This window comes from Alteromonas sp. AWM4_230 (genome assembly GCF_056158305.1).
Window position 1 is genome coordinate 432,672 of record NZ_JBSWTB010000001.1, and the last position, 57,671, is coordinate 490,342.

Here is a 57,671-nt window from a genome sequence, read left to right on the forward strand (position 1 = left end):
AATAGTAAGCCGAATAATTCGAATAAGGCTGAAAAAGCCAAAAAAGTCTCCCTTGAAAATGAGTTAACCAGGGCATCTAAACTTCACGAACAAGGCAAAGCGATTCAAAAGCTTTTGCTTGCTAGTGTTCAAAAGGAAACGCCTTTTGATGCAAGTATTCCAAAAGCATTTTCGAGCAAGCTGGTGGAGTCAGTTGATAGAAATCCTGATGCGCTGCTTTGCTTAACTAAAATTCGCGAGAAAGACGACTACTTGCTAGAGCACTCCCTTAACGTTGCTGTTCTTTTGGCGAACTTTGGCAAATTTTTAGGTATGTCAGAAGAAGAGGTTCAAGACCTTTCATACGCGGGTTTTTTGCATGATTTAGGCAAGATAAAAATTCCAGATGAAATACTTCATAAGCCAGGTCGCTTAACAGATAGCGAAATGGATATTATGAAGGGGCATGTAAAACACGGCGTAGACTATCTAAAAGAGACAGACATAGCGCAACCGCTTATTCAGGCAATTAGTGAACACCATGAACGTTTAGACGGCCTAGGCTACCCTGCTGGAACAAAAGGCAATGATATAAGTAAAGCAGGACGCATGTTGGCTATTGCAGATATGTACGATGCGTTGACTGCGGATAGGGTTTACAAAGCAGGTATGTCTAGCCAAAGAGCATTCTCTATCCTAATGAATGATGCCCCCACCCGACTTGATAAGTCGCTTGTACAGCAGTTCATTAAATGCCTAGGCGTTTATCCCGTAGGTAGCCTAGTATTGCTGTCTAATGAACGACTAGCTATGGTACTGGAACAGAAAGGTTCACCTCTAACACCATTGGTAAAGGTTTTCTATTCCGTTCGCAACAGTCATTATCTAACACCGAAAGATATTGACCTATCTATAGATAAGACCGTAAGCATCACAAAAGCTGTTATCGCTTCTGACTACAAAATAGATGTAAATGCATTCTTTGAGCGCTCAGTTTCGATTGGCTAATACGTTACTTATTGGCAACACAGTGTAGAGTTTACACTGTGTTACTCCACTTCTTTTCTCTTCTTCTGTAAAAATAAACGCACCCGTTTAGCTTGGGTTCAGCATGTTTCGTTTAGAATTTAGCGAGATTAGTTAATCGTGATAACAAGGGCTCGACGTTTATCACTGATCTAACAGCAATAATTTTTTAAATTCAAAATATAGATAGTAGTATCAACACCCTGCTAGCTATATCGTAAATAATGAGTGGAACGTTAATTGCAAATCTTAAGTACAAGGTTAAGTAATTAACAAAAGTTTTTATACAGAGCTTATTGAGAGTGGCAAGGGACATCTGTCGCTTCTTAATATGAAGCTTAATTGAAATAAGAGGAAGCTATGAAAAAGACTCTTGCTGTAAGTTTGATTGCTGCATCATTAACCGTAGCAGGTTGTGCAAATGACCCTAATAATACGCAAAAAGGCGCTGCTATCGGCGCGGTAGTAGGTGCATTGCTAGGTAAAGCAACTGGCGATAATGATAAAAGTCGCTATGCATGGGGCGCTGCGGTAGGTGCCATTGCGGGTGGTGCAATTGGTAATTACATGGACAAACAGGAAGAAGAACTTCGAAGCGAGCTTTCTGATACTGGTGTTCAAGTGGTACGTGAGGGTGATAACCTGCGTTTGATCATGCCTGGTGATATTACTTTTGCTACTGACAGTTCAAGCATTAGCCCTAACTTTAATCCTGTGCTTCAAGATGTTGCGAAAGTCGTTAACAACTATGAAAAAACCGTATTGATGATTAAAGGGCATACCGACGATACTGGATCAGAGCAGTATAACCAGTCTTTATCTGAGCGTCGTGCGGGAGCGGTTAAAAACTTACTGATTAACTATTCAGTTAATCCAACACGTATTACAACAGTAGGCATGGGTGAATACTCGCCAAAAGTGCCTAACAACAGTGCGGCAAACCGCTCTATGAACCGCCGTGTTGAGATGGAGATTCAGCCGCTTACCCAATCTAATACCTAATAATTAATAGGTAAGTAAAAGAACCGAAAGCCCCGTTTTAAAGCGGGGCTTTTTCGTTATTCGAGGTTTTAATTTGCTCGGCAACACTGTCAGCTAGTGAATTAGGAATGGGTATAGCTAGATGGTATTGGGTTAACTTCCAATCATCGCCAACTTTTATAAGCACGCCAGTCCCCCTCGTTTCGCCTAAACTTTTATTATCCAGCAACTCATCGAACCAAGCTGTATTGCCTTCTGGCGAAAAATAGATGTGTCTATCTCTAGGGTGATATGTCCACCCTGTACCGTTATCGAAATGAGGTTTCGCATAGGCTTTAAACGTTTCTTTATCCCAAACTTCCGACGCGTCAGTACCAATGAATATGGCATTTTCGTGATACAAGCTGAAATACGCTTTAAAGTTAGCAACGGACGCATTGTGATGCAGCGCATCAAGGGTTCGATTTACAGTGGCCTCGGCAGTATTGGCACTGACCTTTGTTCCTACCCCTAAACAAAGCAATACCAAACCCAACAAAAAATGTCTCATGATTTTTCCCCAAACTTTCCGCGGTATGCTGATAATTTAACGTGGCTACATCTGAAGTAAACTTCTATTTTTCGATAGCCTGACGCCTATGCGATTTATTTGTCATTTAACTTAAAGATAAGTGTAGATTGGGATTTAGCTCGTTAAATTAGAAGGTGTAAATGTGCTTCAAATTACAGGGGGGTTACATAGTTCAAAGGCGTGCGATATTTATAAACGATGCTAACGTTTTGCCATGTTCCACATGGAACAGGCTCTATACGCTATTTTCCCAAACCATATGGGCTACAGTTCAGATTGCTTCCACTTACGATATATAAATAGATTTTCCTCTGTAATACTGCAGCTGCTAAGGTTCACAAATTATCTTAGCCATCATACTTCATAGTAGATTCACGCAGTATAAGCGTGGGCTCGAAGCTCAATTGAACGTCGTTAGCTTGCCCATAAACTTTGTTTAAAATGTATTTTGCTGACATCTCGGCCATGTTAGCAACGGGGTTACTTACCGTCGTTAGTCGTGGGAAAACATGATGCGCGAAAACGACGTCATCGAAACCAACAATTGATAGGTCGTGGGGAAGACTCATGCCCAAATCCCGGGCGCAACTTATTGCCCCTGATGCCATCCAATCGTTAGCACATACTAATGCGGTAAACGGTAAGTCGCGAGCCATAAGTTCCAATAATCCAAGCTTTCCGTCTTCTTCAGTATAATTGCCTTCAAAAACGAGCTCAGAGTTAACCAAGAGCCCTGCTTCAGACAGCGCACGATTGTGCCCTTCCAAACGCCGTTTGGCATCTCGCTTTTCTATTGGACCTGATATATACGCAATGTTTTTATGGCCTAATTCGAGTAAGTGGCGGGTGGCAAGGTATCCCCCTTTTTCATTATCCAGCGTAGTGCACGCTTCAGAGAGCCCCTCGACTTGCCTGTTAACTAAAGCAATAGGAAGTTTGGACTGATTAAGCTGTAATAAGTATTCATCTGACAGCGCTTCAGCGTGCATGATGAGTGCATCGCAGTTACGGCTTATTAAGAATTCTACTGCATCTTTTTCAGTTTCTAAGCAGTTTCGCCCTACAGTAATAATGACGTGCTTGTCTGCGGCGCGTAACGTTGATTCTACAGCCTGCATCAAGTCGCCGAAAAAAGGAGCATTTAGTTCAGGTACAAGCACACCAATGCTGTCTGTTCGGCTATTAGCCAAAGAGCGGGCGACGGAATTTGGACGATAGTTTAATTCTTCTACCGCTTTTTCCACCCGTTCTCGCAACACCTTATTTACCGAGGCTTTTCCGTTTAAAACGCGGGATACGGTAGATAGAGAAACACCTGCGCGCTCGGCAACTTGGTAAATGGTAGGCACGTGTAAAAACCTCGTTTATTAAAACAATCACTTAACGTTTTTGTATTATGCCGTTATCGGCGGTTGTTCGCTACGTCGAGTAAGTAAAGCTTTAGTGACTTCTCGCTGTTTTTCGTCATTTAAAGGATACAAACAGATAAGAGCTGCTCCAGCGAAGCCGAATAATGCAGGTATCCAGCTCATCAATGACTTCATACCAGGAAGAGATTGCTCGATAGTATTTACATCAAGCCCGTTGTAACCGTAGCTACCTAGCACTAATAGTACTAAAGCACCTGCAAAGCCGCCCCCGGTCTTTTGGACAAAAGAGCCCGCTGAATAAACCAAACCTGTCGCTCTACGTCCGGTTTTATACTCACTATAGTCCGCGGAGTCGCCTAGCATAGAGAAAAATAAGGTGGGTAAAATAGCTGCAAAAAATTCGGCACTGCAGCCAAGGATAAATATTACACTCACATTACCTTGGGGCACAAAGTAAATGCCACAGGTGAGTAAGCTACTTGCCAATAGCGCGGCTATGAAAAGCTTCTTTCGCCCCATTATTGAAGATAGCTTTGCCGTAGCTAGCGCACCAAAAATGGATACTACCAGAAGAGCAATAAAGAAGTACCCTGTGAGTAGCTCATTTCCCATATAATATTTAAAGTAGTAGGCAATAACGCCGTACTTGATACCGTTAAACATCATGGTTAAAAAACCCATTCCCAACAGTATCAACCAAGGTTTGTTTGATAGTAAGTCGATAATGTCCTGCTGTGAGCGGGTGTTCATAGATTCTGGGCGACGAGTTAACTGTTTAATTGCGATAGAGGTGAAGACCATCACCGCAATAAATATCACGCCAGTTAGTATGTTGCGGAAATAGAAAAAGGCTGTTATCGCTGAAAGTGGAATCAAAATTAATGGCAGCTGTTTAGCCAAATCAGAAAGTTCAGATGACAACGGGCGAGAGCATTGAGGTGATTTTTGTATGGTCACACGCTCCTTTGTGGTGAATACGGTAATGCACATCAACGCTACCAACAAGGCAGCAAATAGCCACATCGTATACTGATAGCCAGTAGCGTCGTTACCTTTTCCTAACCAATCTACTAGCATGGGCAAGCAACCCATAACCACTAAACCACCTAAAAACGCGCCAGCAAAACGAAACCCAGATAGACTTGTTCGTTCCCTATCGTCGGTGGTCATTACTCCCATTAGCGCTGAGTAAGGCACATTATTAACCGTATAAGCCAGTGTAAGTCCGATGTAAGTAAGGTAGGCATAAACAAGCTTGCCAGAGTAAGAAAGTTCTGGAGTAGTAAAACAAAGGATCATAAAAAGGCCGAGAAACGGCGTAGAGCCTAGTATCCATGGCCGAAACTTCCCCATTTTGGTTTGCGTTCTGTCGGCAATCATCCCCATAATGATATCGGTAACGCCGTCTGAAAGACGAACCACGAGGAACAACATAGCAGCGGCGGCCGCAGTAATTCCAAAGGTATCGGTATAGAATACTGCAAGATAGGCGAGCGCGCCTCGCCATACTAAGTTAGCAGCAGCATCGCCCATGCCATAACCTATTTTTTCTTTTATCGTCAGTTTATGGTCCATCGTTTTTTCCAATATTACTATGTTCGACTTGCTAGCAAAGTTTTGTAAGCGTTGGCGCTAAGTTTTGGTGTGCGCTTCTGGGTTTCAAAATCAACGTAAACTAGGCCAAATCGTTTTTCATAACCCTCTGCCCATTCAAAGTTATCCATTAGGCTCCATGCGAAGTAACCACTTACTTCCACTCCTTCTTTGACCGCCTTGTGGACCATATTTAAATGCTCATGGTAATACTTAACACGGTCGACATCGTTAACCTCGCCATTTATTAACTTATCTGCCATAGCAGCGCCGTTCTCAGTAATGAAAATAGGTGGCAGCGTGTACCTTTCATTCAATGACATAAGCAAATCATAAAGTGCTTTTGGATAGATTTCCCACCCAATATCGGTTAGCGGCCCTTGGTGAGGGTGTTCGAAAAATAATGCGTTTTTTTCCTTTGGCACTGAATAGTGTAAACGCGTGTAGAAGTTAACGCCTAAGAAGTCGATAGGCTGGCAAATAATATCCAAATCCCCTGCTTTTATCGGTGGTCTGTCTGCTTCGTCTAGTTCAAATAAGACTTCCGGATAGCTACCTTCCATTACTGGCTGCATATACCACTGATTAATATATTCATCAGCTTTGCGGGTGGCTAATAAGTCTTCTGATTTTTGTGTGGCGGGGTAGCATGGTGTGAAATTCAATACTATACCGGCTTCACTGTTTGGAACGTTTTGTCGAAGTGTTTTAATACCTAAACCATGAGCCAGTAAAATGTGGTGAGCTGCAGTGCGCCCATTCTTCATTCCCGTCCTGCCCGGTGCATGTACGCCAACTTCATACCCGAGATAAGCGCTACAGAATGGTTCATTGAAGGTGGCGTAAGAAAAAACATTTTCACCCAGAGCTCGGGAAATTTTATCTACATAGTTTTGGAACTCATAAGCCGTCTGTCTGTATAGCCATCCGCCTTTGTCCTCTAAATATTGCGGCAGATCCCAATGATAAAGTGTTACGAATGGCTTAATGCCTTTCTCGTTTAGGGCATCAATTAATGTTTTGTAGAAGGCGACGCCTCTAGGGTTTAACTCACCGTTTTGCTTCATAACACGAGGCCAAGAAATAGAGAAGCGGTAAGCATCTACATTAAGGTCTAACAGAATCTCGAAATCTTCTCTCCAACGCGCAATGTGGTCACAGGCCACGTCGCCATTTGAATGATCGGCAATGGCAGAAGGACGCTCACAAAATCTATCCCATATGCACTCTAAGCGATTTTCCACATCTCCTTCTATCTGAAAGCTTGATGTAGCGGTTCCATAAAGAAATGATTGCTTTAACAAAGGACTGTCTGCGGGTAGAGAAATACTGTGCATAATAGATAACCTCTTTTCTTCCTGTGCAAGGGCCATATTGCGCAGGATAGCAGTAAGATGAATTTTTAATAGAGGTGAGTTATAGCACAAATAAAAAACAATTAGAAAGCGCTTTCTCAATAAAGTGTCATTTTTTAGTTAACAGAGTTAGGAGTGGTCAATTATCTGACATGTATAAGAAATAGTGAGATAAAGGTGATTTATTTTATTATGTTAATGATTGTTAATGTTTTTTTGTTTTGGCGTTATTGCTTGTCAGTTTAAAGGAATATACTCGCTGTGAAATTATTGTAAAAAATGTGTTGATCTAATTCTTTTGTTGAATTAATGTTCGGAAAGCGCTTTCTTGTTGAGGGTTTTTCATCCGCTTTTTGAGAAAGCCCTTTCTAGAAGCGCTAAGGTTCAAACACACTTATATAACAGATGAAAGAGAGAGCGATCGTGACACACAAAACACCACACAAAAGTAAAATCGCAACAAGCTTGTCGTTAATACTGGGAACCGCATTAAGCAGTGGCGTTATGTCACCGGTCGCCGCACAAGAAACAGAAAAGGATATCGAAGTCATTCAGGTATCCGGTATCAGAAGCAGTGTACAAGAGTCGATGGGAATAAAACGTGATTCGTCGGGCGTTGTAGATGCCATCTCAGCGGAAGACATCGGCAAGTTTCCAGATACTAACTTAGCTGAATCCCTTCAGCGCATAACAGGTATTTCTATTAGCAGAAATAATGGTGAAGGTAGCCAAGTCACTGCCCGTGGTTTTGGACCTGATTTTAACATGGTCACCCTAAATGGTAGGACCATGCCAGGCTCTGCTTTACCTGGAGGCGGCGGGACGCCAAATTCTCGTGCGTTCGATTTTTCTGACCTTGCTTCTGAAAGTGTGCGGGCTGTGGAAGTGTATAAAACCGGCAGAGCTAGTATTGCAACGGGAGGTATAGGTGCAACGGTTAACATTCGAACTGCGCGCCCGTTCGATGCAGCAGACAACGGTATAATTGCTAGTGTTGGTGCTAAAGCCTTGCACGATACAACGAATCGCGTTGGCGATGACGTTACGCCAGAACTGTCAGGGTTTATTAACTATCTAAACGACGATAATACATTTGGCGTCACATTTACGGGCTCTTTCCAGCAGCGCGACAGTGCAGCGCAAGGTGCATTCGTTAATCAATGGAGAGTAAATCCTTTTGAAGGAACTGTTCCTCAATCTCCCGATCCAGCGAACCCAGACAGTGGTGACCCTGTTGTATTAAATAATGCGCCAGCTATGGGGCAACTGTTTGCTATTCCTTCTGACCTTCGTTATTACATGGCAGACCGAGAGCGTGAAAGAACCAATGCCCAGCTAACGGTCCAATTTGCACCCTCAGAAAAAATGACGGCTACGCTTGATTATACTTATTCGAGACAAGATCTTTATGAAGCGCGTGCTGAACAGTCTATTTGGATGGACGACAGGTATTTCGCTGAGCTAACGTTCGATGATGAAGCGGTTAAAACACCAATATTAATTTCGCAAGAGCGCCGGGATTTGCTTCCTCGTGATTTAGGCTTAGCGCTACAAGAACTTAACCAGGTAAACGAAAATAAATCGATTGGCCTAAACCTAGAGTACTTCGTTAACGATGACTTTACTCTGGTTTTTGACCTTCATAATTCGTCAGCTGAAGGCCGCCCAGATGCCCCTTATGGAACGTGGACAAACTTAGGGCTAGGTGCAAATGTGGTTAAAGGGCAAGGCGTCGACTTTAGCGGTGATTTCCCTGTTATGTTTGTCGATTTCGACGATGCAGCGCGGGATAACTTGAATGGCAACGGCGTGTTAGATCAAGATGACGTAGGCACGTCAATTTTGGATATGAACTTTTCATCGCAAGATACTGAAATTACCCAAGCCCGTCTTGATGGGTCTTACGTAATGGATACTGGAAGTATTAACTTCGGTATAGAGTCGCGCTCTATGGAAAGTACGTCGCTTCAATCGCTAACGCGCCACACCATGGGTAATTGGGGTATAGAAAACCCTGGTGAATTACCTTCGGGCTCGCTAACCCCCCTTGATTTAGCAAGCGAATTTGATGACTTCAATACCGATGGTATGTTTTCGCAAGGTTTTACTGGGAGTGTAGCTGAGATTGGTGCATTTGCAGCGCAGCAGTATGGATTTGACTTAGTTGCTAACAACCCCTTTGCTACCAACAGAACTATTGAAGAAGATATTACCGCCGTCTACTTCGAGCTAGATTTGTCGGGCGAGTTAAACGGAATGGAGTACAACCTGCTTACTGGTGTTCGCTACGAAAATACCGATGTTACTTCAATTGCAAATATTAGTTTGCCCAGCGGTATAGCATGGGAAGGAAATAATGATTTCAATGTACGCTTCGGTAGTGAAATGGAAGACGTTGAAGTGGAAGCCAGCTACGACCATGTGCTTCCTGCGTTAGACTTCGATATTGAAGTGATTGAAAATGTCATTGCTCGATTCTCTTACAGCAAAACAATCGCGCGCCCTACCTATAACAATCTAAGTGCTGCTGCGTCAGTGTCGCCACAAAGTGGACCTACCTTGCTTACCGATAGTATTACTGCAACGGCGAGTTCTGGTAACCCATCTTTGATACCGCTTGAGTCTGATAATTTAGACCTATCTGTTGAGTACTATTTCGATGAAACAAGCTATGTGTCGGTGGGCTTTTACGACAAGCGGGTGAAAAATTTTATAGGTAATGAACAAGTTGAAGAGAACGTATTCGGCCTAAGAGATGTGACAAATGGCCCTCGCGCAGAAGCTGCGCGTGCAGAGTTAGAAACCCGTGGAATACCGGTAAACGATACGTCTCTCTTTAATATGGTTGCTGCCATAGAAAACGGTATTGAATATGACTCATTAACCGATGAACAATTTGAGCAGCAGTTCGATATTCTACCGAACAGCGACGACCCTCTCATCACTTTTATAAACTCAAAGCCAGTTAACAACAAAGCCGCAAATATCTATGGCTTTGAAGTAGCTGCGCAACACTTCTTTGGCGACAGTGGTTTTGGAGTGTTAGCGAACTACACGTCTGTTAAAGGTGATATCGGGTTTGACAATGAAGCGGCCCCCTCTATTACTCAGTTCGCGCTAGTGGGATTAAGCGACACTGCAAACCTAGTGTTAATGTACGAGAAAGACGCGCTGCAAGCTCGTATTGCATACAACTGGCGTGACAAGTTCTTAGACACGACGTCTCAGTATATTAATGAGCCGGGCTATACCGAAGCCTATTCACAAATTGATTTGAGTATCTCTTACGATATAACCGAAGATTTAACAGTGGCCTTCGAAGGTATCAATATTACTGAAGAAAATATTCGCCGACATGGGCGTACCAGCGCAATGCTTTGGAACTTAGACGAGTTTGGTGCAAGGTATGCGCTAAGTGCTAGATATACATTCTAAAAATTGGGGTGTGTTTGCCCGCTATAGCGCTTAGGGTTGCGCTTTAGCGGGCTTTTTTGTCATAGTGCTGTTTGAATAGTATACAAACAGCTTCGGCACGTGACAGAAACTGAGCTTTTCAAGATAGCGTGGTTATCGTCTTATGAGTAATTCACAAAACCAATGCGGCCTACATCGGGTCGTCATTGTTGGAGGTGGTACTGCAGGGTGGCTTGCTGCTGGCGTTCTTGCAGCGAAGCTTAGCGCAAAACACTCGGTTACCCTTGTTGAATCTCCTACTATCTCATCCATCGGCGTTGGTGAAGGTTCATGGCCGTCACTTCGCGATACTCTTTTAGATATTGGCATTAATGAATCTGAGTTTTTGACCCTATGCCAAGGTGCTTTTAAGCAAGGCTCTAGTTTTGTGAATTGGCGTAAAGGCGGACACCGCTATCACCACCCATTCACTATCCCAACGGGCTACAACGAACTTGATATTCATGCTTGTTGGCAAGCTTTTGCGCCCGACATGCCATACGAAGACGCTTTTTCGCTACAATCGACAATGTGTGCAGCAGGCAAGGCGCCCAAACAAATTGCCACGCCTGACTATGCCCATGTGCTTAACTACGGTTACCACTTTGACGCTGCAAAGCTCGCTGATTTATTGAAAAAGCACTGTGTAGACAAGCTGAACGTTGAACACGTTATAGGCCATATTGCTTCGCTCACTTCACATCCAAATGGCGATATTGAAAAAGTAGTAACAGAATGTGGGCGAGAGGTGTTTGGCGATTTGTTTATCGATTGTTCGGGAAGCAGCGGTTTGCTTATTGATAAGCATTTCAAAGTTCCGTGGGTACCCGTTAAGCACGCTATGCTTAACGATAGAGCCATAGCCTTGCAAGTGCCTTACACAGAAAATGATAACGAAATAAAAAGTACCACTGTGGCTACTGCACAAACCTGCGGGTGGACGTGGGATATTGCATTGCAGCATCGGCGAGGTACCGGTCTGGTTTATTCTTCCCAATTCACAAATGAAGAACAGGCAAAGCGGGTCCTTATTGACTATGTTTGTGAACGTTATCCTGGTGCAAAAGAGCACGAACTTGCTTTTCGCACACTCTCTTTTGAGCCGGGCTACAGGTCAAAGTTCTGGGTAAAAAACTGTGTAAGTTTAGGTATGTCTTCGGGTTTTGTTGAGCCGCTAGAAGCATCAGCTATTGCCATGGTTGAGCTTGGCTTACGTATGCTCTGTGAGGCGTTTCCGCATAATAAAGAGCACATGGAAATAGTCAGTAAGCGCTACAACTCGCGTTTTGAATACCGCTGGCAGCGAGTCATCGACTTTTTGAAGCTACATTATGTTCTTAGCGATAGAGAAGAGCCTTATTGGATAGCACAGAGAAGTGATGCTTCAATTCCTGACTCACTCGTTGAGCTGCTTAAACTGTGGAAGTATCAAAGCCCTTCACGCTTAGATCTTATCGAGAACGAAGAGATTTTTCCCTCTGCCAGCTACCAATACGTGTTGTACGGGATGGGCTTTACTACGTTTGGGCCGCCACTACGTTTAAACGAAAAAGATAAGTGTAAAGCACTGCATCTTAGTGAAATGTTGCAACAGACTAAAAAAACCTATTTGCAGGGGCTGCCGACTAATAATGCGCTGCTCAAAGATATTGCAAAGCGCTATTACAATGAGCAGAAACACCTTCACTCGCATACTCAACGTCAGGACAATGGCCACACTTGCGCTTCAAGTGAAAGTGATCGCGCTACAAATTTAAATAACAATTCCTCTTCAGATAAAAAGGACACCTCATATGGCCGTATCGGGTTTAGATAGCAGTAACAATCAAACGCCCGTTAAGAACGTTGTTATTGCAGGTGGCGGTACTGCAGGATGGATGGCGGCCACGGCGTTGGCCCGGCTTTTGGGTAAGTCGATAAAGGTTACGCTAGTCGAATCAAAAGATATTGGTATTGTGGGCGTTGGCGAAGCTACTATTCCGCCGATTAGAACCTTTCATAAGTTGCTAGGTATAGACGAAAAAGCCTTTATGCGCGCTACCCAAGCTACGTTCAAACTGGGTATAGAGTTTGAAAATTGGCGTGAACAAGGTCACAGCTATATCCATTCTTTTGGTATTACCGGAAGAGAGTGTTGGGCTGGCGAGTTTCACCATTTTTGGCTGCGGGCTAAAGAGTACGGATTTGGTGGTGAATTTGGTGATTATTGCCCTGAACTGATTGCCGCTAAGCAGAATAAATTTGCTACATCAGAAGCTATGCCGCTTAACTTTGCTTATCACTTTGACGCCGTCGCCTACGGTCGATTTTTAAAATCGTTAGCTTGCGAAGCTGGGGTAACGCACAAGGAAGGAGACATAGAAAAGGTCGTTGTTTGCCCGCAATCAGGCAACATCCAGTCCCTACAATTAGCAAGCGGTGAAGTGGTAAACGGTGACTTCTTTATCGACTGTACAGGCTTTAAAGGACTGCTTATTGAACAAGCTCTTCATACTGGATACGACGATTGGCAGCACTATTTATTTTGCGATAGAGCAGTAGCCATGCAAACAGAGCTTCCTGCCCCACCTGTGCCATACACCAAAAGTGTGGCGCACGAAGCGGGGTGGCGTTGGCAGATACCGCTTCAAGAGCGCATGGGTAACGGATTGGTATTTTGTAGCCGCTTTATGAGCGATGAGGACGCCATTAATACACTCAAATCGCAGGTAAAAGGTGCGCCAATTAATGAGCCGAGAGTGATTCGCTTTACGCCTGGTAAACGTAGGCGTGGTTGGAATAAAAACTGCGTAGCGCTAGGGCTATCCAGTGGCTTTATTGAGCCACTGGAGTCGACCAGCATTCATTTAATCATGACTGGCCTTATACGCTTAATGCGTTTATTCCCTTTTGATGGTATCACCCAAAGCGCAATCGATGAATACAACAACAAGTTTGATAGCGAAATGTCGGCCATACTCGATTTTATTGTTATGCATTACAAGGTGACACAGCGTGAGGACAGCCCTTTTTGGCAGCAGTGTCAGCGCATGGATATTCCGCCGTCACTCAAACACAAATTAGCTTTGTTTGCCGAGTCTGGCCGCGTGTTTTTAGACGACGGAGACATTTTTCGTGTCGATTCTTGGACGCAAGTATTGATGGGCCAAGGTATGACGCCCAAGCAATATCACCGCGTTGCCGATGAAATGAGTGAACAGTCGCTTAAGCAATTTATGGCGGGTTTAAAGCAGCAGGTGGAAAACCTTGTAGCTAAACTCCCCTCGCACGAGGCCTTCTTAACACAGTATTTAAAATGAATTATTAGGAGCGTTGGTTGTTGGCGACAGGTCGCGTGTTAACAGTGAGCCTAGCAACTCGCTTTTACCATCTCTCAGGTAAATACTGCGTGTAATACAAAGGCATCAAAATATTGGTTTGCTCTAGCGCTGAAGAGCCTTGTGTACCGGTTAACTTAAAAGTTTTGCTTGGATTACATTTTTATCGACATAAATGAACTATCGGGTCAGTTTATGTCGATTTTTTTCTGTTTTTTCGACATGACTTTCTTGTGTGTCGATACACTCGACATATCAACACCCGATCCAAACGACTTACCAAAACCGAGTTTCGAGAAGACGGACATCTGCAAACCGATTTGGACGGGAAAAATAAAAAAGCCCTGTATTTACAAGCAAACAACAGGGCTTTTAAGACGTCTTTGGTCGGGTAGCTTTTTACCCACGAACCTATTCAATATTCTGGATTTGCTCGCGCATCTGCTCAATCAACACCTTAAGTTCAACAGCTGATTGTGTGATGTCAGTGCTGATAGATTTTGAACCTAACGTGTTCGACTCGCGGTTAAACTCTTGCATCATGAAATCTAAACGGCGACCCACCGCCCCACCCTTTTTAAGGATATTGCGCGTTTCTTTGACGTGAGCGTTTAGGCGATCTAGTTCTTCGGCGACATCCACTTTTTGCGCAAGCATGATCATTTCTTGTTCAAAACGGCCTGCATCAAGCTCTACCTTTGCTTCTTCAAAGCGGGTTTGCACTTTTTCTCGCTGCCACACCATAATTTCAGGCATACGCGCGGCGACTTTTTCCGCTTCCACTTCAATAGCATCTAGGCGCTGTGTGATCATACCTTTAAGGGCTTCGCCTTCTGTAGCGCGAGCACTGATAAAGTCGTTTAACGCTTGATCGAACGCTGCCATTACGTCGCCGTGAATGGTATCCATATCAGTTTCTTCTGCAGCAATCACTCCAGGCCAGCGCAAAACATCAAGCGGGTTAACGCCGGTAGACTGACCATGCGACTGCACCCAGTCGGCAGCGTGAAGCACTTGTTTAGCCAACTCTTCGTTTAAGCTTAGCTTGGTTACAGCAGCATCGTTCGCGGTAAAGCGTAGCGCACATTCCACCTTACCTCGGGCTAGCTTTTTACGAAAACGCTCGCGCAAAACCGGCTCTAACGAGCGGAACTGTTCCGGTAAGCGAAAATAGGTTTCTAAAAAGCGTTGGTTAACCGAGCGTATTTCCCATACGGCTGAGCCCCACTCTTTTTTGGTTTCTACGCGCGCAAACGCTGTCATGCTGTAAATCATAAATGTCCTTTAAATTTAACTGAAAGCCTGCAAAAACAACCCGAACGTCGTGTTGTATACGTGAATTTCTACAGCAGGTTTTCTTGTATTTTGTATATTAGCGCACATTTAGGTAATTCAATAAGCAAACATGTAAAGTTCGTTTTTATCGGTCACGGGTAATGCGTTATACTTATGCACAATTTCGTAGCTACATCGAATTTACAGGGTTTGACCGCGAATTGAGCTTTCTATTCCCATATCGCACGAAAAACCTGTAAAGCGCTACCTTTTTTAAGCATTTACGTTGTGGAGAACACTATGCGTCCAAGCGGCAGAACCGCCAGTCAAATTCGCCCTGTTACTATTACTCGCCAGTACACTTGCCATGCAGAAGGCTCTGTTTTAGTAGAGTTTGGCAACACTAAGGTGTTGTGTAATGCGACGGTGGAAGAAGGTGTACCACGCTTTATGAAAGGCCAAGGTAAAGGTTGGGTTACCGCAGAGTACAGCATGCTTCCACGTGCAACCCATACGCGTAGCGGTCGTGAAGCGGCCCGTGGTAAGCAAGGTGGTCGTACGCTAGAGATTCAACGTCTAATTGCGCGCTCACTTCGCGCGGCGATTGATTTAAAACTTCTTGGTGAAAACACCATTACGTTAGACTGCGACGTTATTCAAGCCGATGGCGGTACGCGCACGGCCTCTATTACTGGTGCATGTGTTGCTCTTGTTGATGCGCTTACCTATATGCGTGCAAAAGGCATTATCAAAACTAACCCGCTTAAGCACATGATTGCTGCACTTTCGGTGGGCATTTATGAAGGTACGCCAATCGCTGATCTTGAGTACACTGAAGACTCTGAAGCTGAAACAGACATGAACATAGTGATGACCGAAACCGGTAAACTGATTGAAGTTCAAGGTACTGCTGAGGGTGAACCCTTCTCGTTTGAAGAGCTTGATGAATTATTGAAAATTGGTAAGCATGGCTTACGCGAATTATTCGATATTCAAAAAGCGGCGCTTGCGTAAGCGAGGCAATTAAGCGTATTTAACGCCTACGTATTAGTTAGTAATTAAGAGGTCATCATGAAAGCGTTTCAGCGTGATTTTATCGAGTTTGCCATTGAACGTGGCGTACTAAAATTTGGCGAATTTACTTTAAAGTCTGGCCGCGTTAGCCCTTACTTTTTTAATGCAGGCTTGTTTAATCGCGGCGGCGATTTGGCCAAGCTAGGGCGTTTTTACGCTGATGCGCTAATGGATGCAGGTGTCGAGTTCGATGTACTGTTTGGTCCAGCGTATAAAGGCATTCCTATTGCGACGACTACCGCTGTTGCACTGGCTGATAGCCACAACCTTGACGTACCTTATTGCTTCAACCGTAAAGAAGCAAAGACCCACGGTGAAGGCGGCAATTTAGTTGGCAGCCCACTAGAAGGCAAGGTTATGCTGGTGGATGACGTGATCACAGCGGGTACCGCTATTCGTGAATCGATGACATTAATTGAACAGCAGCAGGCAAGTTTGTCTGGCGTATTGATCGCATTAGACAGACAAGAGCGCGGTAATGGTGAACTGTCAGCTATTCAAGAAGTAGAACGTGATTTTGGCACTCAGGTGATTTCTATCGTATCGCTGGCCGATGTGGTGGCTTATCTGACTGAGAAAGGCGGTTTTGAAAATGAAATCAGTGCCATTAACGCCTACCGTGAAAACTATGGCATCTGATTTTGATGGCGCCTTCAGCGCGGCAACTCAGCATTTAGACGCGCTAGGTTTACGTTGCCCTGAGCCAGTGATGATGGTGCGTTTAAATATTCGTAAGCTGGCCGATGGGGAAACCTTATCGGTCACGGCTGACGATCCCTCAACGGCAAGAGATATTCCTAGCTTTTGCCGTTTTATGGACCATACGTTGGTAGCGTCTCAAACAGAGACCTTGCCTTATCAATATGTTATTAAAAAAGGGCGCGCTTAAGCGCCCTTTTATCATTCAAATTTAGGCTCTTAGCGCCTTCCATTTAAATTTCCTACTCTACCTTTCTGTATTTCGCCTCTAACGCACAATAAAGGCCGAACATAACAAAGCCTGCGCCTACTGCGGCAATGAGATAAGGGCCGAAGGGCTGCTTCATCAAGGTTTCTAGTGCTTTTTGTAATCCACCCGCTTGGGATGGGTTACTTAATATGGCGGCAAGGATAAAAAAGCCACCTACTAAGGAATAAACGACCCCTCTTGCGGTATACCCTAGGCGACCCGTTACTTTCACACTCTTTCTAATGCGCTGATTTAAAGCGTGTAGTGAAAATTTCTTTAGAAAGTCAGCAGTGTAAGCATGTTTGAACTGCACAATGGCAAATATGATGATGCAAAGCCCGATCGCGGCTACAAGCCACAGTCCCCACTCGTATTGCATTAGAAATTCACTCACTTTCTTTCCGCTCCCTTGCGATGATGAGCTACTTTGTATTTCTAATAAGGTTTTACCTCCCGCGTAAGCAGCAACAAAATAGAACGAGCCTGATATAAAGAAGAACAGCTTATTTATGATGTGAATGAACCAGCTGTCGTCGTCAGATTTGTCGGTAATAAAAATCTGAAGCCAACGCCAACAGGCATAGCATGCTAAGCCAAGAACTAGAATGCCTAATAAGATCTGCCCGAGTGGTTGCTCTTTAAGTGTAAGAAAGACATTGGACTGAGAGGCTTTTTCACGGTTAAGCGCAGTAAATACAGATGTAAGAATGAAGACACCAAGCATAACGTACATGACTGTTTTGGCGCTATACCCCGCTCTAGCGGTTATCTCTTTCCATTTAGACGAAGGTTCCACGGTGTCCTCTCATAGCTTAATTGCAAAATAAAAACGACTTAGTTATTTATCCTGTATCAAGTTATGTTCCGTTTTGCTCCCGTCTGTATTTTACGCTTGTGAGCTAGCGTTTCAGATTAACGTTCTGAGCTATCTGCAACGGCTTTTAGCAGCAAGTTTTGAAGCGTACGTTTGCTGTGAGCACAATTGCAGTGAACATCTGTCATATGTAGAACTTCACCTTTGAGCATCTTTTGAAGTACAGATGCTCTCACACTTAAAGAGACAAAGCCGTCTTCATTTGGGATTGGTTTCGACATCATCATTTGCTCCTTCAACTGTTTGATTTAATGCAGAGCTACAGAGGCAAGCTGTCTGCTAATTTGAGGTTCGTAGGTTTGCTCTAGCGTGTGCTGAATGGCGGATATAAGCCTACATACAGACGGGTTAGTGGCATGCAAAGGCAATATGGCAATTAGCTGCTGTTGGCACTCCTGCAAAATTGCGTGAGATTCTTGTCTTTTATGCTCTTGAGCAAGTAAAGAAGATAAGTACATGCCCATAGTGCCAAACGCGAGTACATCTTCTTGCACAGCGCTCACTTTTCGAGAGGATGTGGGCTGCAGCGCGTTGAGAATAGCTTTAGCCGCTTCAAAGGCTTGATAACCTAACTCTCTGGCATAATCCAACTTACCCTGTTGATGGGCTTTCTGCGTTTGTGCCTGCATTGCTAAGCGATGCTCTCGTGCGCTTGAAGGGTTTAGCTGTAGCCACTTTCTGTAAACTGGGCATAAACGTTGAACATTCATATAAGCACCTCCTGTTTTTTATAACATTAGTGCAAATAAGAATCATTATCAAATGTAAAGTTCAAAAAATCTATTAGCGTAATTTGAAATGGGGATTTAGGGGGAGCTCAAACGATTTGGTTGATGCTATTTTGATAGCTTTAGCGCCCTCAAATCGAAAGGCTCTTCAATTAGGAGAGCATATTAGACAGCCACCACAGTAAGACTACCACTAGCGTGATAGCAAACACGGCTTTCATCTTGTAGCGTTTTATAAGTTGCTCTGCTTTGTCACCTGCGTAATACACCACTACTGCAAGGCCAAAATAGCGAATAGCGCGGGCAATAACCGTGGCTAAAAGGAATAGCGGGAGTGAGTATTGGGTGGCGCCAGCAGCTAACATGGCCACTTGAAAAGGAATAGGCGCAATGCCTAGCGTCATCACAAACCAGAAGCCTTGATTTTGCATTTGTTGTTTAACGCTGTCGAACTGATCTTGACTAAAGAAGGTATCAATAACCCACTGGCCAACAAGGTCGAGAAGGTAATAGCCAAGGGCATAGCCGAAAACAGCGCCAATCACACAGCCCACGGTAGCCATTAATGCAATTTTCCATAGCGACTCTCGTCTAGCTTGCATTAACGGCACCATAACAGCTTCAAGCGGTATAGGAACAATGGTCGATTCTAAAAATGACGCTAAGGTAATGCCCTTTAACATATGTTTAGAGTCAATAAGCTTTTTGGTTTTGTGCTTAACCTTTTTACCTAGTGCCATGTAACCTCTACCACTTTTATTGTTTTACTGCTTGTAAACTACCCCGTCTTTCATCACAAAAGACACGCTTTCCATAAGTGATATATCGTCAAGCGGGTCGCCTTGAACAGCAACAATATCTGCTAACTTACCTTGTTCTAACGTACCTAAAATGTCGCTTATACCCAGTAAATCTGCGCTATTAACGGTAGCACTAAGAAGTGCGTCAGCGGGTTTCATGCCTGCTTCAACCATTAAAGAAAATTCCTGTGCATTATCGCCATGGGCCGATACACCACTGTCTGTACCAAAAGCAATTTTTACGCCCGCTTTGTGCGCTTGTTCAAAGGTATTTTGAATTAAGGGGCCGATGGCTGCTGCTTTAGGGCGAACCAGCTCAGGAAAGAAACCATCAATCTTGGCTTTATCTGCTACAAACTTCCCAGCCAATATAGTAGGTACATAATAGGTGCCGTGTTTCTTCATTAGCTTGCGAATTTCATTGTCCATGTAGGTACCGTGCTCAATAGAATCTACTCCTGCTTCTATTGCGCGTTTCATGCCTTCTTTACCATGAGCATGCACAGCTACCGTCATGCCGTAATCTTTTGCTGTATCGACAATCGCTTCTAATTCGTCGGTCATAAACTGAGGGTTTTGGCCACTTTTGGCTACGCTTAGTACGCCACCAGTTGCAGTAATTTTGATTAGGTCAGCACCATCTTGATAACGGGCCCGTACTGCTTCGCGGGCTTCCACTTCGCCGTTAACTACACCCTGTTTAGGGCCTACATCTGGTCGAAGCAAGTGAGACATACCATTGCTTGGATCAGCGTGTCCGCCTGTAGTCGCAATAGATTTAGCTACCGTGTAAATACGTGGGCCGGTAGCATAACCTTTCGCAATAGCGTTTCTTAAAGCCACTGTTTCGTTATAGCCATCACCTAGGTTACGCACTGTGGTAAAGCCTGCATCTAGGGTTATTTCTGCGTAGTTTGCTGCACGCAATGCGTAATCGGCTTCATTAAGTGAAAAACGTTCTAAGTAGGTTTGCGGACCGCCGTGTTGCGACGATAAATGAACATGCATATCCATTAGACCGGGCATAACCGTTGAAGCGCTTAAATCTATAACGGTGTCGCCTTTTTGTGGCTTAGCAAACCCTTTCTTTATCTCTGCTATTTTGTTGCCTTCAATAACAATGGTCATTTTTTCTTGAAGTGATTTTGAGGTGCCAGTAAACACTTTTCCCGCGTGTATGAGGGTATCGGCAACCGTAGAAAAAGGTGATGAGATTAGTGCGCTGGTAATCGCAAGGGTGATCAAAGGCTTTTTCATGATGTAGGTCTTCTTTTGATTGTTTTATAGACTACATCGAATGTAATGCACACAAAGAAATAACGCAAAATAAAGTGCTATTAAAGACATGTTGATGGTGACAAATATTTTAATAGTAAGTGCAAGTTACAGAAGCAAAATAGTTGTGCAACACTAGTAGCGTAACCATAAGTTGCTTATCCATCAGTAACGTGAGAATAGAAAACGCGAATTAGGGCGTTTGAAGTATTTCGCCCAATACGAAGGTCGTACCGCTAGATTGAATACTAAATTGCGTATTCGAACCATCCGATGACTCTTCGGCTTGTTCTAACAGCTGATAATAAGTGTTTTGATGTAGCCTTGCCCATAGGTTTCTACGAACGCGAATGTAAGGAATGGGTGTTGCCTGGGGGTCCTGAATAGCTTTTGGTGGAACTCGAAGTTCTAGCTGATCTGCGCACTCTAAGCGAATAACGTCGCCGGTTTGCGTAGTAAACACATAGGTGCTGCCGCTAGCAGATTCACCTTCTTGCTCAACTTCACTCGCCTTGCCGCATTTATTCTTTTCTATATGCCACTGGGTAATGAGAAAGGGCGTGTCTTCAACAGTGATCCCTACCTTTTCGACAGGTGTCACTAAAAAGTACTTATCGCCTTCTCGCTTCAGAACAGAGGCAAAAAGCTCGACCAGGCTTGCCCGACCTATAGGGCTGCCCTCGTAAAACCATCGGCCATCAAGGGCTATCGTCAGATTAATATCACCACAAAAATCTGGATTCCATTGGTCAACGGGGGGCAAAGGGCGCGCTTTTGAAGACGTGCCCTTAAGCTGATGTTGAAACCTAGTTAGATCCACGCTCTTCAACCAAAACTTTCAATTCGCGTAGTTTCGCTTTAATACGACGCATGTTGTCTGGTCCGGTACGCAGTAGCTGCTTTTGCGGCTCACTAAGGCTTTCTAAACGATCGTCTGCATACTTATAAGCTACCGAATCTGTATATACCTCAACAGGAACAGGTACTTCTGGTGTATCAAGTAACTGGTCGATGGCGTTTAGCAATACGCTGTTAAAGTCTTGGTCTGGACTACCAATTTCTGCAAACTTCGCTTGGATATCGTCTTTATAAATACCGTAGATATTAAGCAGCGCTTCATTATCGAACGACTCCAGCATATCTACATAGGGCGTATATCGTTTATAACTTGCAGCATCAATCCACTGTTTTCCCGCTTGAGAATAAACCCGGAAGTTTTGTTCTGGCGGCGTAAGTAGTTGATGGTTTGGCGCCATCTCATCATTCGCGAGATTAGCTACAGAGACAACAAAGCGTTGGATAAGACCTTCGTTAACCAGCATACGGTTTACGGTTTCTTCATTTGCAGAAGAACTTTCAATTAATGACGCTTTGACTGCTGGATCGCTAGTATCTAATGGCTCTGGATCAGGCTCAACGGGCTCTGGAAGTGGCTCAACGTCGTCTTTTTCTTCAAGCTCAACGGTGGGTGCTGGTTGAGTAGGTTCAAAAATCTCTGGCTCTTCCGGTGCTGTGACTTCCGGCTCGGTCACTTCAGGTTCAGGCGTAATGACTGGCTCAGGCTCTTCGTCACTTGGCCAGAAAACTACAGCCAGAATAACGATAAGAAGGATGCCGACAATAATAAAATGTGGGCCTAACGATTTCTTTTCTGACGATTCGCTCATAATGACTCCGCTACAAAAATATCCTTTCGGTAATACTACCAGAGATAACACCCAAAATTAGAAAATCAATCAAGAGAAATGTTCCCTCAAAATTCAAATTCCTTATTCTGAACAGATTTTAACGTTTAAAAGACAGTTTCCGATTTGTTTTCATCCAAAAATTAGTGGGAACTCCCCATTTTTTTGATCTTCCAGTTCGCCATACAATGTAAACGTGAAAGTAATTTTTAAAACAATTGTTTAACATTTGGAGCTTTGTGTACTAATGTGTTGATTAATCATTGAAAAGCAAATGCTAGAGCACTGCTATTTACAGTAATTAACTAACATTTTGAGTCCTTAAGTCCCAGTGTTACCTAAATGTGCCCTTGTAGGATAGTAAGCGTGAGTAAATTCAAATCATATCATCCAAAGTTACACCGAGCCGTTACACGGTACACCGCTATACAATACGTTATTGCACTAGGGATAATGCTTTACCTGTTTTTGAATATGCATAATCTGCCACCGCATCATCAACTAATTACTGTAATAACCGTGGTTGTTATGGGCATACAAAATGGCTTTATCTTGTCGAGAGCAAAAGTTGCACTTGCTGTAGAAGGGCCTCGGTTGCTGGTTTTCCCACTGTTATGGATAGCAACTGGAATGGGGGTAGCTGCTCTTGTGTACACCGTTTTTTCTATTGCTTCGTTGTTGGTTTTAGCCAATGCAGTGCGATATAAAAATCACCGCCCTCCACTTCATCTTGTGAATGAACCTGAAAACCTCGCATAGCGTATAACTGTCATTATCTCGTCCTGAAAATCAATGTACATACAATCAAGCAGGGCGAGCGTAATGCGCACGCTGATTTCATGAGGTAGGAAAATGCATAAGTTTTATTTTCGGGATATTGAAGAGTCGCCGACGGTTATCGATTACTTAGAAGTTCAGTCTTATGAAATGAACGTCTATTTGGTTTATCTGACTATCGATAAACAAAGCGGTATGCTTTACGACAATAAAGACAAGCCAATGCGTTTTTTTAGTGCCGGGCACATTCGTGAAGCGTTCGCTCATTGTCGCGTTCAGCAGGCTGTAATGAAGCACGATACACCGTACGACGAGATGATAGGTAACCCGCCGAAAAGCAAAGAGCAGATGGCCTTACCTTTTAGTATGGAACTGCCCTACTAAACCTTGTTAAGAGCAAAGCCAGTTGCCCGCGGCCTCGCGCATATCCACTTTAGCTTGCAACCGCTTCGCTAACAAAAATAAACCTCCGAGCTTTCTATGTATAAAGAGCGCATCGACCGGCGGTGTGTGCCAAAAGTTATGTTCCATTGTAAGCGCCATTCCTTTTTCGTGAAGTCTTGCGATTAAATCACTTTTCCCAAAGTCATAAGCACCCTCAAAACGAACAGCTTCGCAGGCTTCCATGCCTATAGCTATGACTGCATCAACTTGCATTTTAGAATGACTGTCATCAATAAGCCCGATATTGTATGCAGCTTGCTGCATCAGTGCTTTATCATTGTCTGCGGCGCTCTTAAGTAAAGTTTGGTATTGCTGAGATATATTTTCAGGCACTTCGCGAGTAGCGCCAAAATCTAGCAGCACGATTTCCTTGGTATCAGGTTTAAACTGATAATTGGCTAAGTTAGGGTCGCTTTGCAGCAGCTTAAAGTGGAAAACTTCATTAAAAAACAACGTCATTAACGCTGTCATCACGGCATCTCGAACTTCTTGAGGCTCATCAATTAGCACATCCAAATCTTTCGCCTCGATAAAATCCATGGCTAGTACCGTACTTGTGGTAAGCGGTGCATAGGTCTTTGGAATAATAAACGCGCTTTGTTCTTCCCCTTGGATATCAGCGGCCTCAACTAGGTTGCGGTAACGATTTAGCATATCGGCTTCTCGTTCGTAATCCGCTTCTTGGTGAAGCTGCGCTTTGGCTTCCTGCAACAGCGGGCCTATATCTAATGATTTTGGCACCAAGCCCGTAAGCTTTATAAGTGTTGCTACGTTATCCACATCGCTATCAATACTCTTCTTCACGCCTGGGTACTGTACTTTTACCGCTAACATTTTGCCGTCCATAGTAATAACTTTGTGAACTTGGCCTATGGAAGCTGCGGCAACAGGGGCAAAAGAAAAATAAAGTAAATCGTCTTGCCATTTCTCGCCCCAAGATTGATTCAGCGTTGTTATTAGTTGGTCTTTAGGCATTGGGTCTGCATCATCCCGCAATCGCCTTAAAATAGTGGCGAGTTCTTCGGGTAAAAAGTCTCCCGCATCCATGGAAATGAGTTGCCCTAGCTTCATTGCTGCGCCACGCATACTGGCAAGCTGATCGGCAATATTTGAAATATTCTTTGGTGTTAAAAGCAGCGAAGATCAGGACCGGCTTCTCACCTTTTAGCAGCTGGCCTGCGCCCTGAGAAACCACGTTACCTGCAATCCTACCTGCTAACGTACCTAAACGACCTATACGCGATAAACGAGACGAGGGTACAGCCTTACTTGAACGGGTTGGCGACTCGGAAGATTTAGTCGGCTTCTCTGCCATAGGTTCACTCTGTTTTATTGAAGACGGAAAGGAATATTAATTTTTATGGTTTAAAGCATAGCTTAAAAAGTACTCTGACCCTTTATACATTTAATCCTTTATACATTTAAGTACGATGGCTGGATCGGGTATAAGAGCCATAAATCGCCAAATAACTAAATGAATTGCTTGATAGTAGTGTTGAGATTATAGAATCAGGAAGAGATGTAAAAATAAGATTGAGCACTGCATAAGTGTGCGGATTACACAGTGCTATATATTTAGATGATTTGAGAAATAAATTGGAGCACTAGACCAATGACACTGCCATAAGCAAACCCAGCCCATCCGCTTGCTGCTCTGTGACGCCAAAGCGCAGCACCAAAGAATCCGCACCATAGCATTGCAGAATAAGTTGATATTAGGCCCCCGCCCATGCCTGTATCGGGCAGAAATAGCATTACGATAAATGTCAGTGCCATGGCACCGCTCAACAGCACCCACATGATATTTTTCTTATCTGCGAACGCATTGCTGTTTTTACCCTTTGCTAAATTAGCATCTGGGGTTAGTTCTGCATTTACCTTTTGTTCAGCGCGCTCTGCTGCGTTAGCAGTACGCATTTTTCTAGCGCGGCGCTCACTTCTTGATTGGGTTTTCTTGACCTGTGAAGGCAACGGTGCTGAAGCGCTATCGGTCATGATATACCTCATTAATTAGGTGTCAGTAACGTATTTGTCTACTGATAAGGTAGAGCATGCCTTAAGCTATGACTATAAGACTTCGGTCTCACATCGACATCATGGAGTAAAACTTCTTATACGGAGAGTAAAGAGCGGATCTTTGTGCATTCGATATGGGTATTTGCCAACTCAGTTCGAATCAAAGGGCATTTGAGTCAGGGGTATTCGAATTAGGGAACTAAAAAGTTAGTCATTAAAAAAGCCCACCAGCATTCACCATCGATCAACGATGAAAGCTGGTGGGCTTTTCACAAGTTACTCAGCTAAATATTAGTGATGGTCGCTATTTTGACTTTTAAAGCTCACTTCCAGCAGATTTACGCTATCAGCAAAGGTGAGGGTTTTAATATTGCCCTTGCCTTCTACATTTAGCGTATTCACTTGCTTCGGCCACAAGTCACGCAATGCATCATGACGAATTTTAATGCCTTCTAGCACAGGCGGTTCAGCAGTTTCCTGATAAACCCAAAAGTGCTTACCTTCAACTTCAAAGCCCACGTCAGCAAGTTCTAACGATTCGCCTGCCGCGTTTAAAATCGCAAAGTGATGGGCGACGTAATCGGCAAACTGCTGCTGCGTTTTAACGTCATCCATAATATCTGCATGCTTGTCGAACAAAGCTTTAACCGCGTGCTCAGCATCATGCAAATTAAAGCGGTGCATCACTTCAATATTTTCTGTTCTAGGGTTGAACAGTACCGTTGTAATCGCGGCTTTTATTTGATGCGCTTGAGCAGTCGTGCTGAACGACATTGCGCTAACTAGTAGGGCAGCCGCAATAGCTAACCCACCAACGCTTGCAAGCAGAGCATGAGAGCTCTGCAGCAGGCGGGCTAAAGACAACTTATTCGTCATCTTTATCCTCGTCGTCAGTTTTTAGCTCGGTCTTTGAATCGTGCATAAGGTCGCGGTACTCGTAAGTGTTACGCGGCTTATTCTTATACGCTTCAATACGCGAAGGAATGATACGACGTGGGTAGTGGTTGTTTTCCACATCTACGTCCGCTGTTTCCCAATGCGGGTCAACCGTCACGCTTACCAACTCTTTGTCTTTGTCAGTCACAATAAGCTTGCTAACGGCTTTAGGTGTACGACGCCAGATTTCTGCTGGAATGCGCATTTCTTCTTTCGTACCGTCTTCAAAGGCTAGCTCAAGAATGATCGGCATTACCAAACCACCTTTGTTGCTAAAATCTAGCACATAGTAGTTTTTGTCTTCTTTTACCGCACGTTCAAAGGCTTTACGCTCCCAAGGTTCAAGCTTATCAAGGAATTTCTTGTACTTGTTGCGCTCTTTGTTAGTTACGGTATAGCGGTCGTTTTTGTCGTAGAAGTCACTGATATCTTCAAAGCGGTCTACCCACAGCTTTCTACCTTCTTCTTTATTGCGAATATCGGTAAGTGACTTAGGTTTTTCCATTTCCGCTTCGCGCTCGCGAGCAAAGTCGATATCTGGGTCTTCAGTGTCTAAACGCAGCTTGTGTACGCTGTCTAGGCTAATATCTACGTGGTCTGTGGTATAAAACCAACCGCGCCAGAACCAATCTAGATCTACACCTGAAGCCTCTTCCATAGTGCGGAAGAAATCAGATGGCGTCGGACGTTTAAACATCCAGCGCTGTGCGTATTCTTTAAATGCGAAGTCAAACAGCTCACGACCAAGAATCGTCTCACGAAGAATATTCAGCGCTACTGCTGGCTTGGTGTAAGCATTTGGGCCAAGGCGAAGTACCGAGTCAGACTGCGTCATAATTGGAACCTGCGTCTGAGACTTCATGTAGCCTGTGATATCACGCGGCTCTACACCCCATGGAATCGTAGGGTCCCATTCGCGACCGGCAACGCCATCTAGGAAGCTGTTAAGACCTTCATCCATCCACGTCCACTGACGCTCATCAGAGTTTACTGTCATAGGGAAGTAGATATGGCCCACTTCGTGGATAACTACGCCAATTAGGAAGCGTTTCTCAGCTAGCGAGTAGGTGCGTGAACCGTCATCACGAAGTTCTGTACGCGGGCCGTTAAAGGTGATCATGGGGTATTCCATGCCGCCAACTGGACCATTTACTGATTGGGCTACTGGGTAGGGGTAATCGAAGCTAAAACGGCTGTAAACATCCATAGTGTGGATGATTGACTCTGTTGAATACTTCTGCCAAAGCTCACCACCTTCTTTCGGGTAGAAGGACATTGCCATTACAAGCGGCTGAGTGTCACCACCTTGCTGATAGCCACGTGCATCCCATGCAAACTTACGCGAAGAGGCCCAAGCAAAATCACGTACGTTATCCGCTTTAAAGGTCCAAGTCTTAAGCTTAGAGGTGCCTTCTTTTTCGTTTTCAATCGCTTCTTCTGGCGAAACGATGAATACGATTCGGTCAGCTTTTTCTGCTTTTTTTAGACGATCCCGTTGTGTTTTGGTAAGCACGTCTTTCGGGTTTTGCAGCACACCTGTTGAGGATACGATGTGATCAGCCGGAACCGTGATATCTACTTCGTAGTTACCGAATTCTAGGGTGAACTCACCACGGCCAATGAACTCTTTGTTAGTCCATGCTTCGTAATCGGTGTATGCCGCTAGGCGCGGAAACCACTGGGCTAGCAAGAATATATCATTGCCGCCTTCACGTTCGTCATCTGGGAAGTGCTCGTAACCTGCACGTGCTGAAACCGCATCTTCTTCAACAATATTAAAGGCAAAGTCGATATCAAAGGTTACTTTGCTGCCCGGCTTTAGTGGCTTAGCTAGGTCAACCCGCATTAGGGTACCGACAATGGTGTGGCGTAAGTCATTGCCCGCTTTGTCTTCAACGCGAGAAATGGTGTAGCCCAGCTCGTTGTCGTCAACAAACTGCTGACGGCGCAGTGCACCCATGCTTAATTTAGCGGGCGTATTGCCACTTGCTGCTTGCGTGCCTGGTCCACGGTTACCAATGCCACCGAAAGTGGTAGTAAGCGCAGACATTGAGTCGTCACGAAACTTGTTTTGATCTAGCTGAACCCAAAGGTACTTAAGGGTGTCGGGCGAGTTGTTGTAATACGTAATTTCTTCGCTTGCTTCGATACGGCGCTCGTCTTCAAGTAGCTTTACGTCGATATCGTAATCTACTTGCTGTTGCCAGTATTGATGACCAGGCTCACCAGCGGCGTTGCGATAAACATTGGGAGTAGGAAGTACTTCATCTAGCTGACGGAATTTATCTTCAAAGTCGCCTTTTGTTTGTTTTATAGCGGCGGTACTAGGAAGAGAAATCAGCATAGACAACACTGGCGCTAGCCAGAAAAGGTGTCGTTTTGCGGTGCTCATGCAGGTTCCTTGCAACTTGTAAGTTAGAATTGTTATAAGATAACACTCGCTAGTATATAAGCATGGCACACACAATCCAATTTTTTGACCGTAAACTAACCATGTTTTAACGCAAAAAAACTGTAACAGAACGTTTTGTTATACGCTTTAACTGTCGTATTCTTAAGCTCTTGTTATCTTTTTTCTTCCCCCTATGAACTGTTTTAATTGGCAACGTGCTGTTATAAAAGTTGGCAGTGCCCTTATTGCACCTGAAGGCAATGGGTGTAGCGGACGCTACCTTTTATCTCTTGCTCGATTCATTACCGCAAGCCGAGAGGCTGGCAAAGAAGTAATTTTGGTTTCATCTGGCAGTGTCGCTGCTGGTCGTAGCCAAGTTAAAGTTCGCCACAACGCTTCTATTGCAGAGAAGCAGGCCATGGCTGCGATTGGTCAAAATTTAATGATGGCCAACTGGCAGCGCTTTTTCGACTTTCCTTGTGCACAAGTATTGTTAACGGCGGATGATCTGCGCGATAGAACCCGCTACGTAAATATTAAAAATACATTGCGCGAAATTTTGAATCACAATGCGTTACCTATTGTGAATGAAAACGACACGGTAGCTGTCAACGAACTTAAAGTAGGTGATAACGATAACTTGGGTGCTTACACCGCCCTGGTCGCCCAAGCAGACACCCTCATTATCTGCTCAGATATCGACGGTTTATTTACCGCAGACCCAAGAAAAGACGTCAACGCGACACTCATTCCACAGGTAGATAAAATAGACAGCACCATTTACGGTCTTGCCGGTGGCGCTGGAACTGCGGTAGGAACTGGCGGTATGCGTACGAAAATTGAAGCGGCAGACAAGTGCACCAGTAGTGGTATCCAAACACTTATCGTTAATGGGCGAAAAGGCGAAACCTTCGATGCTTTACTTGAAGGTAAGGTACCAGGGACTTTGTTTACTGCTAGCAGCACACCGGCCAGCGCCAGAAGGCTTTGGCTTACTCACACCCTTAAAACCGCTGGTAGAATAGAAGTAGATATTGGTGCTAAAGAGGCGCTAGTAAGAAAAGGCGCGTCATTGCTGCCGTCGGGTATTGTGAATGTGAGCGGTTCATTTGAACAAGGGGATGCCGTTGAAGTGATGTGCGATGGAGAAATTATCGCTAAAGGTCTTTGCTTGTATAACGCAAAAGACTTAACCCTAATAAAAGGGAAAAAGTCGAAAGAAATCGCCAGTGTGTTAGGTTATGAAACAAGCGATGTTGCCGTTCACCGTGACGATATGGTGCTTTATTCATAGCACTATCATTGAAATACGATATAGCGCTTAGGCGCTATATTTGTTCACTGTTTGGGCAACAACACTTACCCAAATGTATATGCCAAGGATTGTTCATGACTGATATTACACCGACACTTGCCGACTACCCTTATAACGTCACTATTGCCACCCGCTGGCAAGACAATGATGCATATGGTCATATCAACAATGTTGTGTATTACGGTTTCTTTGATACCGCGGTAAACCGCTTTTTGATTGAGAAAGGCAATTTAGATATACATAACGGGCAAACCGTTGCGTATGTGGTAAGCAGTCAGTGCCAATACGTCGCTCCGGCGGCATACCCAGAAGACATTTTTGTGGGGCTACGGGTAATAAAAGTAGGTCGAAGTTCAGTGACCTATGGGTTGTCTGTGTATGCTGGTGATAACAAGCGACGAGTGGCCCATGGTCAATTTGTGCATGTATTTGTAGATAGGAAGACCGATAAAGCTATTCCGATCCCTGTAAACGTGAAAGCGGCGCTAGAATCTATTGTGGAAGTAATGTAGGCCTATCGACAATGACAAAACACGATGCTTTAAACAATAAAACTGAAGGTAACCAAACGCAATCGTCGCGCAACGGTCAAAAAAAACGAGTTGTCTTCCTAGACGCTGAAACAATGGATTTACCCAGCCTTGATACTTCTGTACTCGATAGTCTTTATGCCGACGTCACACTTTATCAGCAGACTCGTGCTGAAGAAGTTGCCGAGCGTATTCGAGCAGCCGATGCGGTTTTAGTCAATAAAGTTGTGCTAAAAGCTGAAGATCTAAAGCAGGCAGAACAGCTTGGTTATATTGGTGTAACGGCTACTGGTACGAACAATATCGACCATGATTACTGTAAACAAGCGGGTGTTACTGTTCAAAATGTAGAGGGCTACGGCACTGATAGTGTGGCGCAGCACGCTTTAACCTTAGCGCTGAACTTGGCTACGAACTTTGTGGCATATCAGCGTGATATGGATAATCAGGCATGGTCCGCTTCTTCTCATTTTTGCTTACTTAATCACCCAGTGATTGAACTTGCAGGTAAACACGCGGTGATTGTGGGTCACGGCGAACTTGGTAAGCGTGTAGAAGCATTGTTCAAAGCTATGGGGATGAAAGTGAGTATTGCTGCTCGCCCCGGTAAACAAGACGACCCTCGCCCTAGCCTTTCGTCCCTTTTGCCCAGTGCTGATGTGATAAGCCTTCATTGCCCACTTACTGAAGATACCGAAAAGCTTATTAACGCAGATACGCTGTCATTGATGCGGCCTACGGCTTTTCTTATCAATACCGCTCGTGGCGGGCTGGTTGATGAAGAGGCGCTTTACCATGCGCTTAAACACAACAAGATTGGTGGTGCAGGCTTAGACGTACTTAGCGTAGAGCCACCGCCCGCTGATCACATATTACTAAAGGAGCCGTTACCTAATTTACTGGTAACGCCACATAATGCTTGGATTGGTAATAGTGCAAGGCAAAAACTGCTTGATAAAGCCCTTGTCCATTTAAAAGATTTTTTGGGTTAAAGCACGGCGATGAATAACGCGACCTTATTTGCTCTGTGCTGCCTGATTTGGGGTTCGACTTGGATAGCAATTACCTATCAAATCGGACACACATCAGAGACGTTTGCCATAGCGCTTCGCTACTTTTTAGCGTCGGCTTGTTTAGGGGCATACTGTGTTATTAAACGTTTACCGCTAAAACTTCCCCTGCACGTTCATGTGAAGATGGCGGCAGTAGGTCTCTTTTTATACAGTTTGAATTACACGCTGCTGTATATTGCACAGGCGCATATTATTAGCGCGCTATTGGCGCTTATGAGTTCCTGCATTATTTATATCAACGTTGTACTTCGCCGTTGGTGGCTAAAAGAGCCCATAAGAAAAGAAGTGGTGGTTGGGGCCACCTTTGGCTTGCTGGGCATTGTGTGTCTATTCGTGCCTGAGTTTTCAAAAGTATCCATGGACGCAGCGCTTGCCACCGGTCTTGCCATCGCGTTTGTCAGCTTTTTCTGTGCCTCAACGGGCAACGTTATTTCCGAGCGTATTCTGACTTCGGGGACGCCTGTTATTCAAATGAATTTCTATGCCATGAGCTACGCCATGGCGCTGCTTTTTATCACCTCGCTGGCTATGCCTGGAGAATTAAAGATACCTACCCACATTGAGTTTTATTTATCACTCGTGTACTTGGCAATATTTGGCTCTGTGTTCGCATTTGGCGCATATATGAAACTGTTAAAGCAGATGGGCGCAGACAAGGCAGCTTACGTTGTGCTGGTCTACCCCATGGTTGCACTGGTTATTTCTACATTTTTTGAAGGTTACACTTGGAGCGTGTTATCAGTACTTGGCGTAGTAATTGTGCTGGTGGGTAACGCCATTGCAATGGGAAAAGTTCCCCGCTTTATGCGTCGCCCACCCGTATCTAGCTAGGGTCTGCTGAGCCCTACTATGCATTAAATCAACACTCCTGATAAGCACGTTTACTTAAGTGCATTGATTTTCTTGTTTAGCTCGTAAGCAGGCTCAGTGACGATGGTTTCAAGGGTTTCAATACGCTTCATTAAAGTTTTAATTTGCGCATCTTTTTCTTCTAAGCGCTGCTGCTGTTTGTCGGTCACGGCTTTTACAAAAGGATTACTGCACTCGCCGTTCATCCAGTCGTTCAATCGCCACTGGAATTTTGCGTCTAAGTAGCTTGCCAAAAGCACAAGCGACGTGATGCTGCCAATTAACAAAACTAAACTTAACGTAGACATAGTGTTTTCCTCATTTAAATTTCAGCATTTAAAGTTGAAGCTTTTTAGGGGAAGTGTCCTCACCGCCCGTTACTTCGTGTTTTATTTCCTGTCTTTGTTGAGTAGTCGTGAGCTGTTCAAAAAAATTACAGCTTCATCGAAAAAAGTTTGTAATAAAAATAGGTGTGGGCAGACTGATAGAAGTAACACAATAAAATAACAACAGTTTTTGCTATTAGGGATGTAACCTTGGGGCAGGGTTTTGAAGATGTTTTTGCGCAATACGGAGCACTACTTGGCCGTGTAGCTAACAGCTATGAGGCAAACGAGGCGATGCAGCAAGAGTTATTGCAAGAAATTGCTATTGCAGTTTGGCAAGGACTGTCTCGCTTTAAAGGCGATAGCAGCGTAAAAACCTATATCTTGAAAATAGCCCACAACCGCGCTGTGACTCACGTAGCAAGTCAAGTGAAGCGTATTGATACTCATCAATACGAACACGATGATACGGGCTCTGACGGGTACGCGAGTAACACGCATTCTCCAGAAGAAATGTCTAGTCACCATCAGTCTTTAGAACGCCTATTGCACGCTGTACGATCCTTGCCACTGCAGCCAAGGCAGGTGCTTACCCTCTCTCTTGAAGGCTTAAGTTACGACGAAATAGCAGACGTATGTGGTCTGACAAAAAACCATGTTGGTGTGATATTAAAACGCGCCAAGCAAAATATCATGCAGGAGCAACCGCATGCATAATTCAGATAAAGAAAATCAAAAGACGCCGCCAATATCAGCAGGTAACGAACAAAACGAGGCCCTATCTGCGCTATGGCAAACTCAGCCAGTTACGACTATCGATGTTGAGGAAGTAAAGTCCAGTTTGCGTAGCGAGCGAATAAAACAGCGTTGGTATATGGTGATAGACTCGCTAGCGTTTGTCCCAGCGATTTATTTTCTTATTAACAGTTGGGATAAATTTACGTTTGTCGCTCACGCAATGTTTATATTTATGCTTATTACTGCTCTTCCCCTGCTTGTCTATCAGCTATGGCTAAGAAGAGTGGCTGCATTTTCAAAAGATACGCAAACCGCTGATCATCTCATTCAGTTGACTAAACAAATTAAAAATAACGTGAAGATTGCCTTCATTACTAAGCACTCAACGTGGACTGCAGTGCTCTTTGGATATGCTTTCTTGTTGGAACGTTATTTTTTCGGTGACCCTGCGCCAGAGAAAATCACCAAGATGACGATAGTTATGACAACACTTAGTATCGGAATGCTAGTGTGGTATGTATGGGCACACAAAAGACAAAAGCGCTTCGAGCGGCAACTCAAAACGCTAGAAAGTATGGCGCAGCAGCGCTAAAAAATAGAGCCTAACTAATCAAAGCATCAACACAGAGCGTTTAGCTGTCCTTGCTAGCACTTGAGGTATCAGCGTTGCTTCTCTGTGATGATTCTGAATTATTATCGGCCTCATCGGTATCATCACTGTCGTCATCAGCGCTATCGCTTTTGCGAGTTCTGTTATCACCTAAAAAGAACTCATAATAGAGGTCTAAGGCAAACTCTGATTGGTCTTCCAGTGTGGTTTGGATTGCCTCTAAATACAGGCTCGGTAGTAACTGATATTTAAGCGCCAAGTCAGGTGGTAGCTGTCGACGTCTCAAGGTGCTATTGGCATCGTTATCTTTTATGCCTACGTCCACATTGTATTCCACCGAGAGCCTGTCATTGATTTGGCCGGTAACAGAAAGCAAGTTTTCATTGGTACTTAGGCTAAAGTCATCAATGCCTAAAGCACTGCCTAACTGGCCAGTAAGGGTTTCTGTGTTCGAAAGCCCAAAGCCCAATAGCAGAGCTGCGTAGTTAGGATCTGCTGAACTGCCTGAATCTGGTCCAGACCCTGTTAATAAGTAAGATAATACGCCCTGCTGGTCCATAGAGGGTTCAGAGAAAAGGTTGATGCTCGGTGCGTCAGCGGCCCCGTCAATACGAATGCCCGCTATAACATCATCGTCGGTTTTCGCCGGGTCTCTTATAGCCTCTACCAGCAACAGCGGTTGGTCGATTGGGCCATTGAACTGTACTTCGCCGGTTTGAATTATTAATTGTTGGCCATAGGCGCTGTAGCGACCGTTTATTATTTGCAGGTCTCCATAGCCAACTAACGCCGGCTGAGTGTTCACGCGTATACCGCCGAACAAGCTAGCTGTAAGGCCAAAGGCTTCAAGCTTTACTTCTTCTGTTTTGTTTTTATCAATATTAACCAGCACAGAAGCATGAACAATATCCAGTGGCTCTTCTTTGTCTGGTTCTCCGCGCAAGTGCACGTCCTTTGATGGTGAAACTGCACTTTCAGGCAGGGACTCTACCTCAATTCGGGCCCACGGAATATTAATATCGCCTGTAACATCGACCTTCTCTTTAGTTGCGGCAACATCAATATTAGGCGATACCTTAAGGCGAATGTTTGGTTGTCTTATTTCAAAGCTGTTGCCCTTTAACTTAAAGTTAGCGCTAGGCTCTGATGACCAGTCGAGTTCACCTTTTAGCGTACCTTTACCTCCACCGAGTATAAAACTGCCATCAAGCGCTGCAGTTTGGTCGCTAAGAACTACTTTCTGATTCCAGTCAGCTAAGGTGACTGGCGTATCTTGAATATCTATTGCGCCGTTAGAAACCGTAAGTTCGCCATTTAGAGATGGGTCATCGACATAACCGCTAAGGGTAATATTACCGTTAAGCACCCCTGTTAAGGTGCGAATAGCGGGAGAAAGAGGTTTCAGTGGCGCTACATCAAGTCCCTCCATTACCAACTTACCTTCCAAAGGTATTTCCTCTTCAAACGGTCGGGTGTTTAACGTAAGTGTTGCATCACCGATATCTTGACTAGAGATCAGTGAAGTAGACTCCAGCAGCCCTTGTTTTATTTTACCGCTAGTTTCAAACGAGTTAATGGTAAGCGTTAATGGTCTGGTTTCACCTAATTGCCACGGGGCTGCACTCATTGACGCGGTAAAAGTGGCGTCAATAGGATCTTGTTGTGAATAGCTGCCTATTGTTTGAATACTCAACGTCGCTTCAGAGGGCGCTGAAACCATGGTCGGCACTAGTTCATTTGCCCACAGCCCCACAGGCAGTGACGTTGCCTTAATATCCCAACTTGCTTTGCTGTCTTGGTAATTCACGTTCGAGATACATAGCTCTCCTTCGCGTCGCGATGTCCAACAGTGCTGGCCTATTTTGGCCGTAACAGGGGCAGTGCCTATATCAAGCGTGAACGGGCTTGATAACACCCATTGCATATTAGCAAGCTCTAGCTGGGTATCGCTTATTTCACCTACCCAGTGATTGTTTGACCATGCGCCTTTAAGGCTGAAGGCGACTTGATTATCGGGCACAGAAAGGTCTAGCCGAGCTTTGTGGTCTTTATAAGTGCCATCTAGTGTTATCTCGCCGCTCAATGGCCCTTGCTGCGCCGCAGACGCATTTAAATTTGGAGATATAGTGATGTCGGATAAATCTAATGTGCCGTTGGCTCGTGGATTTTGCCACGGACCAGAGGCAGATATTTTACCATTTATCGCACCGGATACTTCTGGGTAAAGATTATTTATTGTGTTGGCGTTAATAGTAATATCGGCGTTTAAATGACGCTTGTTTAAGACTTGTGCAATAGCTCGAATAACGTTCTTTTCATTTTCCCCTTCTTGCACAATGTTTACGTTAGTAACGAATAAGTCACTGGGGCCGGCATACACGGCGTTGCCTTTTATTTCTAGTGGTTCACCTTGTAGCACGCCAGATACCTGCATATCTTTAAAGCTCATATGCAGCCCGCCACGCTCTGAGTACTGTAAAATGCTCTCTATCTGGCCGCTTAAGTTCTCAGGTGCGTAAGCGCTGAAACGCTGTGCAGACACGTTTGAAAGCGTGGTTTTTCCCTCCCAAGCAATACTCTCGTTCAGGTAAAGGGTACCTGTATTGACTAAGCTACCTTCTAGCGCCTCAATATTCGCCTGATTGACATAGATATTGTTCTTTTTAAGCACAACATCCAGTGATACAGGCACATTGCCTATGTCTGGCAAGGTTGCTGCACCGGCGCCTTTTAGCAGGTAATCGCCCATAGTGCCTTCAAGTGACAGCGTACCTGCTTTTAACGTGGCGTTTTCCATTGTTGGAATGGGTTGCTCTTGCCACTTTGCAGTAAATTTAATGGGGAGTTCGGTATTAAGAACGTTTGCCGCTAAATTAGCGTCTGCGTTTACAGCCCCCTTTGTGTTGAGAGTAAGGGCCAAGTCATCAAGTGCTCCCGATGCGTTTAAGTTTACGGTAAGGGGAGCATCATCAAGGAGTGTCTTTGCTCTAGCTGCAATGCTTAGCGGGAAGTTCCTACTAAGGGTGGCGCTCGCTTTTGCTTTTACTTCCCCTTGTTCATGTGCGAAGACCATTTCTTCAATGGCAATATCACTGTCTTTGAACTGCGCATCAAGTAGCGAGATCAATGCTATTTGTTGTGTGCTACCAGCTTGTGTAAAGTGTAAATCTTCAACCAATAAAGTACCAAGCGATACGGGAATAGGAGCGGTAATTGTTGGTAATTCAGGTACTTCATAGCTAAGCGAGTAAGAGCTAGGCAAGGTGCTTTCTTCATCTGGAGTCGCTTGCCCTGCTGTTTTATCAGCGCTTTGTTCAAGCGTCTGTTTTGACGTGGAAGACTGAGCTTGAGAAGCCGTATTTGCTGCCGGTGAGTTTGTATTTTGTTCTAACAGGGCTATACGAACCCCTTTCGTGGCTAAACTGTCAAGAGCCAGCGTCTGGTCACCGCTGAAATCCGTAAGCTCTAGCTCCTCAACCTCGACGGTTGTGGTAAGAAGCGTAACGTTAATATTCGCAAGCGCTAGATACCCTACCTCAATAGGGATAGGCAAAGAAAATTCATAGCTATCGTCTGTTTCTTCATCAGTCTCAGGAGCAGCAGCGAGTTGCGTTAATTTGGCATTCTCAAGCGTGAGTTCATTCACGCAGACTTTTGGTTCAAAGAAACAACGCCACGTTATATCAATATAGGCATACTCCGATGACACACGCCACTGCGCGTTCTCCCAGTTTAAATCGCGTATTTCGAGGGTATCGGCGAAACTTCCCTCGATATCATCAATGGAAAGGTTTGTAACAAAGCTATTCGCTATAAGTTTTACCATTGGGCCGCCCAATGGGCTAATAAGTAGCGCGTAAATGGCAACCAATAGCAGTATAGGTGAGAGCAGAATGGCCGAAAGAGTACGTTTTCTCATAGCTCAGGCCCTAAAATGATGTGAATGCGCCAATCATTTCCTTGTTTTGATAGCCCTCTGGCTAAGTATAATCTTACAGGGCCAATAGGTGACAGCCAGTGAACCCCGGGGCCTATACCATAAGCGAGTGAATCGCTTATATCGTTAGCTGCTTTACCCGCGTCTACGAAAGCGGCTATTCGCCAGTTGTCTGCAATTGAGTAAGCGTATTCTATGCTTGATGTGACTAAGTACTTTCCGCCAATAGATTCAAGGTCAAGCTCGCCAGTCTCTGGGTTAATAACATCTGCTTTCGGCGACAAGTCACGAAATTTAAACCCTCTAACGCTTTGGTCTCCTCCAGCGTAAAAGCGAAGTGAAGCTGGTACATCATCGAAAGAATTTGTTTTAATTGCTCCAATTTCGCCGCGTAAAGTTATTCTATGCTTATTAGCGAATGTACGAATTAACATGCCTTCAACGGCAGTTTTAGCATAGTCAATATCTGAGCCAAAACCCTCTTTGCCATATTGAGCCAGCACTTGAACATAGGTGCCGTTGCCAATGTTTAGTTCGTCGTCTTTATCTCGGTAGGTGAGTGAATAGCCCGGTAAAACTAACGAGGTGGTATTTGTATCAAGGTCCCCCTGATCGTAAGTCTCTCTAAGGTAGGTTACTGAATAATCATGTTGCCAAGGCGATCCGTCTTGTTGGGTGTATCTATGTGCTGACAAAGAAAGGGTTTCGCTTTCAAAAGAGGTATTGGCGTACTCAATAAACTGATAGCCCGCTTCGATACTGGCATAGTCACGGGTGATATTTTTCATCGGGATGCGATAGTCGGCGGTAACCGATTGCTCAGGCTCCGAAATAAAAATATCTGATGAAACTGAATGGCCTTTGTCATTTACCCAAGGACGTTCCCAACCCAAACGTACTCGCGGACCTGTATCGGTAGCCGCACCGACCGAGACGTTAAATGCATCGGTAGGCCTGTGTTGAAGCGAGACTTCAACAGGAACCAGTAAACCTTCTGCGTCGCTCACTACTGGCCTTGCTATCACTCGGTTGAAATAGCCCGACTGATTTAAACGTCTGTTAAAGTCGCCTAACACTGAAGATGAATAGGCATCGCCAGTTTTAAAAGGTTTTAGGCGCTCAATAATCGCTTTAGCTTTATCATCACCTACGAATTTGAGTTCCCCAAACTTATATTGAGGCCCGCTTTGCGCAATTAGCAGCACGTTTGCTTGTTTTTCGTCACGTACTAAATCTAAACGTGTTGCTTGCCAGAAATAATCAAAATAACCATTTGAGAGAGCGTAGTTAAACATGGAAGATTTAAACGACTCATAGATGGTCTGATTTAACACATCACCTTCTTTGAGTTTAAGTGAGTTAAAACGCTCTCTAAATGCTTTATCTTCACGACCCGCACCAATGATCTCTCGGGTAACTTTGTTGATAGTAAGAGGAGTATTCAACGCAACCGTTACTGTGACCTTGTCCCCTTCTTGTATGCGTACCTTGGTTTCACTGTTGTAAAAACCATAGGGTTGTACCGCCGTCGCCACCGCTTCTGCCACTTCGTCTTGCCAATAAGGGTCAGTTAAAAGTGCTTTTTCCACATCAAGTCCGCTTAAATGCAGTCGGATGTTGTTACGTAGCTTCCCGTCTTCAACACCTTGAACATCGTAGGTAATTGACTCTTGAGCCAAAGATGTCGTGCACAGCAAGCACAGCTGCACGCACAACAAAGCCTTAGCTAATAAAGAGCATGCTTTGGATGTTTTGCGCACTAATTGTCGGGAAAATAGGCCTTGCAAAGTGGCAAGCCCGCTCCAAGTTGAAGGCATGAAAAGGCTAAATCCTTAAGGTAACGCTGGGCTTAGATGCTTACCGGTTTAGGGTAAAGTCCATATTATATCTGTGGTTAATAGTACCATATCTGTATTTTGTATTCGCAAAGTACGACGAGAGATCAAATTATTGCGTCAATATTGTCTATAGCAATCCGTGCGGGTTGGTTTTTGTACATTCGGTCACAAATTTGTATACTCTAATTAACATAGTTTTGAGGTTTACTCATTAGCTAAGTTCCGCCCATAATAAAAAAATACAAGGGAATGTTATGTCTTATAAAAAGGCTTTCTCACCAGCTACGCTTATTGCCCTACTATTGTTAGCTATTTCGACTACGTTGTGCGCTGAGTCAAATACTCAGAAAAATGCCTACGATGCTTTTAGTAAGCTACCAACCTATTGGACACCATCTTTGTCGCCCGATGGAACAAAAATCGCTTTTGTTCAAAATGTTGAACAAGGAGAGGCGTTTGCCATGCTCGCCACCTTCGACTTGGTAAAGGGTGAAAAGCATTACCTACTTCGCTCTGACAATGAACGTGTAAAGATTAATTGGTACAAGTGGGTGAACAATGAACGTGTCGTGGTGAGTGCGCGCTATGAAACTCGCCGTGGTACCACAAAAGTGCATGACACCCGCTTGTTAAGTATTAAATTCGATGGCGAGGGCGGCGCGTTTAATATGGTTGAATGGGAACGAATTAAGCGTCGGGCCGGTAACCCTAACCACATTCCCCAATTTCAAGATGAGGTTATCGATTGGCTACCTGATGACCCAGATCATGTGCTTATAGCAATCGATGCCGAGGTGCTAGGTTTACCTTCAGTGTATAAAGTCAATGTCAACACTGGAGGGGTAAGTCGCATTATGCGCGGTAAAAAACGCATCAGAGATTGGCTTACCGATCAACAAAGTAACGTCCGAATTGGCGTTTCACTTAATTATGATAGCGGTGAGCGCGAGGTCTTTCTAAAAGAAGAGGATGGCTGGCGAACCTTGTTTGCCTATAACGCCATGACAGAGAAAGGGGAATACCCTGTGGGGTTTGCGAAAGACCCAAATATTCTTTATTACAAAGGCTACAAAGGTGACTACCGCGCACTTTACACCCTAAACCTTAAAACCAATGAGCGAACTGAAGTTTATGCTGATGAAGGGTACGACGTAAACGGTAGTCTTATTTACTCACCGGTCACGCGAGATGCTATCGGTGTGCGTCACGATGGTCGTTTTTATTGGGATGAACGCTATGTTGCACTTCAAAACGGTATCGACCAAGGGCTTCCAGATTATAACAACACGTTAGTTAGTTTCAGTGACGATGAACAAACTTATATTGTTTATTCTGAGTCTGATGTATTGCCTGGTGTGTATTTACTGGGTAATCGCAAGGAAGGCACGCTGAACATGCTATTTGAGCAATACAGCCAAATAGACTCGACGAAACTATCCGAGCATAAACTTATTGAGTATGAAGCCAGAGATGGTATCAAGATTGAAGCATATTTGACGCTCCCTAAGGGGGACGGACCCTTCCCAACCATTATTCATCCTCACGGCGGGCCAGGGGCTCGTGATTTCAGCGGTTTCGACTACTGGACTGCATACTTCACCTCTAAAGGTTACGCGGTGTTGAGGCCAAACTTTAGAGGCTCAAGAGGTTATGGGTATAGTTTTGCGCAAAGCCAAATGAAAGGATGGGGCCTAGCTATGCAAGACGACATCACTGACGCCGCAAGTTGGATGGTAGAAAAGGGATACGCAGAGCAAGATAATATGTGCATAGTGGGAGCAAGCTACGGTGGCTATGCCGCGTTAATGGCAACGGTTAAAACCCCCGAACTATTCCAATGCGCCGTAAGTTTTGCGGGAGTGAGTTCGCTTAAACACGTTATCATTCACTCTCGTCGCTTTCTCAATAATGAGTTTGTTAAAAATCAAATTGGTGACGACTACGATGATTTAGAAGCTCGCTCGCCTTATTACAATGCAAAAGGGATCAAGACGCCTATTCTACTTGTGCATGGCGAAGAAGACCGTATTGTTCCACCTCTTCACAGCCGTTACATGGCTGACGAGCTAGAAGACTACGACAAAGTTTTTAAATACGTAGAGCTTGAAAATGGAGACCATAACCTTTCTATTCAGCGCAACCGTCACCTATTTTTTGAAGAAATGGATGTGTTTTTGGACCAATACTTAAAACCGTCTAAGAACGGCGAGGCGGTAGCAGCTAGTCTGTCAGAGGAGTAACACTCGTTAAAGGTGGCAGTATTTACGATAAGATAGCCTGGTTTGACGGCTTTTTAACCAAGTTTCAGGTATACTTACCAAGGCGCGAGGATTTCGCGCCTTTTTTAATTCCCTCACTTTATTTCATATTCGAGACTTTATGCCCCAGACATCTAATGGCGTATCTGATGATACTGCAGTTGTGCAAAAGCCCGCTCTTGGCCTTGTTGAATTTGTTGCTTTGATGGCGACCATGACATCGCTGGTGGCACTTAGCATAGACGCTATGTTGCCCGCACTTATTCAAATTGGCGAATCACTTAATGTGCAAGAGGCGCATCAGACTCATCTGATTGTCACCGTATTCTTTTTAGGGATGGCATTTGGCCAAATGTTCTTTGGCCCCTTTTCAGACAGCCGTGGTCGTCGTCTTACCATTTTAGTGGGGCTGTGTATTTTTGCGTTGGGAACCTTTGTATGCATGCTTGCTACTAACCTGGAAACCATGCTGGTGGGGCGTGTTATTCAAGCGTTTGGGGTGTCTGGCCCTCGCATAGCCTCTATGGCAATTATACGTGACCTATACGTAGGTGATGCCATGGCAAAAGTTATGTCGTTTATCATGATGGTGTTTATCCTAGTGCCTATGTTGGCTCCAATTATTGGCCAAACTGTGATGGAATTGACGTCATGGTTTCACATTTTCACTATGTTCCTCATAGTGGCTACTATGGCGGGGATTTGGTTTTTTTCTCGTCAAGGCGAAACCTTGCCTCGTGCAAAGCGCAGAAAATTCTCGCGGGCACACTTTTTTAAATCATCAAAGTTTATTCTGACCCATCCAGAAGTTATGGGTTATACCTTTGCCATGGGTTGTATCTTCGGGGCGTTTTTGGCGTATTTAAGCGCGTCACAAACCATATTTACCGTGTTTTACAATGTTGGAGAGTGGTTCCCGTATATCTTCGCTACCCTCGCCTTTTCTATCGGGCTTGCTTCTTACTTCAACGGCAAAATGGTAATGCGTTTCGGCATGCGCAAGCTGTGTCGCTTTGCGCTAAAAGGGGTAAATGGGTTTGCGGTGGTGTATTTAGCGCTGCTGTTTGCCTACGATGGTCTACCGCCATTAATTCCAACCGTGGGTGTTATGTTCGTCGGCTTTTTCTTCGTGGGCATTCTGTTTGGCAATTTAAACGCTATGGCAATGCAGCCTCTTGGCGATATGGCTGGTTTAGGTGCCGCAATTATTGGCTGCTTTTCAAGCTTATTCTCTGTGCCCGTTGCCCTTATCGTTGATAGTTTTTTGAATGGAAACTTGATGCCCATTGGTTGGGGCTTTCTTATCTTTTTTGCGCTGGCGTATGCATCAGTTCGCTACGCTGAGCGTGTTCGGGAAGTGGCTGTTTCTTAAAAAGATAAGTGGTTGTTAGTCACTGCTTTGAGTTAGCTAAGCAGTACGCTTTAAAAGGATATGTGACTCACTGACTCACTGAGTTACAGGTATAAAAAAGCCCGACCAAAATGGTCGGGCAAGAGGGCTTAGTTAAGCACCTAACGACAGAAACTGTCCTATCCTATGATGGCTTTCATATCAGTCATGTAGCCACGCAAGGTCTTACCTACCGATTCCACACCGTGTGAGCGGATGGCTTCGTTAATCTCAACAAGGCGTTTGTTCTCTACTTGATTAGAAGCAGCAGTCAAACCCTTACCGATAACGCTGGTATCAATAGCAGGCATAAATTTCTCACGCAAAATTGGAATTGCTGCGTTAGCAAACAAATAGTTTCCGTATTCTGCTGTGTCTGAAATTACCACATTCATTTCATACAAACGCTTACGTGCGATTGTGTTAGAAATTAGCGGTGTTTCATGCAGTGATTCGTAGTACGCAGACTCAGGCAGAATTCCAGCTTCAACCATTACGTCAAACGCAACTTCAACACCACACTTGATCATGGCAACTAGCAAGATGCCGTGGTCAAAGAATTCTTGTTCGCTGATTTCACCTTCGTAAGCAGGTGCGTTTTCAAACGCGGTTTCACCGGTCTCTTCACGCCACTTAAGTAGGTTCGCATCACCATTGGCCCAATCTTCCATCATGGTGCGAGAGAATTCACCGCTGATGATGTCGTCTTGGTGCTTTTCAAATAGCGGACGAAGTAAATCAGTTAACTGCTCAGAAAGCTCAAACGCTTTCACTTTTGCAGGGTTTGATAGACGGTCCATCATGTTAGTTACACCGCCAATCTTAAGTGCTTCAGTAATGGCTTCTAGACCGTACTGAATAAGCGCACCTGCATAACCTGGGTCAATACCATCATCAACCATTTTCTCGAACGCAAGTACTGCTGCAACTTGTTGCATACCACATAAAATGGTTTGCTCACCCATAAGGTCAGATTTAACTTCAGCCACAAATGAAGACTCAAGTACACCTGCGCGGTCACCGCCAGTTGCACTTGCCAGTGCTTTGGCTTGATCCCAACCTTTACCTTCAGGGTCATTTTCTGGATGCACAGCTATTAGTGTTGGTACACCAAAGCCACGCTTATATTCTTCGCGTACTTCTGAGCCTGGGCTTTTCGGCGCACACATAATAACTGTGATGTCGGTACGAATTTGCTGACCTTCTTCAACAATGTTGAAGCCGTGCGAGTAACCTAGCGTTGCACCTTTTTTCATAAGCGGCATAACTGCCTCTACTACACTTGCGTGCTGCTTATCAGGTGTTAGGTTGTAAACTACATCAGCTTCTGGAATAAGCTGCTGATATGTACCAACAGTAAATCCATTGCTTGAAGCGCGTTTGTAAGAGTCGCGTTGCTCATCGATCGCTGCCTGACGCAGCGCATAAGAAACATCTAACCCTGAGTCACGCATATTCAGGCCTTGGTTAAGGCCCTGCGCGCCGCAGCCTACAATGACAATTTTCTTGCCTTTTAAGAACTGACAACCGTCAGCGAATTCATCGCGTGCCATAAAACGGCAGCGGCCAAGCTGGTCTAACTGCTGGCGAAGTGACAGGGTGTTGAAATAATTAGCCATAAAAATTTCCGAACAACATTCATTTTTGTCAATATCAAACACCGACCTTGGCGTTGACAGACCTCGTCTATGACGACTTGGTAGTGAGACTAAAAGATTTCTTTTGTTTTGGAAAATGATATATTTGCAAGATAATATTGCATAAAGTGAAATATATATGGATTTTCGCAGTCTACAGCTCTTTAACCACCTGGCTACCAGTCTTCACTTCGGCGTCACCGCTGAGGCCATGTATGTATCGCCATCTACGTTAAGCCGTGTAATTCAGCGTCTTGAAGACGAGTTGGGCTGCACCTTGTTCAAACGGGATAACCGTAAAGTCGCGCTCACCCATAGCGGGCACAAGTTACTGTCCTTCTCAAAACAAGCGTTAGCTGATTGGCAGCAATTAAAAATTGATTTAAAAGAAGATAGCGATGCACTCCAGGGAGAACTAAGTGTATTTTGCTCGGTTACCGCTAGTCAAAGCCACTTACCCGCTATGCTTAGACAGTTCAGGCAACAGCACCCGGGTGTTGATATACGCCTAATTACCGGCGATCCTGCCCTTGCGATAGAAAAAGTGAAAGGCAAACAGTGCGACTTATCTATTGCTATCTACACCCCTGATATGCCGACAGATTTGCATTTCACTGCTCTTGATAATGTACCTTTGGTACTTATTGCGCCAAAGGAATGGCGACTTACTCAGCTAAACCAGCTGGATTGGACCAAGCATCAGGTGATAATGCCTGAAACAGGGCCAACGCGACGCACTGCCTATCACTGGTTTGCCGAGCACGGTATTCGGCCGAATGTTTATGCCTATGTGGGCGGTAACGAAGCAATTGTAAGCATGGTAGCGCTAGAGTGTGGTGTAGGCTTTGTGCCAAAGGTAGTGCTCGACCATTCCAGTATGGCTAATGCGGTAACCCAAATTCAGGTTGAAGATATCGAGCCTTATGCCCTTGGCCTATGTTGTTTACAAGATAAGCAAAACGAACCGCTTATCAACGCCTTCATGCAGCTAAACTTGCATTCTCGAGGGTAAATTATTTTATTAGTTGCGCTCAGTTAGTACTGAGCTGCTTTATAAGGTTATCGAGAGCACGATAGCCGAGCGCTTCTGCGATATGAGCTCTGGATACGGCAATTTCTTCTTCAAGGTCGGCAATGGTTCTAGCCACTTTTAGCGTGCGGTGAAATACGCGCATAGATAAATTAAGTTGTTTCGCGGCTGCTTGTAAAAAGAGGAGATCTGCGTCATCTAGCAAACAGATGTCGGCAAGTTCACCCGCGTGTAAAGCGCCATTGGGTTTGCCTTGTCGAGACTCTTGTTTTTGCCGTGCAGCTATCACGCTTTCCCGCATGTCATGCAATGAGTCATTAGGTCTATTACCCCGCTCTGGCAAGTCGTAGTCTGGAAGCCTAGGCACCTCGACTTGTATATCTATTCTATCTAGCAGCGGGCCTGACAAACGGTTTAAGTAGTTCAGCTGCTGCTGAGGTGTTAGACGGTTGTCGTCGATATCTCCAGTAGGGCTGGGGTTCATGGCCGCTACGAGTTGAAAATTTGCGGGATACGTTGCACTTCCTGATGCACGGGATAAATGCACGTCACCGGTTTCAAGCGGTTCCCGCAATACATCCAGCGCTTTTCGGCCAAATTCGGGGAGTTCGTCTAAAAACAAGATACCGTTGTGGGCCAGCGAAATTTCACCTGGTACTGGAGTAGAGCCCCCGCCCGTAAGTGCTACGGCAGAACTTGTGTGGTGGGGGGAGCGTAAGTGGCGGGTTAGAAAACGTTCAGCATTTAGCTTTTCGCCTTTCACTGAATGGATAGCAGCGACTTCCAAGGCTTCTTCTTCACTCATATCCGGTAATAGCGACAACATTCGACTGGCAAGCAAGCTTTTACCTGTGCCTGGCGGGCCTACCATCAATAAGTTGTGAGCCCCGCTAGCTGCAATAATTAAGGCCCGTTTAGCCTGCTCTTGGCCGATAATATCGTCCCAACCCGTTGGGGAGTTACATGATGAATGAGAAGTGAAAGGCTGCCCTTTGGCGAGCTTTTTGTTACCCGTAAGGTGTTCATACACAGATAGAAGATCGAATGCGGGAAAGCGTGTGGCGTGGGAAACCAAGGCTGCTTCAACATCGTTATCTCCCGGATACACAAGGGCTATATCTTCGTTCGCTGCCGTCATCACTACAGGAATAAGCCCGTTAACCGGTTTAATCTCACCGTTTAGCGCTAACTCGCCCACAAAGGCAATATTAAGCAGGCTAATATCTGAAATGTAACCCGATGCTGCTAAAATGCCAACGGCAATAGGAAGGTCGAACCGCCCGCCGAACTTTGGAATATCAGCCGGCGCTAAATTAACCGTTATACGTTTGGCAGGAAACTCGAAACCACTGTTAATTAGCGCGCTGCGTACCCGCTCACGGGCTTCTTTCACACTGGTTTCCGCCATACCGACCAGTTGAAAGGCAGGTAGGCCATTAGCCAAGTGGATTTCAACACTTACCTCTGGTGCGGACACTCCCTGCCCTGCAAAGGTTTTAACAACAGCCATTCCCATATTGTGAACACCCTCTCTTCTTACTCACTCATTTTTTGCCTAATTAAAATTTCAAAACTTAGGCGCGGCCAAATAGCCAACGCACTAGGCATAAACTCTAGAGAGAGTGGGATGAAGATGTAACTGTACTAACGACGGGATTTATCGCCAATACTCATCAAACTAGGGCATTGATTGCCTAGCCAGCCAACGAAGGTTAAATGCTAATGTTGATCGTTGTAAAATACAGGTAGCTGCCAATGCCAGCGCATGGCGCCTAGCCTAAACAATACCGTGGTTGCAAGGGCCGCAATACCGCACCATTGGGTAGCCAGGTTAAATTCAAGAGCGATGCCATATACAATACCGCCAGCAATACAGGTCATCGCATAAAGCTCGCCGTTTAGTACCAGCGGTACTTCGCGACAGATTACGTCTCGTAATAACCCCCCAAATACGCCAGTAATGGTGCCCATTGCTACCGCCACTGCCATGCCTGTGTCGTTGGCTAAGGCTTTCTCTATGCCCACGACATTAAAAAGTGCTAGCCCAAAAGCATCGGCGATTAACAGGTAGTGAAAAGGGAAGCGTGGGCTAATTCGCAGCCAAACAATGGGAATAAAGGCGGCAATTAGCGTGGTGTACAAGTAATCGGTATCGGCAATCCAAAACACGGGCACATCTAGCATCACATCTCGCAAGGTACCGCCGCCAATGGCTGTAGCACTGGCAAGCACTACCACGCCAAATCCATCCATGCGTTTTTGATAAGCCATAAGGGTGCCTGAAATTGCACACACGGCAACGCCTGCCAGGTTTAACCAGTGAAACCAATCGAACATGCTTATTACCCTTTTACTACTCTTAAGAACTCGCTATTTCTACCGCAAAAACTTGATCAAACCGTGTGTTTCATGCTATTTCTTTGCCCAATACCAATTCGCGGTTTAGCGCGCATTGCGTTTAGGGGTAAAGCCATAGCCCCTAACGAACAACATTTCATTTTTATAATGCCAAAGGAATACGGCATTGTAAGTCAAAGATATCATATAAAACAAAGCGCTACTGATCTGTAAGCAGTAAGGCTTTGTCGCCCTTCGCTTGAACGACCTAAGATGATTTAATACATCATCAGTATGACATGCAATTTTGAGTAAAACAGCGCGTATTGGAAAACAAGCCAAAGCATTACTGGTTTACCACTGTTTTTAAGTTTCACACAAAGGTCTAGCATTAAACCCTAGCACCTAAAATTAACGGGAAGGATTTATGCCCAAGTTACGTTCTGCAACTACCACACAAGGTAGAAATATGGCCGGTGCTCGTGCGCTATGGCGTGCAACCGGAATGAAAGATTCTGATTTCGGCAAGCCTATTATTGCTATTGCTAATTCATTTACGCAGTTTGTACCTGGGCACGTTCACCTCAAAGATCTTGGTCAGCTAGTAGCGCGCAGCGTGGAAGAAGCCGGTGGTGTCGCCAAAGAATTCAATACGATAGCGGTAGATGACGGTATCGCCATGGGACACAGCGGCATGCTATATAGCTTGCCGTCTCGTGAAATCATTGCTGATGCAGTGGAGTACATGGTGAGCGCACACTGCGCGGATGCCATTGTATGTATTTCTAACTGCGACAAGATCACCCCGGGAATGTTAATGGCGTCTATGCGTTTGAACGTGCCCGTTATATTCGTATCTGGCGGCCCAATGGAAGCGGGTAAAACCAAGCTTTCAGACCAGCTGATTAAACTTGATTTAGTTGACGCCATGGTAGCGGCTGCTGATGAAAAAGTGAGCGATGCAGATACTGACGAAATCGAGCGTTCTGCCTGCCCAACGTGTGGGTCGTGTTCGGGTATGTTTACTGCAAACTCAATGAACTGTTTAACCGAAGCGTTAGGTTTATCACTACCGGGCAATGGCTCTATGCTGGCCACTCACGCCGACCGTGAAGGCTTGTTTAAACAAGCAGGTAAGCAAATTGTTGAGCTTTGTAAGCGTTATTATGGCGATGATGATGAAAGTGTATTGCCACGCAACATTGCTAACTTTAAAGCGTTTGAAAACGCTATGAGCTTAGACATTGCTATGGGTGGCTCAACCAATACCATTTTGCATTTGTTAGCAGCGGCAATGGAAGGTGAAGTGCCTTTCACTATGGATGATATCGACCGCTTGTCTCGCAAAGTACCTCACTTATGTAAAGTAGCGCCGTCCACACCTAAATATCATATGGAAGATGTTCACCGTGCCGGTGGCGTACTAGGTATTTTAAACGAGCTAAATAAAGCGGGCTTACTAAATACCGATGTTAATCACGTCTTAGGCAAACAGCTTACTGAGGTTATCAGCGAGTGGGACATCACTAACCCTGAAAACGAAGATGCGATCACCTTTTTCCGCGCAGGCCCTGCGGGTATTCGCACTACTAAAGCCTTTAGCCAAGATTGTCGCTGGGATGAGGCCGATGCCGATCGTGAAAATGGTTGTATTCGCTCTATCGACAATGCGTTTAGCCAAGAAGGCGGCCTTGCTGTGCTTTATGGCAACTTAGCCGAAGATGGCTGTATTGTTAAAACCGCAGGTGTGGATGAATCCATCCTAAAATTCAACGGTACCGCGCGTATCTACGAGAGCCAAGATGATGCGGTAGCAGGCATATTGGGCGACGAAGTAAAAGCCGGTGACGTCGTGTTTATTCGCTATGAAGGTCCTCGCGGTGGTCCAGGCATGCAGGAAATGCTATATCCAACGTCGTATTTGAAATCGAAGGGGCTGGGTAAGCACTGCGCGCTAGTAACCGACGGGCGTTTCAGTGGTGGTACAAGCGGCTTGTCTATTGGACACTGTTCACCAGAGGCAGCCAGCGGTGGCGGTATTGGCTTAGTTGAAGACGGGGACAAGATTGAAATAGATATCCCTAACAGAAGCATCAACATCGTTATTTCAGATGAAGCACTTGCCGAGCGCCGTGCAAAAATGGAAGCAAGCGATAAGCCCTGGAAACCAAAAGATCGCGTACGCGAAGTGTCTACATCACTTAAGACCTTTGCCGCGCTAGCAACCAGTGCCGACAAAGGTGCAGTGCGCGATGTCAGTAAGTTGGAAGACTTGTAATGGAAAACGAGCACGTTAGCGACCACGAGTATTTAAAAAAGATATTACTCGCTCCCGTTTACGATGTGGCGGTGGCTAGTGAACTTTCTTATATGTCTTTGCTTTCAGCTGAGCTTGGCAATGAGATCTTTTTGAAACGAGAAGATCAGCAGCCAGTGAAAAGCTTTAAGCTGCGCGGAGCCTACAACCGCATCTGCTCATTAAGTGAAGCACAACTGCAAGCTGGCGTTATTGGCGCATCAGCGGGTAATCACGCACAGGGCTTAGCATACAGTGCAAAAATGAAGGGCATTCAAGCGACTATCGTGATGCCCGAAACCACCCCTGATATTAAAGTGGACGCTGTACGTCGTTTCGGTGGTGATAACGTAAATGTAGTCTTGCATGGCACGAGCTTCGACCAGGCAAGCAACCATGCCAAAGCGTTGTGTGATACCCACGGCTATACTTTTGTGCCTCCCTTCGACAACCCCGATGTAATAGCTGGGCAAGGTACTGTTGCACGAGAGCTGTTGGAGCAGAACCCAAATTTGGATATTTTGTTTATTGCTGTTGGCGGTGGCGGCCTAGCCGCGGGAATTGCGGTGTACTTAAAGCAACTCAAACCCAGTATAAAAATTGTAGCGGTTGAGTCAGAAGAGTCGGCCTGTTTTATTAAAGCAAAAGCGCAAGGCGAGCCTACAGAGCTGGAAAGCGTAGGTATTTTCGCCGATGGCGTGGCTGTTAAAGTGATGGGGCAAGAAACTTTTCGCCTGTGTAACCGTTTAGTCGATGAAACCATTACGGTTAGCAATGATGAAATATGCGGGGCTATAAAAGATATCTTCGATGATACCCGCGTTATAGCCGAGCCTGCTGGTGCTCTATCTATAGCGGCGATTCGTAAATATGCTAAGCAACACGACCTTAAAGGTAAAAAGTTAGGCGGTATTTTATGTGGCGCAAATATTAACTTTCATACCTTGCGCTACGTGTCGGAACGCTGTGAATTAGGCGAGCAGAAAGAAGCCGTTTTTGCCGTTAAAATTCCTGAAACTAAAGGCGCGTTTAAACAGTTTTGTGAATGCGTTGGGGCAAAAGCGATTACTGAATTTAACTATCGTTACGCAAGTGAGAGCGAAGCGCATATTTTTGTTGGGGTTAAGCTAAAAGGCGGTCAACAAGAATTTGCGACCCTTCAAAGTGACCTTGAAAGTAAAGGATATGACTGCGTTAACCTAACGGATAACGAGTTAGCTAAGCTTCATGTTCGGCATATGGTAGGCGGTCGCCCGCCAACTATACTCAACGAGCAAGTGTTCAGCTTTGAGTTCCCGGAGCGCCCAGGTGCACTACTGAACTTCTTAAACACGTTAGGTGAGCAGTGGAACATTACTTTATTCCACTATCGTAACCACGGGGCTGCGGAAGGCTTGGTATTGGCTGGTTTTGATATTGCGCCAGAAAGCCGAGATGACTTTAACCAGCATGTTGCCGAGTTAGGCTATAAGGTTGAAGAAGTAACGGATAACCCTGCGTATCGCTTTTTTCTGTCGCAACCAGCATAACGTTTTGTCCGCTATGCACAGCAGCCTTCGATAGCTATACATTCAAAAGCGAAACTTAGTTCGTTTTAAACCTTTTTTCGCTTTGTATTGCTTCACGTTAAGCGCAGGTTTACCGAGGAGCGATACAAAGCGGCACTATTTCAACTTTACTATATCAGCCTCTATGGAGGCCTGGCTGAGTGCCTATTGAAATATAGGTATAAGTTAGGAATACGGCCAATAAAAAACCCATGCGGATGCATGGGTTTTTTTACGCCTTTAACAAAGCGATAGTCTTTGTTGCTTACAACGCTAATTTGCCGAATTAAGCGCAACATTTTCCAAATGCTGAATCATCTCAGGCCATATCAGCGCCATCACGTCAGCCCGCAAGGCTTCACACTCTTCCGAGTATTTTAAGCTGCCGTCTTTTTCTGAATCTAACCAATGATTATCTTTTAATGCGCCGATAAAGCTAGATAATACGTTCTTATCGTAAAACTCAGGAGAGCTTAAGCCATAAAGGGCTGATAAGCGCTCAGCAACTTGTTTACTTTCTCGCTCTAATGCACTGCGGCTAATTACTTTTTCTTTATCGAGAATAGTCAGTACTACGGCATAGCGCTGCAATGTTTCTTGCATACAGCGGCTTAATAACCAAGCAGAATGGAACTGTTTGCAGTGTGCATCTGGGGGGAGAAGCTCACCGTCTTTTTGGCGCAACAGCCCGTTGTCTAACATCGCGGTGATCAGCGCATCAGTATGCGCAAGTGCTTCATCTTGTGTTAGATGCAAAAACAGTTCTTTTTGCAGCAAAGGATAAAGTGCTGCAATGAGTTGGAAAATACTGTTCTTGGTTGCGCCCTTCTTAGCGAAGATAGACGCCATGATAAGGCCGGGTATGGCGAACAAATGCAAAATATTGTTGCGATAATAGGTTAGGTATACAGCAGATTTAGGCTGAGGGCTGATCAAACGTCCGTAATCGTCTTCTTTAACATCAAAACGACCTAATTTTAATGTATCCCGAAGCAATTCTTGTGCTGATGAATCTGGAATAGTGGCGTCATCACTAAAGGGCACTGTTTTGAACAAGTTCATGAAGTCATCCATGGCTTGTTTAAGCTCCATCTCACTCATGGTCTGCCTTTTAGAAGACAGTAAACATAGCGAAGCTAATGCCATGCCGTTAAGTGCCGCAGCGCGGTTAATGCGCGTCATGACGTTGTTAGCCAACTCATTAACGGCAGGTGTTAACCAAGCAGGCTTTTTCTCTGGCTCGGCATCGCGACAGTCGCGCCAGTTCGGCACATGGCTTTCAAGGAACTGATTAAGAGCGATAGGCTCACCAAAGTTCACATATCCATGCCCGTAATTCTTAAGCTTACGAATGGCTGAGAAAACCTGAAGGTTAGACTCTTTTTTCTTCTTTGAGCCTTTAAGCTCGTTCAAATAGCTCTTCACTTCCATCACATTTTCATAGCCAATGTAGACAGGAACAATACTAACTGGGCGGTTAACGCCTTTAAGCATGGCTTGAATTGTCATGGCCAGCATACCGGTTTTCGGTGGAATTAGGCGACCAGTACGGCTGCGTCCACCTTCAGGGTAGTATTTTACAGAGTAACCTTTGTTAAACAGCAGCTCTAAATACTCTCTAAATACCGCGGTATAGAGCTTGTTGCCTGCAAAACTACGACGTAGGAAGAATGCACCTCCTCTGCGAAACATTTTTCCAACAGGCCAGAAGTTAAGGTTGATACCCGCTGCAATGTGAGGCGTTACCATACCTTCGTGATAAATCACGTAAGTTAATAACAGATAATCCATGTGACTGCGGTGGCAAGGCACATAGATAATTTCGTGACCGTTAGCGGCCAGCTCACGTATACGCTCTGCATGACCTACGCTAATGCCGTTGTAAATCTTGTTCCAAATGCGTGTCAGCAATCTGTCACCGAAACGGATAAGCCCTTCACGATAATCTGCAGCAATCTCGGTGATATAGCTTTGAGCCCGCTCTTTGGCCTTTTCGTGTGTGACCTTTTTGCTTTTTGACTCTTCGGCGATCGCACGACGTACGGCATCTGAACCCAATACACTGTTATTGAGTTCTTGTCGCTCTAGCAGCGTAGGGCCAGTCATACTTTGACGTTTACGTTGAAAGTGAGTACTTGCTACGCGTACAAGTTTGTGTGCGATGCTTTGGTCACTACCATGCTGATTTGACATGGCGCGCGCCGAGACAGCTTTAGAATAATTAATAAAGTTATCACGGCCTAAAAACAGCACGATGAAAAGTTTACGTAGCCAGCTCGGTGCAGCGTTATCAGCAATTAGGTCGCTCAACCCTGGGTTACCGCGCCCTGGTGCACGACCCCAGGTTACATAAACAGGAACTACCTGTAGATCGAGGTTTTCGTGGTCTCGGTGCAAATGGAAAAGGTCAGTGAAAACGTCTTCAATGCCCGTATCTTTGGCTGATGAGCGAAAAAGAGGCTGAGTTTTACGTAAAAATAGAGTCGATGAGTACTCTCGACCTGCCAGTGTAAGCGTGTCAGTTGGGCTAGGAAGGCCTAGGTATTTAGTCGACATTCTCAGCGCAAGCTGGTCGGTCACTGAGTTAGTGGGAAGTAGATAAACAATAGGCTTGCTCTTATCTATTCCTAATTCGGTTTCAACGTTAACTGGAATACTGTGAGCTTTAACCAGTAACTTAACAGGATAATGAAATACCGACAGAAGGGCTTTTCGCATCCACGACATGAATTATGTAATCCTATGAAATAAAAACGGGTGAAGTGTAACACAATCGCGTCACAATCTCGCGACGAGCCATTGTTATTGATTTGCTTGTTTTACAGACTCCCTACCTAGCGGTAAGTTCATGAAATTCATAAGCGCCTGTATTTTTATATCTTCGTAACTTTGTTTAGGGTAAGGCTCACTGACCCTTTTAGCAATGCAACATTAGAAGTATTTAAATTGCTATAAGCTTTGATAATTACTACTTTTATAAGGGTTAATGAATGTGAGCATGTAGTAGTGGATGAACAAAACCGGTTAAAGACGATTGATGACTTTTTGCTCAGTGATGAGGTGCCGTTAGATCTTGACGACCTTATGGTTGTGTTAGCAGGGGCATATAAGGTGCCTATCGCGCTAATAGGAATTGTTGGTGAATTTGAAGAAACATTCAAAGCGCGATATGGAACTACACTTTCTAAAGTGAGCCGTGAGCATGCCTTTTGCAGTTGTGTTGTAGAAGAGCGCAAACAAGTTGTTGTTAACAATGCCCACGAGGACCCCAAGTTTAAAGATAATCCATTAGTTACGGGTGAGCCGCACATCTGCTTTTATGCAGGAACTCCCATTGAAATTAATGATGAGATTATTGGTGCTGTCTGTCTTATCGATACTGTTCCTCGAGAAATTGATGCCAAATATCTTGAAGTGCTGAATAGAATTGGAGCGCTTGTTAGCCAGCATATTTCTCTTTCTAAAGAGCATGAAGCACTCAAGCGTGAGCATGGGCTAATAGAAAAGTCCCCTATTGTTCTGGCTACGTGGCGAAATACTACGTCGCTCAAACTGGTTCATATCTCAAAAAATAGTGAGAGTGTGTTGGGTATATCGGCACAAGACTTACTGTGCGGCGCAGTCGAGCTTGGCGATGTTTTAACACAAGACGCTGAGGGCGACTTTACATTTGCCATGCAGGCGCATATGGAGGGCGTGGAAACGCATACCTGTCGTCTTCAAATAGCTACGCCCACACGTACCATTTGGGTAAGTATGATCTCTACGGCGAGTTTCCGTGAAGACGGTATGTTGTCTTCAGTTCAGGCGTTCTTATTTGACACCAGCGATCAGAAATATGTGGAAGACAAGCTCAACAAAACAAACCAGCGCATGCGGCTGTTATTGGAAGCCTCTGAATTGGGCACGTGGGATTGGAATTTGGCCGCTGATGTAAACCAAGTAAACAAGCGTTGGTGTGATATCGTCGGTATGGAATATGAGTACTATGATACCAGCTCTCGCTTTTTCAGGCAGTTAATTCACCCTGCGGACTATGTAAAAGTAGAAAAACAATTAAACGAGCACATCATTGGTAAAAGTAAGGTTTTCAATACCACGTTTCGCATGAAACATACTAACGGCGCGTGGGTTTGGGTTGAAACCTATGGAAAAACCGTCGAATCTGACGTTACGGGTAAGGCTATTCGCGTTGCTGGTATTCATCGCGACATTACGCAGAGAATGGAAAGTGAGCTTCATGAGAAAAAGAAAACCCAACTACTTCAATTTATAAATAAAACCCGTGCCTCTTATCTTCAGAACAACGATTTAACCATGGCCTGCCAAACGGTATTACCCGAGCTTATTGATATCTCGGATAGTCAGTTCGCTTTCATTGGGCAAATGAAAGGTGAAGGCGATGCATCGAAGCTGTTTATTCATGCTATTTCTGAAATAGTCTGGGACAGCAGCAGCTTTACGCAATACAACGAGTACAAAAAGCGAAACTTGTATTTCAGCAGTTTCGATAACCTTTTCGGTACCACAATTCTAACCGGTGAGGTAACGATTAGTAATGCCTCAGGAAGTCATCCAAACTCAAAAGGGGTGCCCCAAGGGCACCCCCGCATTAGTCGATTTTTAGGGCTACCGATTAAGATCAAAGATAGAGTGGTGGGCATGATTGGTTTAGCCAATAAGTTCGAGCCCTACACCTTCGATGATGCTGAGTTTTTGCAACCTCTATTAGATGCATTAGCCGGTCTTTTCTATGCGGTTGAACTGGAAGAATCACGCGCGATAGCTGAGGAGAAGTTGCGTAAGCTGGCCATGACTGACTCGCTAACTGGGCTGTACAATCGACGAGCTTTCGTTGATAAATGCCATCAGCTCTCTGCACAAAGCAATAGAGTGAGCGTAGCGGTAATCGATATAGACCACTTTAAAAAGGTTAACGATACTTATGGACATGATGCAGGAGACCAAGCACTAATTTCGGTAGCCCACCTCATCGAAGAATATTATGTGGAGCCCGATATTGTTTCACGTCTTGGTGGAGAAGAGTTTGCGATAGTAGCAATTTCAGACAACAAAAGAGACGAAGAAAG

At 44.8% G+C, this 57,671-nt stretch carries 44 protein-coding genes and 2 pseudogenes (2 of these 46 cut by a window edge); 22 read left to right on the plus strand and 24 right to left on the minus strand.

Going from position 1 to position 57,671, the window contains the following annotated elements:
* Positions 1–987 carry the 3' portion of an HD-GYP domain-containing protein gene (locus ACXACS_RS01865; protein ID WP_474803373.1) on the plus strand. It extends 210 nt beyond the left edge of the window, so 987 of the gene's 1,197 nt are visible here — the last part of the coding sequence; its start codon lies off the left edge, out of view; its stop codon occupies positions 985–987.
* A 378-nt stretch (positions 988–1,365) separates the two neighbouring features.
* Positions 1,366–2,007 (plus strand): YiaD family glycine zipper/OmpA-like lipoprotein, encoded by a 642-nt coding sequence (locus tag ACXACS_RS01870; RefSeq protein ID WP_179985088.1) that lies wholly within the window; start codon positions 1,366–1,368, stop codon positions 2,005–2,007.
* 37 nt (positions 2,008–2,044) lie between these two features.
* Here the strand turns inward: ACXACS_RS01870 and ACXACS_RS01875 are convergent, their stop codons facing one another.
* From ACXACS_RS01875 to ACXACS_RS01890, 4 genes are all read right to left on the minus strand, one after another.
* The gene (locus ACXACS_RS01875; RefSeq protein WP_474803376.1) at positions 2,045–2,536 is read right to left on the minus strand and encodes a nuclear transport factor 2 family protein; all 492 of its coding nucleotides are present in this window, start codon (positions 2,534–2,536) and stop codon (positions 2,045–2,047) included.
* A gap of 368 nt (positions 2,537–2,904) precedes the next feature.
* Positions 2,905–3,906, minus strand: a complete 1,002-nt coding sequence (locus ACXACS_RS01880; protein WP_474803379.1) for a LacI family DNA-binding transcriptional regulator — start codon at positions 3,904–3,906, stop codon at positions 2,905–2,907.
* Positions 3,907–3,951: 45 nt separating this feature from the next.
* Complete coding sequence (locus ACXACS_RS01885; RefSeq protein ID WP_474803382.1) at positions 3,952–5,502, minus strand: MFS transporter; 1,551 nt, start codon at positions 5,500–5,502, stop codon at positions 3,952–3,954.
* A 17-nt stretch (positions 5,503–5,519) separates the two neighbouring features.
* Positions 5,520–6,857, minus strand: a complete 1,338-nt coding sequence (locus ACXACS_RS01890) for a GH1 family beta-glucosidase (RefSeq protein ID WP_474803385.1) — start codon at positions 6,855–6,857, stop codon at positions 5,520–5,522.
* 522 nt (positions 6,858–7,379) lie between these two features.
* Between ACXACS_RS01890 and ACXACS_RS01895 the strand changes: the two genes are divergently transcribed.
* The 3 genes from ACXACS_RS01895 (at position 7,380) to ACXACS_RS01905 (ending at position 13,627) form a co-directional block, all read left to right on the plus strand.
* Positions 7,380–10,310 (plus strand): TonB-dependent receptor, encoded by a 2,931-nt coding sequence (locus tag ACXACS_RS01895; RefSeq protein WP_474809184.1) that lies wholly within the window; start codon positions 7,380–7,382, stop codon positions 10,308–10,310.
* A 142-nt stretch (positions 10,311–10,452) separates the two neighbouring features.
* Positions 10,453–12,144: a tryptophan halogenase family protein gene (locus ACXACS_RS01900; RefSeq protein ID WP_474803388.1), complete on the plus strand. Its 1,692-nt coding sequence runs from the start codon at positions 10,453–10,455 to the stop codon at positions 12,142–12,144.
* Positions 12,122–13,627 carry a tryptophan halogenase family protein gene (locus ACXACS_RS01905; RefSeq protein WP_474803390.1) on the plus strand — a complete coding sequence of 502 codons (1,506 nt, stop codon included), beginning with the start codon at positions 12,122–12,124 and terminating at the stop codon, positions 13,625–13,627. The genes ACXACS_RS01900 and ACXACS_RS01905 overlap by 23 nt, the downstream gene beginning before the upstream one ends.
* Before the next feature lie 64 nt (positions 13,628–13,691).
* Here the strand turns inward: ACXACS_RS01905 and ACXACS_RS01910 are convergent.
* Positions 13,692–13,808 (minus strand): annotated as a pseudogene (locus tag ACXACS_RS01910) (DUF4143 domain-containing protein); the annotation flags it as partial.
* 248 nt (positions 13,809–14,056) lie between these two features.
* Positions 14,057–14,920, minus strand: a complete 864-nt coding sequence (locus tag ACXACS_RS01915; RefSeq protein ID WP_269917860.1) for a YicC/YloC family endoribonuclease — start codon at positions 14,918–14,920, stop codon at positions 14,057–14,059.
* Between the two features lie 300 nt (positions 14,921–15,220).
* On the opposite strand from ACXACS_RS01915, the gene rph reads away from it, so the two are divergent.
* Genes rph through tusA form a run of 3 tightly spaced genes read left to right on the plus strand, consistent with a single transcriptional unit; the run spans position 15,221 to position 16,883 of the window.
* Positions 15,221–15,934 carry a ribonuclease PH gene (rph, locus tag ACXACS_RS01920; protein WP_025257195.1) on the plus strand — a complete coding sequence of 238 codons (714 nt, stop codon included), beginning with the start codon at positions 15,221–15,223 and terminating at the stop codon, positions 15,932–15,934.
* A gap of 57 nt (positions 15,935–15,991) precedes the next feature.
* Positions 15,992–16,633, plus strand: a complete 642-nt coding sequence (gene pyrE / locus ACXACS_RS01925; RefSeq protein WP_474803393.1) for an orotate phosphoribosyltransferase — start codon at positions 15,992–15,994, stop codon at positions 16,631–16,633.
* Positions 16,623–16,883 carry a sulfurtransferase TusA gene (gene tusA / locus ACXACS_RS01930; protein ID WP_474803396.1) on the plus strand — a complete coding sequence of 87 codons (261 nt, stop codon included), beginning with the start codon at positions 16,623–16,625 and terminating at the stop codon, positions 16,881–16,883. Before pyrE ends, tusA begins: the two co-directional genes overlap by 11 nt.
* Positions 16,884–16,935: 52 nt before the next feature.
* On the opposite strand, the gene ACXACS_RS01935 is transcribed toward tusA, so the two are convergent.
* The 7 genes from ACXACS_RS01935 to ACXACS_RS01965 form a co-directional block, all read right to left on the minus strand.
* Complete coding sequence (locus ACXACS_RS01935; protein WP_474803399.1) at positions 16,936–17,739, minus strand: DUF1206 domain-containing protein; 804 nt, start codon at positions 17,737–17,739, stop codon at positions 16,936–16,938.
* 116 nt (positions 17,740–17,855) lie between these two features.
* A complete protein-coding gene (locus ACXACS_RS01940; RefSeq protein WP_474803402.1) occupies positions 17,856–18,038 on the minus strand; it encodes a hypothetical protein in 183 nt (60 codons plus the stop codon).
* A gap of 27 nt (positions 18,039–18,065) precedes the next feature.
* The gene (locus ACXACS_RS01945) at positions 18,066–18,527 is read right to left on the minus strand and encodes a hypothetical protein (RefSeq protein WP_474803405.1); all 462 of its coding nucleotides are present in this window, start codon (positions 18,525–18,527) and stop codon (positions 18,066–18,068) included.
* A gap of 170 nt (positions 18,528–18,697) precedes the next feature.
* Positions 18,698–19,285: a YqaA family protein gene (locus tag ACXACS_RS01950; RefSeq protein WP_474803408.1), complete on the minus strand. Its 588-nt coding sequence runs from the start codon at positions 19,283–19,285 to the stop codon at positions 18,698–18,700.
* A gap of 24 nt (positions 19,286–19,309) precedes the next feature.
* On the minus strand, positions 19,310–20,602 hold the full coding sequence (locus tag ACXACS_RS01955; protein WP_474803410.1) for an amidohydrolase family protein: 1,293 nt from the start codon (positions 20,600–20,602) through the stop codon (positions 19,310–19,312).
* A 211-nt stretch (positions 20,603–20,813) separates the two neighbouring features.
* Positions 20,814–21,440 carry a DUF1285 domain-containing protein gene (locus ACXACS_RS01960; RefSeq protein ID WP_474803412.1) on the minus strand — a complete coding sequence of 209 codons (627 nt, stop codon included), beginning with the start codon at positions 21,438–21,440 and terminating at the stop codon, positions 20,814–20,816.
* Positions 21,427–22,287 (minus strand): DUF3014 domain-containing protein, encoded by an 861-nt coding sequence (locus ACXACS_RS01965; RefSeq protein WP_474803415.1) that lies wholly within the window; start codon positions 22,285–22,287, stop codon positions 21,427–21,429. The genes ACXACS_RS01960 and ACXACS_RS01965 overlap by 14 nt, the downstream gene beginning before the upstream one ends.
* A 384-nt stretch (positions 22,288–22,671) precedes the next feature.
* Here ACXACS_RS01965 and ACXACS_RS01970 point away from each other — a divergent pair, with 384 nt between their 5' ends.
* Together ACXACS_RS01970 and ACXACS_RS01975 are read left to right on the plus strand one after the other, a co-directional pair.
* Positions 22,672–23,064 carry a hypothetical protein gene (locus tag ACXACS_RS01970; protein WP_474803417.1) on the plus strand — a complete coding sequence of 131 codons (393 nt, stop codon included), beginning with the start codon at positions 22,672–22,674 and terminating at the stop codon, positions 23,062–23,064.
* Positions 23,065–23,157: 93 nt separating this feature from the next.
* Entirely contained in the window at positions 23,158–23,466 is a 309-nt protein-coding gene (locus tag ACXACS_RS01975; protein ID WP_269917869.1) for a DUF6482 family protein, read from the plus strand.
* 6 nt (positions 23,467–23,472) lie between these two features.
* On the opposite strand, the pseudogene ACXACS_RS01980 reads toward ACXACS_RS01975, so the two are convergent.
* The 4 genes and pseudogenes from ACXACS_RS01980 to ACXACS_RS01995 form a co-directional block, all read right to left on the minus strand.
* Positions 23,473–24,841: pseudogene (locus ACXACS_RS01980) on the minus strand (ABC1 kinase family protein).
* A 260-nt stretch (positions 24,842–25,101) separates the two neighbouring features.
* Positions 25,102–25,521: a hypothetical protein gene (locus ACXACS_RS01985; RefSeq protein WP_474803421.1), complete on the minus strand. Its 420-nt coding sequence runs from the start codon at positions 25,519–25,521 to the stop codon at positions 25,102–25,104.
* Positions 25,522–25,833: 312 nt separating this feature from the next.
* Positions 25,834–26,418: a DUF6702 family protein gene (locus tag ACXACS_RS01990; protein WP_474803423.1), complete on the minus strand. Its 585-nt coding sequence runs from the start codon at positions 26,416–26,418 to the stop codon at positions 25,834–25,836.
* Positions 26,408–28,870 (minus strand): M1 family aminopeptidase, encoded by a 2,463-nt coding sequence (locus tag ACXACS_RS01995; protein ID WP_474803425.1) that lies wholly within the window; start codon positions 28,868–28,870, stop codon positions 26,408–26,410. The genes ACXACS_RS01990 and ACXACS_RS01995 overlap by 11 nt, the downstream gene beginning before the upstream one ends.
* A 193-nt stretch (positions 28,871–29,063) precedes the next feature.
* Between ACXACS_RS01995 and proB the strand changes: the two genes are divergently transcribed.
* The 4 genes from proB to ACXACS_RS02015 all read left to right on the plus strand — a co-directional run bounded on the left by proB (position 29,064) and on the right by ACXACS_RS02015 (position 32,619).
* On the plus strand, positions 29,064–30,164 hold the full coding sequence (gene proB, locus ACXACS_RS02000; RefSeq protein ID WP_474803427.1) for a glutamate 5-kinase: 1,101 nt from the start codon (positions 29,064–29,066) through the stop codon (positions 30,162–30,164).
* Between the two features lie 95 nt (positions 30,165–30,259).
* Positions 30,260–30,697: an acyl-CoA thioesterase gene (locus ACXACS_RS02005; RefSeq protein ID WP_474803430.1), complete on the plus strand. Its 438-nt coding sequence runs from the start codon at positions 30,260–30,262 to the stop codon at positions 30,695–30,697.
* Positions 30,698–30,708: 11 nt separating this feature from the next.
* Positions 30,709–31,707 carry a D-2-hydroxyacid dehydrogenase gene (locus ACXACS_RS02010; RefSeq protein ID WP_474803433.1) on the plus strand — a complete coding sequence of 333 codons (999 nt, stop codon included), beginning with the start codon at positions 30,709–30,711 and terminating at the stop codon, positions 31,705–31,707.
* A 9-nt stretch (positions 31,708–31,716) separates the two neighbouring features.
* Positions 31,717–32,619 carry a DMT family transporter gene (locus tag ACXACS_RS02015; protein WP_474803436.1) on the plus strand — a complete coding sequence of 301 codons (903 nt, stop codon included), beginning with the start codon at positions 31,717–31,719 and terminating at the stop codon, positions 32,617–32,619.
* A 50-nt stretch (positions 32,620–32,669) separates the two neighbouring features.
* Here the strand turns inward: ACXACS_RS02015 and ACXACS_RS02020 are convergent, their stop codons facing one another.
* Positions 32,670–32,945, minus strand: coding sequence for a hypothetical protein (locus ACXACS_RS02020; RefSeq protein WP_474803439.1), 276 nt, complete (start codon positions 32,943–32,945; stop codon positions 32,670–32,672).
* Positions 32,946–33,173: 228 nt separating this feature from the next.
* Here ACXACS_RS02020 and ACXACS_RS02025 point away from each other — a divergent pair, with 228 nt between their 5' ends.
* A complete protein-coding gene (locus tag ACXACS_RS02025; protein ID WP_474803442.1) occupies positions 33,174–33,680 on the plus strand; it encodes an RNA polymerase sigma factor in 507 nt (168 codons plus the stop codon).
* A complete protein-coding gene (locus tag ACXACS_RS02030; protein WP_474803445.1) occupies positions 33,673–34,293 on the plus strand; it encodes a hypothetical protein in 621 nt (206 codons plus the stop codon). Before ACXACS_RS02025 ends, ACXACS_RS02030 begins: the two co-directional genes overlap by 8 nt.
* Positions 34,294–34,333: 40 nt before the next feature.
* On the opposite strand, the gene ACXACS_RS02035 is transcribed toward ACXACS_RS02030, so the two are convergent.
* Both ACXACS_RS02035 and ACXACS_RS02040 read right to left on the minus strand, forming a co-directional pair.
* A complete protein-coding gene (locus tag ACXACS_RS02035; RefSeq protein WP_474803448.1) occupies positions 34,334–38,230 on the minus strand; it encodes a translocation/assembly module TamB domain-containing protein in 3,897 nt (1,298 codons plus the stop codon).
* Complete coding sequence (locus ACXACS_RS02040) at positions 38,227–40,065, minus strand: autotransporter assembly complex protein TamA (RefSeq protein ID WP_474803451.1); 1,839 nt, start codon at positions 40,063–40,065, stop codon at positions 38,227–38,229. The genes ACXACS_RS02035 and ACXACS_RS02040 overlap by 4 nt, the downstream gene beginning before the upstream one ends.
* A 275-nt stretch (positions 40,066–40,340) precedes the next feature.
* Between ACXACS_RS02040 and ACXACS_RS02045 the strand changes: the two genes are divergently transcribed.
* Together ACXACS_RS02045 and ACXACS_RS02050 are read left to right on the plus strand one after the other, a co-directional pair.
* A complete protein-coding gene (locus ACXACS_RS02045; RefSeq protein WP_474803453.1) occupies positions 40,341–42,326 on the plus strand; it encodes an alpha/beta hydrolase family protein in 1,986 nt (661 codons plus the stop codon).
* A gap of 139 nt (positions 42,327–42,465) precedes the next feature.
* A complete protein-coding gene (locus ACXACS_RS02050) occupies positions 42,466–43,716 on the plus strand; it encodes a multidrug effflux MFS transporter (protein WP_474803456.1) in 1,251 nt (416 codons plus the stop codon).
* A 158-nt stretch (positions 43,717–43,874) separates the two neighbouring features.
* Here ACXACS_RS02050 and ilvC read toward each other — a convergent pair whose 3' ends face one another.
* Positions 43,875–45,353 (minus strand): ketol-acid reductoisomerase, encoded by a 1,479-nt coding sequence (gene ilvC, locus ACXACS_RS02055; protein WP_474803458.1) that lies wholly within the window; start codon positions 45,351–45,353, stop codon positions 43,875–43,877.
* A gap of 157 nt (positions 45,354–45,510) precedes the next feature.
* On the opposite strand from ilvC, the gene ilvY reads away from it, so the two are divergent.
* Positions 45,511–46,383 (plus strand): HTH-type transcriptional activator IlvY, encoded by an 873-nt coding sequence (gene ilvY / locus ACXACS_RS02060; RefSeq protein ID WP_474803461.1) that lies wholly within the window; start codon positions 45,511–45,513, stop codon positions 46,381–46,383.
* Positions 46,384–46,402: 19 nt separating this feature from the next.
* Here the strand turns inward: ilvY and ACXACS_RS02065 are convergent, their stop codons facing one another.
* Both ACXACS_RS02065 and ACXACS_RS02070 read right to left on the minus strand, forming a co-directional pair.
* Positions 46,403–47,917: a YifB family Mg chelatase-like AAA ATPase gene (locus ACXACS_RS02065; RefSeq protein WP_474803464.1), complete on the minus strand. Its 1,515-nt coding sequence runs from the start codon at positions 47,915–47,917 to the stop codon at positions 46,403–46,405.
* Positions 47,918–48,120: 203 nt separating this feature from the next.
* Positions 48,121–48,738, minus strand: coding sequence for a trimeric intracellular cation channel family protein (locus ACXACS_RS02070; RefSeq protein WP_474803467.1), 618 nt, complete (start codon positions 48,736–48,738; stop codon positions 48,121–48,123).
* Between the two features lie 427 nt (positions 48,739–49,165).
* Here ACXACS_RS02070 and ilvD point away from each other — a divergent pair, with 427 nt between their 5' ends.
* Both ilvD and ilvA read left to right on the plus strand, forming a co-directional pair.
* A complete protein-coding gene (gene ilvD, locus ACXACS_RS02075) occupies positions 49,166–51,016 on the plus strand; it encodes a dihydroxy-acid dehydratase (RefSeq protein WP_474803470.1) in 1,851 nt (616 codons plus the stop codon).
* On the plus strand, positions 51,016–52,563 hold the full coding sequence (ilvA, locus tag ACXACS_RS02080; protein WP_474803472.1) for a threonine ammonia-lyase, biosynthetic: 1,548 nt from the start codon (positions 51,016–51,018) through the stop codon (positions 52,561–52,563). The genes ilvD and ilvA overlap by 1 nt, the downstream gene beginning before the upstream one ends.
* 291 nt (positions 52,564–52,854) lie before the next feature.
* Here the strand turns inward: ilvA and plsB are convergent, their stop codons facing one another.
* Positions 52,855–55,308 carry a glycerol-3-phosphate 1-O-acyltransferase PlsB gene (gene plsB / locus ACXACS_RS02085; RefSeq protein WP_474803475.1) on the minus strand — a complete coding sequence of 818 codons (2,454 nt, stop codon included), beginning with the start codon at positions 55,306–55,308 and terminating at the stop codon, positions 52,855–52,857.
* Between the two features lie 279 nt (positions 55,309–55,587).
* On the opposite strand from plsB, the gene ACXACS_RS02090 reads away from it, so the two are divergent.
* On the plus strand, positions 55,588–57,671 hold the 5' portion of the coding sequence (locus tag ACXACS_RS02090; protein WP_474803477.1) for a sensor domain-containing diguanylate cyclase. 199 nt of this gene lie beyond the right edge of the window; the window shows 2,084 of its 2,283 coding nt (coding positions 1–2,084); it begins with the start codon at positions 55,588–55,590; the stop codon falls past the right edge of the window.

What these genes read in the sequence shown, in the direction of transcription:
- tusA (WP_474803396.1), top strand. Translation starts at nt 16,623, where the DNA reads ATGGCATCTGATTTTGATGGCGCCTTCAGCGCGGCAACTCAGCATTTA.
- ACXACS_RS01895 (WP_474809184.1), top strand. Translation starts at nt 7,380, where the DNA reads ATGTCACCGGTCGCCGCACAAGAAACAGAAAAGGATATCGAAGTCATT.
- pyrE (WP_474803393.1), top strand. Translation starts at nt 15,992, where the DNA reads ATGAAAGCGTTTCAGCGTGATTTTATCGAGTTTGCCATTGAACGTGGC.
- ACXACS_RS02010 (WP_474803433.1), top strand. Translation starts at nt 30,709, where the DNA reads ATGACAAAACACGATGCTTTAAACAATAAAACTGAAGGTAACCAAACG.
- ACXACS_RS01915 (WP_269917860.1), bottom strand. Translation starts at nt 14,920, where the DNA reads ATGATTTACAGCATGACAGCGTTTGCGCGCGTAGAAACCAAAAAAGAG.
- ACXACS_RS01890 (WP_474803385.1), bottom strand. Translation starts at nt 6,857, where the DNA reads ATGCACAGTATTTCTCTACCCGCAGACAGTCCTTTGTTAAAGCAATCA.
- ACXACS_RS02045 (WP_474803453.1), top strand. Translation starts at nt 40,341, where the DNA reads ATGTCTTATAAAAAGGCTTTCTCACCAGCTACGCTTATTGCCCTACTA.
- ACXACS_RS01950 (WP_474803408.1), bottom strand. Translation starts at nt 19,285, where the DNA reads ATGGCACTAGGTAAAAAGGTTAAGCACAAAACCAAAAAGCTTATTGAC.
- ilvD (WP_474803470.1), top strand. Translation starts at nt 49,166, where the DNA reads ATGCCCAAGTTACGTTCTGCAACTACCACACAAGGTAGAAATATGGCC.
- ACXACS_RS01985 (WP_474803421.1), bottom strand. Translation starts at nt 25,521, where the DNA reads ATGACCGATAGCGCTTCAGCACCGTTGCCTTCACAGGTCAAGAAAACC.
- ACXACS_RS01965 (WP_474803415.1), bottom strand. Translation starts at nt 22,287, where the DNA reads ATGAGCGAATCGTCAGAAAAGAAATCGTTAGGCCCACATTTTATTATT.
- ACXACS_RS01990 (WP_474803423.1), bottom strand. Translation starts at nt 26,418, where the DNA reads ATGACGAATAAGTTGTCTTTAGCCCGCCTGCTGCAGAGCTCTCATGCT.
- ACXACS_RS02035 (WP_474803448.1), bottom strand. Translation starts at nt 38,230, where the DNA reads ATGAGAAAACGTACTCTTTCGGCCATTCTGCTCTCACCTATACTGCTA.
- ACXACS_RS01975 (WP_269917869.1), top strand. Translation starts at nt 23,158, where the DNA reads ATGCATAAGTTTTATTTTCGGGATATTGAAGAGTCGCCGACGGTTATC.
- ACXACS_RS02040 (WP_474803451.1), bottom strand. Translation starts at nt 40,065, where the DNA reads ATGCCTTCAACTTGGAGCGGGCTTGCCACTTTGCAAGGCCTATTTTCC.
- ACXACS_RS02030 (WP_474803445.1), top strand. Translation starts at nt 33,673, where the DNA reads ATGCATAATTCAGATAAAGAAAATCAAAAGACGCCGCCAATATCAGCA.
- ACXACS_RS01905 (WP_474803390.1), top strand. Translation starts at nt 12,122, where the DNA reads ATGGCCGTATCGGGTTTAGATAGCAGTAACAATCAAACGCCCGTTAAG.
- plsB (WP_474803475.1), bottom strand. Translation starts at nt 55,308, where the DNA reads ATGTCGTGGATGCGAAAAGCCCTTCTGTCGGTATTTCATTATCCTGTT.
- ACXACS_RS01945 (WP_474803405.1), bottom strand. Translation starts at nt 18,527, where the DNA reads ATGAATGTTCAACGTTTATGCCCAGTTTACAGAAAGTGGCTACAGCTA.
- ACXACS_RS01940 (WP_474803402.1), bottom strand. Translation starts at nt 18,038, where the DNA reads ATGTCGAAACCAATCCCAAATGAAGACGGCTTTGTCTCTTTAAGTGTG.
- ilvC (WP_474803458.1), bottom strand. Translation starts at nt 45,353, where the DNA reads ATGGCTAATTATTTCAACACCCTGTCACTTCGCCAGCAGTTAGACCAG.
- ACXACS_RS01995 (WP_474803425.1), bottom strand. Translation starts at nt 28,870, where the DNA reads ATGAGCACCGCAAAACGACACCTTTTCTGGCTAGCGCCAGTGTTGTCT.
- ilvA (WP_474803472.1), top strand. Translation starts at nt 51,016, where the DNA reads ATGGAAAACGAGCACGTTAGCGACCACGAGTATTTAAAAAAGATATTA.
- rph (WP_025257195.1), top strand. Translation starts at nt 15,221, where the DNA reads ATGCGTCCAAGCGGCAGAACCGCCAGTCAAATTCGCCCTGTTACTATT.
- ACXACS_RS01885 (WP_474803382.1), bottom strand. Translation starts at nt 5,502, where the DNA reads ATGGACCATAAACTGACGATAAAAGAAAAAATAGGTTATGGCATGGGC.
- ACXACS_RS02065 (WP_474803464.1), bottom strand. Translation starts at nt 47,917, where the DNA reads ATGGGAATGGCTGTTGTTAAAACCTTTGCAGGGCAGGGAGTGTCCGCA.
- ACXACS_RS01955 (WP_474803410.1), bottom strand. Translation starts at nt 20,602, where the DNA reads ATGAAAAAGCCTTTGATCACCCTTGCGATTACCAGCGCACTAATCTCA.
- ACXACS_RS01875 (WP_474803376.1), bottom strand. Translation starts at nt 2,536, where the DNA reads ATGAGACATTTTTTGTTGGGTTTGGTATTGCTTTGTTTAGGGGTAGGA.
- ACXACS_RS01870 (WP_179985088.1), top strand. Translation starts at nt 1,366, where the DNA reads ATGAAAAAGACTCTTGCTGTAAGTTTGATTGCTGCATCATTAACCGTA.
- ACXACS_RS02020 (WP_474803439.1), bottom strand. Translation starts at nt 32,945, where the DNA reads ATGTCTACGTTAAGTTTAGTTTTGTTAATTGGCAGCATCACGTCGCTT.
- ACXACS_RS02070 (WP_474803467.1), bottom strand. Translation starts at nt 48,738, where the DNA reads ATGTTCGATTGGTTTCACTGGTTAAACCTGGCAGGCGTTGCCGTGTGT.
- ilvY (WP_474803461.1), top strand. Translation starts at nt 45,511, where the DNA reads ATGGATTTTCGCAGTCTACAGCTCTTTAACCACCTGGCTACCAGTCTT.
- ACXACS_RS02005 (WP_474803430.1), top strand. Translation starts at nt 30,260, where the DNA reads ATGACTGATATTACACCGACACTTGCCGACTACCCTTATAACGTCACT.
- ACXACS_RS02050 (WP_474803456.1), top strand. Translation starts at nt 42,466, where the DNA reads ATGCCCCAGACATCTAATGGCGTATCTGATGATACTGCAGTTGTGCAA.
- proB (WP_474803427.1), top strand. Translation starts at nt 29,064, where the DNA reads ATGAACTGTTTTAATTGGCAACGTGCTGTTATAAAAGTTGGCAGTGCC.
- ACXACS_RS01900 (WP_474803388.1), top strand. Translation starts at nt 10,453, where the DNA reads ATGAGTAATTCACAAAACCAATGCGGCCTACATCGGGTCGTCATTGTT.
- ACXACS_RS02015 (WP_474803436.1), top strand. Translation starts at nt 31,717, where the DNA reads ATGAATAACGCGACCTTATTTGCTCTGTGCTGCCTGATTTGGGGTTCG.